The sequence below is a fragment of the Ancylobacter terrae genome (assembly GCF_045108345.1).
Lineage (GTDB): Bacteria > Pseudomonadota > Alphaproteobacteria > Rhizobiales > Xanthobacteraceae > Ancylobacter.
The window spans coordinates 2,914,004-2,969,834 of the sequence record NZ_JBJGXH010000001.1 but is presented as its reverse complement, the minus strand read 5'-3'; the positions used below and the strand labels follow the sequence as shown (position 1 = coordinate 2,969,834).

The window sequence follows — 55,831 nt, the reverse complement described above, 5'->3', positions numbered from 1 at the left end:
ACGCGGTTGGTGAGTTCCGTCAACGGGTCGCGGCGCGCGGCGGCGATCGCACGCTTTTCGCTCAACGACAGCGCGACCGCCATGGTGCGGGCGCGTGCGACGATCACCAGCATCATGATGCTGAAGACCAGCAGTGCGGCGGAGAGCGGCAGGAAAGCCTGCCGCAGCAGCCTCTGGCCCGGCCGGGGGGGAGTCCAGCTCAGAGCGGCGATGGGACGGTTGGAGGCGTCCTTGATCACCAGGCTGTCGGAATCCGCTTCGGGCTTGTCGACGAGGTGAAGGTCGGGAATGAGAAAGCTCGCCCCGAGTTCACCGATCCGCTGCTCGTTGAGGTACTGAACCATCACCAGCAACGGGAGCGTGGCGGGGTCGACGGTGTCGGCCCTCGACACCGGCGTCACCCGTGCGGCTCCCACGATCATCACGCCATCCGCATTGCGGGAAAAAGTGGTACGCGCCGCCAGCCGGTCGATCGGCGCATCGCGGGTCAGCGCCACAACCTGTCCCAGCAGCGCCGGCGTGACCATGTCCTCGACCTTGCCGCCTTCCTCATTGGCCGCCCAGCCATAATCGATGGTGCCTGCCGGCGAGACGATCGCCAGCCCGTCGGCGATGCCGGTCCCGGTGATGCCGGTGCCGACATTGGCGTCGATCCACTCGCGATCGCCCCGTCCATACGCCTCGAACGCTTCTTCCCACCAGGCATAGTCGTTGGTCAGTGCCTCCAGCCTGTGGCGGGCGGTGTCGAGCCCACCCCCGACCATCGTCTGGGTCGCCTGCGCCGCCTGTTCGTCGTGGCGCGAGGCCATCCACAGCGCCGTCAGCGCGACGGTGAGGAATGTGACGATCACGCCTGCGGCCAGGCAGGCCGTTATCTGTCGAATGAGGTGGCGGTCCATCGTCTCCACTTCTGCCGCAGCGCCGGCAGCACCACACATATCGCGCGGATCACGTTTCAGTCGACTGTCGCGATTTGAGGCAGATTTTAGGGATCGGTAAATCCGTTTTCAGTTGCAATCACTTCGCCAGCCTTGGGAGTCGGATTTTTCGGGCAAGTTGATTCGCACTTCAAGTTGGTCCATAAAGTATTGTGTTCATTGTATAAATTTTGGAGTTTCGTCGTGTCGTCGGAGCGTATCAAGGCGGCGACTTTCAACGAGTTTGGCGAAAATGTGGCCGCGTGTCCGTTCCATTCCGGCAGCGACAACATGCGGTCCTGGGTGCAACAGGACCTCCTCTGCTCCGCCGGAAAGCGGGAATTCCGCTTCGGCCGCTACCACGTCGCGGTAATCCAGAACGGTCGCGATCTCGCCGGTGAACTCGATTCGTTCCGTGCCGCCGTGCACGGGCATCGCCGTACCGGCCTGCTGGCGATACTCGACGATGGCGGCCGCGCCTTCGCCAACTCGACCGACGAATTGACGGCGCTGGGTGTCACTCTGTTCGAGGCCGGATTGTGCGACGATCCGGCCCGGGTGGTCGACGGCGAGACGATCGCCATTCCGATCGAGACCGTCTGCCCCGTTCTCGATCGCCCGGTGACGTTCAGCTTCTTTCCGGTCGCATTCTGCCGCAATGCCGGCAATGAGGCGGATGAACTCTACGATCCGTCGCTCAGCACGCCTTTCACGGCGATCAACATCACCTCCGATGCCTTCGCCTTTGCCCTCCTTGTCCAGGATCAAGCGCGGCGCCTTTACAAATGCGCGCCCCACGAGATCGGCTCGCGTGAACGCTGCGAGCATCTGTTCGAGACCAGCATCCAGACCTGGAACCAGATGTCGGCGAACACCATCACCGGCTATGGCAAGCGCTCGGCCTGTCCCTCGCGCACGGTCCGCCTGTCGGAGGATGGGCTGTCATGGTATGCGCCCCACAATGACCCGGTCTTTGCCGAGCGGCGCAAGCAGATGCACAGCCACGAGATGCCGATCATCTATTGCCGGCGGCTGTGCGATACATGGCTTGCCGCCCTGTTCGACGGCGGCGAGGCCGTCATCGGCCGTGAGGGTCAGAGCGGCGGCATCTTCGTCGAGTGAACGGGCGCGATGAGCTACACCAATTTCGACCTCGTCGAGGTCCGCACCATCCGTGCCGACCATAAGTCCATCTATGCGCGCACGGTGATCGCCGAAGGGACGCTGCTCGGCTTCTTCGACGGCGCGGCGCGGGTGGCCGACATCACTGAACTCGAGGCCCAACGCGGCACCGACAGCTTCTTCTGGCGTCAGTCGGTGCATCTGCGCATCGAGGGCGACCAACTGCTCTATCTGCTGCCGACTGGCGAGCCCGACGGGGTCGACTTCCTCAACCACAATTGCCGCGCCAATGCGCGCGTGGTCGACCAACTCTACGTGTACGCCGCCCGTGCCATTGCTGCCGGCGAGGAGATCCTCGCCGACTACAGGACCTTCAATCTGGTGAGCGAGGAGATCCCTTGCTGGTGTCCTGAGCCGCGCTGCATCATCTGACATGGCGGGCTTCATGCGGTACTGGCGTGTCGGCGGCGTCCTCTTCCTCATCGCGATCGAGGCGCTGCTCTATGGCTACACCTATCCCTTCTTCTCGCTCGCGCTCGAGAAACTCGGGCTGGCCAACTGGCTCATCGGGCTGAACGCCTCGCTGGCCGGGGCCGGCATCTTCCTGCTCGGCCCGTTCCTGCCGCGGCTCATCGATACGGTCGGGCTGAAGGCGGTGGTGGCCGGGCAGTTCATCATTTCCCTGCTCTCCTTCGCCGCCCTCCTCGTGAGCGACGATCTGATCGTCTGGTTCGTGGCCCGCTTCGTGATGGGCACATGCTTCTCGACGCTCTGGACGACCACCGAGATCTGGTTGAACGGCGTCGTCGAGGATCGCCATCGCGGCCGCATTATCGGCGCTTCGGGTACGCTCTACGCCGCCTGCCAGTTCGCCGGACCGCTGGTGCTGGGCGTGACCGGCGTCACGGGCGCACTGCCGATCATCGCCGCCATCGTCCCGCTCGCGGTCGGCGTCGCGGTGGTCCTCGCCGTTCCCTCCGCGATCGGCGCGGCGGAAGAGGAGGACCTGGGCGACCTCAAGGGGCTGAAGCTCGCCCTGCACCTCGCCGGAGCCCTGATCGCTTTCGGCTTCCTGGCCGGCGTTGGCGAGACGGCGCTGCAGAGCCTGCTGCCGCTCTATGGGCTCGCCTATGGCCTCGACGACGCCAATGCTTCCTACCTCGTCGCCGTCTTCAGCCTCGGCGAAGCGGTGCTGGTGGCGGTGCTGGGCTGGCTGGCGGATCGGTGGGGGCGGGCGAGGACGATGAACCTGTGCACCGTCCTTGCCATCGCCACCATGCTCGCCCTGCCGTTCGTGATGGAGATGCCGGTGCTGCGCGTCGCGGTGCTGTTCCTGGCCGGTGGCGTGATCTCGGGGCTCTACACGCTCGGTGTCATCCTGATCGGTCAGGATTATCGCGGTTCCCGGCTGGCGACGGTCTCGACCGGTTTTGCCATGGCTTATTCGGCGGGCTCGATACTCGGTTCGACCCCGATCGGGGCCGCCATCGACCTGTTCGGCCCGCAGGCGCTGCCGCTCTCCATCGCCGCAGGCTTCCTTGTTCTCGGCGGCCTGATGCTGCGCCGCCGCGCCTGATGGCGGCAAAATATGTGCGATGCAGCCATTGCGCTGCAGCGTACGTCTTTCGTCGGGGTGGTCATTTAACAAAATTCTCCTACGAAATCAGCGACCTCAGAGGTGCGGCGGGTTGCCGCACATTTGTGCGGCGCCGTGACGCCAAGGAGATCGAGCGCCATGACCTTCATCGACATCGCCGGCATCAAGGTCGACGCGGGCCTCTATGATTTCGTGAACGGCGAAGCCATCCCGGGCACCGGCGTGGAGCCGGCGGCGTTCTGGACCGGGCTCGCGGCGCTGCTCGCCGACCTCGGCCCGCGCAACCGGGCGCTGCTCGATCACCGCGACGCGCTGCAGGCGCGGATCGACGACTGGCACCGCGCCCATCGCGGCCAGCCTTGGGACCAGGACGCCTACGAGACCTTCCTCGCCGGGATCGGCTATCTCGAGCCGGAGCCGGCGCCGTTCCGGGTAACGACCGACGGCGTCGACGACGAGATCGCCCGCATCGCCGGGCCGCAGCTGGTCGTGCCGGTGACCAATGCGCGCTATGCGCTAAACGCCGCCAATGCCCGCTGGGGTAGCCTCTACGATGCGCTCTACGGCACGGACGCCCTGCCCGAGGACGACGGCGCCAGCCGCGCCAACGGCTTCAATCCGGTGCGCGCCGCCCGTGTGGTGGCCTATGCCCGCGCCTTCCTCGACGAGGCCGCGCCGCTGGCCGGCGCCAGCCATGCCGATGCCGCCGGCTATGCGGTCGCCGATGGCACGCTGCGCGTGACGCTGAAGGATGGCTCCATCGCCGCGCTCGCCGATCCCGCCCGGTTCGTGGGCTATGCCGGCGAGGCGGCCGGCCCCTCTGCGGTGCTGCTCACCCATAACGGCCTGCACATCGAGCTGCGGATCGACCGCGCCCATCGCGTCGGCCGTACCGATGCCGCTGGCATCGCCGACGTCGTCATCGAGGCGGCGATCACCACCATCGTCGACTGCGAGGACAGCGTCGCGGCGGTGGATGCGCCGGACAAGGTCGACGTCTACCGCAACTGGCTGGGGCTGATGCTCGGCACCCTCTCGGCCCGCGTCGCCAAAGGCGCCTCGACCATCGAGCGGCGGCTTGAGCCGGACCGGGTCTACACCGCCCCGGACGGGGGCACCCGCATCCTGCACGGGCGCAGCCTGCTGCTGGTGCGCAATGTCGGCCACCACATGATGACCGACATCGTGCGCGGCCCCGACGGCGGGGAGGTGCCCGAGACGCTGGTCGATGCCGCCATCACCGCGCTGATCGCCATCCACGACCTTAAGGGCAACGGCGCGCTGCGCAACAGCCGGGCCGGATCGATCTATATCGTCAAGCCCAAGCTGCACGGGCCGCAGGAGGTCGCCTTCGCGGTCGAATTGTTCGCCCGCGTCGAGGCGCTGCTCGGGCTGCCGCCCAACACGCTGAAGATCGGCATCATGGACGAGGAGCGGCGCACCAGCGCCAACCTCGCCGCCTCGATCTATCCGGCACGCGAGCGCGTCGTGTTCATCAATACCGGCTTCCTCGACCGCACCGGCGACGAGATCCACACCGACATCGAGGCCGGCCCGGTGGTGCGCAAGGGCGAGATGAAGGCCGCCGCCTGGCTGCCCGCCTATGAGGACAACAATGTCGATGTCGGCCTCGCCGTCGGCCTCGACGGCCACGGCCAGATCGGCAAGGGGATGTGGGCGGCACCCGACCGCATGGCCGACATGCTGGCGCAGAAGGTTGCCCATCCGCGCGCTGGCGCCAACACCGCCTGGGTGCCCTCGCCGACCGCCGCCACCCTGCACGCGCTGCACTATCACGCGGTCGACGTCGTCGCCCGGCAGGCGGAGCTGCGCCATCGCCAGCGCGCCTCGCGCCGGGCGTTGCTGGCGCTTCCCGTGGTCGATCGCGGCAACTGGGACCCGGTCGAGGTGCAGCAGGAACTGGACAACAACATTCAGGGCATCCTTGGCTATGTCGTACGCTGGATCGACCAGGGCATCGGTTGCTCCAAGGTGCCGGACATCCACGACGTCGGCCTGATGGAGGACCGCGCCACGCTGCGGATCTCCAGCCAGCATGTCGCCAACTGGCTGCTGCACGGCATCGTCACGCCGGCCGAGGTCGAGGCGACGCTCAAGCGCATGGCGGTGGTGGTCGACCGGCAGAACGCCGACGATCCGCTCTACAGGCCGATGGCGCCCGAGTTCGACGGCATCGCCTTCAGGGCGGCGCGCGACCTCGTCTTCGCGGGCCGCACCCAGCCCAACGGCTATACCGAGTTCATCCTCACCGCCCGCCGCCGCGAAGCCAAGGCGGCGCGCGCCGTATAGCGTTTCCTCCCCAGCCGCTGCGCGTGGCCGGACGCCGGCCCTGAAGGTTGCCGGCAGGATCAAACTCCGCTACCGCGTTACAGCCCGCCGCCATCGGCATGGCGGCGGGCGGCGGCGGGCGGCGGCGTGCGCTGATCCCGCAGCCGCCGTGCCCGAATGCGAAGGGAACAGCCTGATGCGCGCCTGCTTGCTGAAGATCGTCAAATGGACAGCGATCATCGCGACCGCCTGCCTGCTGACCTTCCTCGGCGTGCGGATCTACGATACCCAGCGCGGCCTGCCGCTGGAGCTGTGGCACACCTATGTGCCCGAGGAGATGAGCATCGCCGATCTCGATCGCGGCGGCTGGGGCGACTACCTCAAGGCGGAAGACGCGGCCTTCGCCGGGGTCCGCGCCGAAGTGACCGAGAGGCTCGATGCCAGCGAGCGCGTGCCGGTCAACCGCTACTTCGACGGCAGCCCGGTCTATCCGGGGCATTTTGCGCAGGACTGGAATCGGTCCTACGAGTTGCGGCCAGACGGCCCGCCGAAAGGCGTCGCCGTTTTTCTGCACGGGCTGACCGATTCCCCCTACAGCCTCCGCCACATCGCCCGGCGCTACCGCGACCAGGGCTTTGTCGCCGTCGCCATCCGCCTGCCCGGGCACGGCACGGTGCCCGGCGGGCTCACCGACGTGACCTGGGAGGAATGGCTGGCCGCCACCCGCCTTGCCGTGCGCGAGGCGCGCCAGCAGGTTCCCGCGCCCCTTCCGCTGCACATCGTCGGCTTCTCAAATGGCGGTGCGCTGGCGATGATGTACGCGATGGAGGCGCTGGAGGATAAGCAGCTTGCCCGTCCGGACCGCCTGATACTCATCTCGCCGATGGTCGGCATCACCGCCTTCGCCCGTTTCGCCGGGGTCGCCGGATGGCCGGCCTTCTTCCCGGCCTTCGCCAAGGCCGCGTGGCTCTCCATCCTGCCGGAATTCAATCCCTTCAAGTACAACTCCTTTCCGGTCAACGGCGCGCGCCAGTCCTTCCAGCTCACGCAGGCCCTGCAGGCGAAGATCGTCCGGCATGAGCGCGAGGACCGGCTCGCCGGCCTGCCGCCGGTGATGACCTTCCAGTCGGTGCTCGATTTCACCGTGAGCACGCGGGCCGTCATCCGCGCGCTGTACAACCGCCTGCCGGACAACGGCAGCGAACTCGTGCTGTTCGACCTCAACCGCGGCACCAAGATCGGCCTGCTGTTCTCCACCCGCGCGACCACGGCGGTGAACCGGCTGCTGCCGCCGGCGCCCCGTCGCTACGGCACCACCATCGTCACCAATGCCGGGCCGGATACCGGCGCGATGGTGGCACGGGTCACGCCGGCGGGCGCGACCAGCGAGGAGACCCGCGACCTCGGGTTCTCCTACCCGCTGGGCGTCTTCTCGCTGTCGCACGTCGCATTGCCGTTCCCGGTATCCGATGAATTGTATGGATTGCAGCCGGATTCCACCGAGGAGTTCGGCATCCAACTCGGCAATATCGCGGCCCGGGGTGAGCGCGGCTCTCTGATCGTCAATCTCGATTCGCTGCTGCGCATGTCGTCGAACCCGTTCTATCCCTACCTGCTCTCCCGCGTGGAAGCCGCGATGGCGCCCGCCCCGGCGCCCTAGACCCGCGCCCGGCCGCCCGCAGACGTTCGATCGGGACGGCTCGTTCTGCAGAACATCGCCATCGAAGGAGAACGGCGTGTGATTACCCAGGAGTCCGCGGCAGCATCGAAGCCGGCCGGCAGCGTGCTGCTCGTCGTCTGTGCGGCCATCGTCATCGCTGCCGGGCTCTATTTCACCCGCTCGATCTTCGCGCCCGCGGCCTTTGCGCTGTTCGCGATCGCGATCGTCTGGCCGATGCAGAAGATGCTGGAGACGCGGGTCTCGCGCTTCGCGGCGCTGCCCGTCACGCTGCTGCTGACCATCGTCGTCATCGCCGGGCTCGGCGGTTTGATCGCCTGGGGGCTGGGGCAGATCGGCCATTGGGCCTTCGCCAACACCGCCCGCTTCCAGGCGATCTACCTGTCCTCGACGCAATGGCTGGAAGAGCACGGCATCTTCGTCGTCGGCATCTTTGTCGAGACCTTCAACGTGATGTGGCTGGTGCGGGTGTTCCAGGAGATCGCCTTGCGGGTCAACTATCTGATCGGCTTCTCGCTGCTGGTCTTCATCTTCACCACGCTCGGCATATTGGAGGTGCCCTCCTTCAAGGCGCGGCTGGAGCGGATGGGCAAGGACGGCGGCGGGCGGAACCTGTCCGAATCCATCGCGCGCATCTCGGCGAAGTTCCGCCGCTACATGCTGATCCGCACGGTGGCGAGCGTTCTGACCGGCGTGACGATCTGGGTATTCACCCTGTTCGTGGGGCTGGAACTCGCCACCGCCTGGGGGGTGATCGCCTTCGCGCTGAACTATATTCCGTTCCTCGGCCCGGCCGTCGCCATGGTGCTGCCCGCGCTGCTGGCCATCATCCAGTTCGAATCCTGGCAGATGGTCGTCTTCGTTTTTCTCGGGCTCGGCGCCATCCAGTTCTACATCGGCAGCTATCTCGAGCCCCGGCTGGCCGGCGCGACACTCTCGATCTCGCCGTTCCTCGTGCTGCTCTCGGTGTTCTTCTGGAGCTTCCTGTGGGGCATCCCCGGCGCCTTCATCGGTGTGCCGCTGACCATCGCCTTCCTGACCATCTGCGAGCAGTACCCGCAGACCCGCTGGATCGCCACGCTTCTCTCGGGGCCGGGTGACGCGCCCGATGCTCCCTCGACCTGACGCGGACCCCGCCGCTCAGAAGCGTTGTTCCGCTGCGGCTTCCAGACCCTTCAGGGCATCCGAGCGCGGCCGGAAGCGGGCGAGCCGCGCGTCCCAGCGATAGCTCGTCTCGACGACGCGCCGGAACGGCTTTGGCCGACGCTCGCCCTCGCAGGCTGGCTCGGTCGATGTCCGCCGGTCGGTCACCCGGGCGACAATGCTCCGGTAGGGGGATCCGGGCGCGGCCGGCCGGGTGCCGAAGCCGAGGGTCTGCGCTTCCTCCCAGCCGCAATAGCGCGTGCCGAAGGTGAAGAACGTGTCGACCATCTCGAGGTGTCCCTTGCGCAGGAACACCAGCGCCGTGGTGACATAGCTCTGGCTGGAATTGAAATGCTCGCTGCGGATAACCAGCGCCTGATCGCGTCGCCCGATATCGAGGCGGGCGGGTTCGCTGAAACCGGTAAACCGATCCATTTCCAGCGCCGCCGCATCGACGAGCCGTGGCGCGGGGCGCGGCTCGAATACGGCCAAAAGCGTCCGGGCCTCGTCTTCGTCCGAACCGAGGTCGGCGAGGATGGCGAGCATCTCGTGACCCTCCGCATCGAAGTGCAGGGCCTGCACGGCACTGACCGCCACGGATTGCGAGGCGCGTTCACCCGGCTCGGGCCTCGTCAGAGACCGCAGGTGCTCCGGCAGCGTTCCGCTCGCCTTGCCCGCCTCAAGGACGAGATCCGGCAGAATCTGGCGGAGCAGGTCGAGCGCGGTCGTTCCCGGTGATCCGGGAACCGACATCCCCACATCCATGGATACGGGATTGCCGGTCGTTCCCGCCCGGCCGATCCCGGCCTGGGCCAGCAGGCAGGCCAGCACGAGAACGGCAGAGCCTGCGATCGAGCGGACGGTTCCGATACGCGCGGTCATGACGGAAGCTTGCGGGGTTTCGTCGCGGTGATCAATGCCCCGGGTATCAGGTGCCGCGCGGTTTGGCGCGGTTGGTCGGTAATGCCCGCGCGGGATCCTCCGGCCAGAAATGCCGCGGATAGCGCCCGCGCATGTCGGCCCGCACATCCCGCCACGACCCCTGCCAGAAGGTCGGCAGGTCCCGCGTCGTCTGGATCGGTCGGTGGGCGGGCGACAGCAGCGACAGCACGAGCGGAATGCGCCCGCCGGCGACGGAGGGATGGCGGTCGAGGCCGAACAGTTCCTGCACCCTGACGGCAAGCGTGGGCCCTCCCTCGGCGGCATAGTCGATGGGCAGCCGCGATCCGGTCGGCGCCTCGAAATGGGTGGGGGCCTCGGCGTCCATGCGCCGGGCGAGGTCCCACGGTAAGAGGGCGGTCAGCGCCTGTCCCAACGCCTCGGCATCGATGGCGGCGAGCGTCGTGCGGGCGCCGAGTGCCGGTGCGAGCCACGTCTCGGCCGTAGCCGCGATCTGCGCCTCCGACAGGTCCGGCCAGAGGTCGGGTGCGGCGGCGGCGAGGAAGCGGGCCCGGTCGAGCCATTGCCGCTGGGAAGCGCTCCACGGAAGCCGGTCGAGCCCGCGCGCCACGGCGGCGCTCGCCAGCATGCGCGCCGTGGTCAGGTCCGGCGTGAGCGCAGCGGGCCTCTCGGCCAGGACGAGCGCCCCGAACCGGCGCACCTGGCGCGCGCGCACCGCGCCTGCGGCGGCATCGAAGACGACTTCCGTCCCGTCCGCGATCGCCGCCCCGAAATCGGCCAGCAGTTCGGCTTCGCCAAGCTCCGCGGCGAGCGTGATGCGGGCCTCCTCGGCGGTCCCGGTGGTTTCGGCAATGGCGAGATAGCGGGCGCGGGCGAGCGGGGAGGCGGGATCGAGCGCGGCGCCGCGCCCGTTCGCCATTACGAAGCGGCGCCCGTCGCCGCGCGCCCGCGCGATGCGGTCGGGATAGGCGAGCGCCAGCAATGCGGCCGGTGCCGACGGACGCGTCGTATCGGTCTTCTCGCCGTCCGCGCCGGCCTCGCGGGTCCAGCGCTCGGCCAGCCGCCGGGCCTCGCCTCCGCGCGGCGAGCGGTCGCGCCGGAAGCCGTCGAGGCGATGGGCCAGATCGACGTCGTCGCCCCCCAACCCCCGCTCGGTCACCACGGCGGCGATCTCGGCGGCGAGCGGACCTGCTCCGCGTCGCGCCCCCTCGAACACCATCCGCGCGAGCCGTGGCGCCAGCGGCAATCGGGCCATCGCGATGCCCATCCCGGTCGGGCGGTCGTCCCCATCGAGTGCCCCGAGAAGGCGCAGCAACGCTCTTGCCTCGGTCACGGACGGGCCGGGAGGCGGGTCGAGGAAGCGCAGCGTGCCGGGGTCGTGAACGCCCCACACCGCGAGGTCGAGCACAAGGCCGGACAGGTCGGCAGCGAGGATCTCCGGCGTCGCGAAGGGCGGCAGGCTCGCCGTCTCGCCCTCCGACCAGAGCCGGATGCAGACGCCGGGCTCGGTGCGGCCCGCGCGACCGCGCCGCTGGTCGGCGCTGGCGCGCGACACCCGCACCATCTCGAGCCGCGTCAGCCCCACCCCCGGCTCGAAGCGCGGCACGCGGGCCAGCCCTGAATCGACCACGATGCGCACGCCCTCGATGGTCAGGCTGCTTTCCGCGATCGAGGTGGCCAGCACCACCTTGCGCCGGCCCGGCGGCGCGGGGCTCACGGCGCGGTCCTGCTCGCGGGCGTCGAGCATCCCGTGCAGCGGGGCGATGTCGATCCGCTCGTCCCGGATGGTATCCCGCAGTAGCGTTTCGGTGCGGCGGATCTCGCGCCCGCCCGGCAGGAAGGCGAGTATCGAACCCGTCTCGCTCAGGAGCGCGCGCAGGATCGCATCGGCCATCTGGCGCTCGATCGGTGCGCGCGCCTCCCGGCCGGCATAGAGGGTTTCGACCGGAAAGGCGCGGCCGACGCTCTCGACCACCGGAGCGCCGCCCATCAGCCCCGCCACCCGCGCGCCGTCGAGCGTCGCCGACATGACGATGAGCCTGAGGTCGGGCCGCAGCCCGGATTGCGCGTCGAGCGCCAGCGCAAGGCCGAGATCGGCGTCGAGGCTGCGCTCGTGGAATTCGTCGAACAGCACCGCGGCGACGCCCGACAATTCGGGATCGTCCAGCACCATGCGGGTGAAGATGCCCTCGGTGATCACCTCGATGCGGGTGCGGGGACCGACCCGCGAGCCGAGCCGCACCCGGTAGCCGACCGTCTCCCCGACGGTCTCGCCCAGCGTCGCGGCCATGCGGGCCGCGGCAGCCCGGGCCGCGAGCCGACGCGGCTCCAGGACGAGGATGCGACCCCCCGCCCCCCACGGTTCGGTGAGCAGAGCGAGCGGCACGCGGGTCGTCTTGCCGGCGCCGGGCGGCGCCACGAGCACGGCCGTGCTGCCGGCGCGCAGCGCCGCGAGCAGGTCCGGCAGAACCGCCTCGACCGGCAGCGCCGCCTGGGACGGCGGTTGGGAATGCTGGATGACCATGGCGCCAGCACATAGCAGAACTTCGGCGCCCACGTCGCATCGCGCCGGACGCTCGCGCTCGGGAACTGTTGGGGCGGTCAGCGCGAACCGCTGAGCGAGACGCAGACGATGCCGCTGACGATCAGCGCGATCCCGGCGAGCTTCAGCGCGGATACCGGCTCCTGGAAGATCAGCGCGCCGGCTGCCGTCGTCAGGCAGATGCCCAGCGCGACGAAGGGATAGGCGATGGACAGCGGCACCGACGCCAGCACCGCCAGCCACAGCGCGACGCTGGAGGCGAACAGGGCAAGGCCGGCAATGACCGGCAGCGAGGTGGCCACCGACCAGAGCAGCCCGGCATAATCCTTCGCCGCGATCAGTTGCTGGATCTGGCGATCGGTCATGCCGAACTTCAGGGCGACCTGCGCCAGGGAAGTCAGGGCGACGCTGGCGACGATCATCGCGATGGTGGCGGCCTTCATCTCATCCTCTCACGCCCGCGACGGGCTCTCCTATGCCGCGAGCAGCATGATCGCGCCGATCAGCACCCCGGCGAGCAGGCTGTTCCAGTCGCGGATGGCGTAGATGATCGGGTCGTCGTCCATCACCCGGCGATGCGCCTGGAACAGCGCGCGCCCGAGCCAGTACATCAGGATCGGGCACACCAGCCAGAGCAGGCCCGGATGCCGATAGAGCTTCGCCACCGTGTCGGACGACACGTAGAGCGCGAAGACCGTCACCGCGTTGAAGCCCGCTGCGGCGGCGAGCGCGGCGACGATGTCGAGGTCGGACTTGCGGTAGTTGCGGTTGGTGGGATCGGGCAGATCGGCATCGACCCGCGCGGCGAGCTCGATATACCTCTTGATCAGCGCCAGCGAGGTGAAGATGAACATCGAGAAGGCGAGCAGCCATTCTGACGGCGCGACCGAGATCGCCGCGGCGCCGCCGATGACGCGGATGGTGTAGAGCGTCGCCAGAACCACGATGTCGACCAGCATCTTGCGCTTGAGCACGAAGGTGTAGGCCGTCGTCAGCACCAGATAGCCGAACAGGACGAGGGCGAAGAGCGGCGTGATGGCCAGCGCGATCCCAAGCGCGGCGACCACCAGCAGCAGCATCACCGGCAGCGCGGAGAGGATCGGCACGGTGCCCGCCGCGAGCGGGCGGCGGCGCTTGGAGGGATGCTTGCGGTCGGCGTCGATGTCGACGAGATCGTTGAGGATGTAGATCGAGGAGGCCGCGAAGGAGAAGGCGAAGAAGGCACCTAGCGCATCCAGCACCGATCCCGGGCTGAACTGGTGCGAGGCCAGCAGCGGCACGAAGACCAGAGCGTTCTTGGCCCACTGGTGGACGCGGATCAGCTTGATCCAGGCCTTCGCCTGCCCGCCGGGCGGTTCGACGACCTGCACGTCGGCGCCGGTGGCCGCGAGGGCGCGGCGTACCGACGCCGACGGGTGTACCGCGAGGCACCGGCGGGCCACGGCCCAGACCGGCAGGTCCGCCCGGTCGTTGCCGATGTAGTCGAAGCCCTTCGCGCCGAACGTCTCGACCAGCCGGCGCGCCTTGGCGTGGGCGGAGAGGTTTTCGGTGTCGGTCGAGGCGAACCAACCCTCGGCGCCGACATGAGCGGCGACGGCCGCGACATAACGCTCGTTGCTGGCCGAGGCGATGTAGACCTTGACGCCGCCTTCGCGCGCCGCGGCCATGAGCGCGAGGACACGCTCGTCATAGGGCAGGTCGGTCACGTCGAGCGGGGTCTGCGCAGCGATGGCGGCCTTCAGTACGGCCTTCCCCTGGGAGAGCAAGCCGGGGAGCCGGAAGACCCGCAGGGGATTGGCACCCAGATAGGCGAAGGCGCTCTCGACCAGCAGGTCGGAACGCACCAGCGTTCCGTCGAGATCGACCACCAGCGGCAGCGGTGCGGCCGCGCTATCGGCGGGAGTTGCCGCCACGCCCATCCGATCGCTCGCGAACTCCGGCGTGTGACGGTCGGCCATGTCAGCTTCGGGCATGGTAGCCTCGTTCATCGAGGTGCGGGCAGGTATCGGTGCGTCCGCCGCGACGGTACGCTCAGGCGTCATCATGCCCACGGAAAATGAACAAACCGGTCCCGAAGCCGTGGGAAATCGCCATTCCGAGCTTTACCGGGCCGCAAGGATCGCCGCGATGCGGTGGTGGAGTATCTGCGGCCGGCAAAAGGCTTCGGTAGGAGATTGCGGCCTAAGCTGTCGTGGCAGGAGGAACATCCATGAGCGCATCGACGGAGCCCGCGGCGGCGGCGCCTCAGGCGAATTCGGCGCGTGCCGGTATGATCGCCGCGCTCGCCGCGAGCGCGCTCCTGATCGCGGCCTGCGCACTCGCATGGCTGGTCAGCGCGCGCATGACGGGGGGCGCGGCGCCGTCCGATGCCCTGTTTCTGGCCGACGGCGCGCGCCGGATCGCGGCGGGCCAGATCCCGCATGTCGATTTCTCGGTGCCGATCGGCGCGCTGACCCTCGGGCTCTACCGGCTCGCCGAGATCGGGCTTGCCCCCATTCCTCCCTTCATCGGCATGCATCTGCTGGCCTTCGTGCTGCTGGTGCCCCTGCTGCTCGCCGCAGGGCGCCGACTGCCCCCGCTGGGCGCACTGCTGCTGGTCGGGCTCGTCGGCATGGCGGCGCTGCTGCCGTTCAACACCATCGGTCCGGGCGGGGCGACGACCGATTTCTATGCGAGCTACAACCGCTTCGGCGCCGCCTTCTCGCTGGCCTATCTCGCCTTCCTGTTCCGCGCCGATCCGGCAAGCCGAGGGATGGGCGTCCTGCTCGCCTATGCCGCCCTGTTCGCGCTGGGCCTGAAGGTCGTCTATCTCGGTGTCGTCGCCGCGCCGCTGGCCGTGCTGTTCCTCTTCGATCCGCGCTGGCGGCGGCCGGGAATCGTCGGCGCGCTGCTGACGCTGGCGGTGCTGGGGGGAATCGAGGTCACCACCGGCATGGTGAGCGCCTATGTCGCCGATCTGCGCGCCATGTCGGCGATCAATGGCGGCCGGATGGGCTATCTCGCCGTGTCGTTCATGCTGAAGAACCTCGCAGCCTGCCTCGCTGTCGGCGGCTTCGTCGGGGTTCTGGTGCTCGCGGCCCTGGCCGACCGGCAAAAGGCGGGCTGGGCCGCTGCGCTGCGCACGCCGCTCGCCATGGCGGCCGCGCTGGCGATGCTGATCCTGGCCGAGAGCCAGAGCACGGGCGGCCATGCGCTGGCCGGCGCACTGGGCCTTCTCTTCGCGCCGACCCTGCTGGCGACGTCGCCGCATTCGCGGTTTGTGGCGGCGCGGATGCTGCTCGCCGGCGGCGTGGCGCTGGCAATTGGCGGCGTCTTCGCCGGCACCGTTCTGTACAAGGGGCTCGGCAATCTCCTGCGTCAGGAGGGTGCACCGGTCTCGCCGGACTGGGCGACCCGTCTTCTGCCCGACATCGGCGTGCCGGAGCGGCGCGCAGCGACCGCGGAAGCCCGGGCCCGGCTCTACGCCGAGGCTGCGCCGGTGATGGGTGCCATCGCGGCGTCCGGCACCAGCGTGCTCGATCCGAACGACTATTTCGTGCAACTGGCGCAGTGGAAGGCAGCGGGCGACGCGCTGGCGGCGCTGGGCGCCGGCGGCGTCAATCTCGGCAAGGTCACGACGCTCGCCTTCGTCGACCTGTTCGGCCTCGCTCTTCAGGCGCCGGCACCGCGCGGGCTCAAGATCGTGCTCGATCCGGGCCGCACGGTGATGCCGATGACGGAGGCCGAGGCGCTGCGCTACCTCGCCGATGTCGACGCGGTCTTCGTGCCGACCTGCGGGCTCTACCAGCGGCCGGGGGATCCGGTCGATCTGATGGCCTCCTTCGCCCCGGTTCTGGCGGGCCACTTCACCGCCGAGGTGCTCACGCCCTGCTGGACCCTGTATCGGCGCCGCGCCTTCGCCGGCAACTGACGGCAAGACCGCTCGGGAGCCCCGCGTCCCGGCTTCTCAGGTCGGGCGCGCCGCCGGCCGCCAGCGCGTGTTCAGCTTCCGCCCGAGCCCGTCGACCAGCGGCTTCTCGATGAGGACATAGACGACGACCGACGCCGCGATCGACGCGAGGCAAACGGCCGCCACGAAGGCCCAGGGCATGGCGAGGCCGAGCTTGCGCCACACGAGACCGATCGCGTTGATGGTGAAGGGGTGCGAGAGGTAGAGCGAATAGGAGGCATTGCCACACAGCACGAGCAGCGCTTCCCCGCGCCCCCGCACCTGCGTCTCCCGTTGCAGGGCGAAGGCGGCGGCGATCATCAGCGCCGGCACGCCGGCCCAGAGGAAGCGCAGATCGCGTGCCTGCCAGCCGAGGGCGTAGAGCAGCGCGAGCGCGGCGAAGCCCGCCAGCGCCAGCGCCACGGCCGCCGGGCCCGACACCCGCCATCCCGCGAGATAGGCGGCGGCGAGGCCGATGCCGAACAGAAATTCGAGGATGATCGGATCGGTCCAGAACGCCATCATCCAGTGCTGCGCCGGCACCGAGCCGTGCAGCAGCGCGGCGAGGCCGAACAGCCCGACGAGCACGGCAAGTCCCGCGCGCGCGGGCAGCAGCAGGCACAGGCCGAACACGGCGTAGAACAGCACCTCGTAGTTCAGCGTCCAGCCCAGGATCAGGAACGGCACGGTCGCGCCCTGCGGATTGGGCCAGGGAATGAAGAACAGCGAGGCGGCAAGGTGCGCCAGGTCGATCTCGGGATGGGCGAGCTGGCTGGCAAAGAGCAGGGTCGCGACCAGCATCAGCGCCGTGAAGAACCAGTAGGTCGGCACCAGCCGGACCAGGCGGCGCAGGAAGAAGCGGCGCGCCTCGCCCGGCTTCCCGAACGCGTCGTGGCAGAGGTAGTACATGATGAAGCCGCTGACGATGAAGAAGATGTCGACGCCGCTGCCCCACTCGAACGGATTGAAACCGAACGAGGATCCCGCTCTCACGACGCCCATCTCCACCGCTTCGTGCTGCGCATGGCCGAACAGCACCATTGCCGCCGCGAGGAAACGCAGGACCTGCACGGGCGCGAGATAGTTCGATGGCGCTTTGGCCATGGCGCGGCAGTTCCTCCTCGAAACGGGCGACCGGCCGCCCATCGGGGAGCGACGGGTGCGGCTTCGACCTAGAACTACAGGAGCAGCTCTTTTCGCATCGTGAACGCGTCCACGCCCCGCTCCCCGTCCGGGTGCGGCGGCCGGCACGACGACGGCGCAGGAAACCGTTAGGTTGAATGCGTTAAGGAAGAGGGAGGGCGAGCGGGTCGTGCCGGCGGGCATGTCGCCAGAAACCGCAGGAGGACGCGTGAGCATGGCCGACAAGGCCGCGCTGACCGGCAATGCCGGGGCGCGGCGGAACGTCCTCACCTTTCAGCGACTCGTCGACGGGCTGCTCTTCCTCGCCATCGCGAGCAGCTTCGTCGTCTCCATCGAGCCGGCACCCTACGATGTCATCCTGCTGCCGCTTACGGTGGTGGCACTGTGCAGCGGCGTGCGGATCTACCCGATCTACGCGCCCTTGATCGCGCTTTTCGCGATATGGGCGTTCGGCGGGGCGATCTCGGCCACCAACGCCGCCAGCGACACCAGCGCGATCACCTATTACTTCATCTCGATCTACATGGGCTGGGCGGCGCTGCTCTTCGCCCTCATCCTCGGCGAGGATACCGAGCGGCGCGTCGTCATCCTGCGCCGGGCCTATGTCCTGGCCGCCTTCATCGGCTCGGTCATCGGCGTGGTGACCTTCTTCAATGTGTTCCCTTCACTGCAGCCGCTGTTCTGGCGGACCGACCGCGCCACCGGCTTCTTCAAGGATCCGAACGTCTTCGGCCCCTTCCTGATCCTGCCGTTGCTGCTGCTGATCCAGCGGTTCTTCTGCCGGGACATGAAGGCGTGGGACTACATCGCGCTGCTCGGTATCCTGCTCGGTCTCTTCCTCAGCTTCTCGCGCGGCGCCTGGGGCCATTTCGTTGCCTCGGCGTTGGTCATGCTGACCTGCATGTTCGTCACGGCGCCGGATCGGGCCTTCCGGCTCCGCCTCATCGTCGCGTCGCTGGTGGCGCTGGGCGTGCTCGTGGTGCTGCTGATGGTGCTGCTGTCCTTCGGCACCATCACCGAGATGATGAGCCAGCGCGCCAATCTGGTGAACTATTACGACGGCGGCGAGGGGGGGCGGTTCGACAACCAGTTCAAGGGCATGCTGGCGATCTTCGGCTTGCCGAACGGCCTGGGTCCCAAGCAGTTCGCCAAGGAGTACGGGCTGGACCCGCACAACGTCTATCTCGCCTCGCTCTATGCCTATGGCTGGCTCGGCGGCGTCGCCTATTTCGGCATGGTGTTCACCACGCTGGTCGTGGGGTTCCGCGCCCTGATGATCCGCACCCCCTGGCAACTGCCGCTGATCGCCGCCGTGTCGACCTATCTCGGCGTCGCCCTGGAAGGCTTCATCATCGATACCGACCACTGGCGGCACTATTTCCTGATCATGGGGATGGTCTGGGGGCTGGCGGCCGCGTCCTTCCGCCAGCGGATGTTGGCGCGGCGCTAAGGGGCCGCTCGCGGCGGCCGGTGCCATCTTCAGACCCGAACCGGCGTCGGCGCGACGGGAACCCGCCGCAGAACGTCAGACCGCAGGCGTGCCCGAGGCGGGGCGTACCACCACGCGCGAACCCGTCGGCACCCGGCGGTGCAGATCGATGATGTCCTGGTTGATGAAGCGCACGCACCCCGACGAGACCATCGTCCCGATGGTGGTCGGCTCCACCGTGCCGTGCAGCCGGTAATAGGTGTCGCGGCCGTCGCGGTAGAGATAAAGTGCGCGCGCCCCCAGCGGATTGTCGAGCCCCCCGTCCATGCCGCCGGCATAGGGGCCGTAGCGCTCGGGCTCGCGGGCGATCATGTTGGGCGTCGGCGTCCAGCGCGGCCATTCCGCCTTGCGCGCGATCGTCGCTTCGCCGCGGAAGTTGAACCCCTCCTCGCGCCCGACGCCGACGCCGTAACGGATCGCGCGTCCATTGCCCAGCACCAGCCAGGCGAAGCGCTGGTTCGGGTCCACCACGATGGTGCCGGCCGGCTCGCGCGTCGGGTAGGCGACCTCCCGGCGCAGGAATTGCGGGTCGATCTGGCTGATATCAACCGCCGGCACCTCGAACGGCCCGTCCTGGACCGCGCCGTACATGGCCGCCCACTGGGCCTGCTCGGGATCGATCAGGGCCATGGGCGCCCGATCGCCGCGCGCGGTGCAGGCGGCGAGGGCGAGTGGAGCGGCGACGATGAAATGGCGGCGGGAAAGCGTGGGGCGCGGCATGAAGGCGAAAACTCCGACTCGGGTGTCGGGTTCCATAAAGTCGGAGGAAATCGGCGGGTCCATATCGCCCGAGGTTCGGGACGATCATATGTTCGCGAACAATGTTGGAATGGCTGACCGCCGTGTTTGCACCGCAACAGGTGAACGGGCGGGTAAACGTATCAGTCACGCGACAGGCGCATCTGTATGAGGCGGTTGTCGCCCGTCCGCGCGGCCTCGGCGGCATCGAGCCAGATCGACCATTCCCCCGGATCGGCGGGCATTCCGTCCTCCAATGTCGCCATGCTTCCGAGCAGCATGGCGAGTTCGTCCGGCCGGCCGGTGATCTCCCACTGGTGCTCAAGGAAGAGCTACATGGCCCTGTAGGCCTGCTCGAGGGTGAGGGCATCTGCCGACATCTTCGTGCCTTCCAGGAGCGAAGCGGCCGCTCATGAGCCCTTGCCGAACAGCCGCCGGATGGCATCGACGGCTTTCCGGAAGGGTGCGAGCTCCTTTTCGAGCACGCCGGGTGCCGTACTGAACGCGTGCGCCATGCCGCCCGCGGCCGGGAGCGAAACCTCATCCGAGGTCGTGTCGAAAACGCCCAGCCCGTGCGCCGCTGCGAGGTCGAGGGCATGCTCGGTCCCGGCACCCACCGCACTCCAGGCGCCGCTGACGTAGATGAATTCGGCGCCGATATTGTACTCGGTCAGGTGCGGGTCGCCGTCATCGGGCTCGTCGGCGGCCAGCGGCCCGTTCAGCGGCGGAAACGTCTTGATCATGTCGAGGAAGAAGGCCCGCAACCGGGGCGTCGTGGCCTCGTGGTCGTCATAGGCGAGCCCCTGCTGCCAATCGGTCTGCCGCTGATACCAGGCGATGAAGCCCGCCCGGTCCGAGGGCGCAGCCGAGGGCTCGAAAACCATGATGCTGTAGCCCATGAGTGCTCCCCGGTTGCGCCGACCTTGCCATCATCGGCATGAGAGCATCGTGGCGCAACTCCCGGATGTATCCGTCGCAGCCCTGCGCTCACCGTCGGCCGCTGGCGGTGGGAAGCCGGACGCCCGGCGCCGGGCGTTCCAGCAGCACCTCGCGTCGGAACCGCACCAGCCGGGCCGGGCGGCCGCCGGTCTCGGCGCTGGTCTCGCCGGTCTCCTCGACCAGGCGCTGCTGCTCGACGAGGCGGCGGAAATTCTGCTTGTGCAGCCGCACGCCGGCCAGCGCCTCCACCGTGCGCTGGAGCTGCAGCAGCGTGAAGGCGGGCGGCATCAGTTCGAACACCACCGGGCGGTACTTGATCTTGCCACGCAGCCGGCCGATGGCCAGCGCCAGCATGCGGCGATGATCGACCGCCATCTCGACGCCGGGCAACGTGGCGGGCTCCCGGCCCGCAACCGCCTCGATGCCGCGGTCGCGCAGCGCCTCCGCCACCATGCCGGCTTCGTAAAGCAGTTCGTAGCGTTCAAGGACGCGCTCTTCGTCCCAGCCGCCGCGGTCGCCGAAGGCGAGCGAGAGCCGCTCGGCGCGACCGATGCCGGTGCGGGCATCCGGCGCGCCGGCCGCCCAGGCGCGCAGACCGGTCTCGATCAGGGAAAGAACGGCCGGGCGCCCCTCGCGCCAGTCCTCCCAGGGGAAGTAGCGGTACCAGCTCTCCCACGCCGCATCGGCGGCCGGGCGCGCCTCGCGTACCAGCGCCAGATAGGCGACGGAGAGGGCGCGCGTGGCACCGGCGCCGTCGGTCTCGCTGCGGTCGCGGTCGCCGAAAGTGTAGAGCTGCTCGACATGGCCGAGCTGCTGGTCGGTCTGCCGTTCCACCCAGGAGCGCAGGCCGGCCTCCAGCGTGCGATGCTCGCGCTCCAGCGGGCCGGAGGGCAGCGCATCGCGCGCCGCCTCGCCCTGGCTCGCGCGGCGATGGACGGCCAGCACCTTGGGTTCGTCGCCGCTCGCGGCCACGATAACCGCCCCCAGCCGGACGGCGAGCGCGCTCTCGCCTCCCGTGCCGGACGTGGACGCGGCGGAGAGATCGGCGGACGGCGGCATGGTTCCTCGTCGGGCGGGTCGGCAAATCGCGGTGCTGAGGAAAGACTAGCATGCTTGCGTGCGGCGCGCGGCGGTGGCATGCGCGGAGGACAGCGACCAGGGAGACGGCGGACGATGACCAAGCATGTGACACTGCCGGGCGGCGAGAAGGTGCCCGCGCTCGGGATCGGAACCTGGATGATGGGCGAGCGCGCGGGAGCGCGAGCCGAGGAGGCGGAATCGGTCCGGCTCGGCATCGAACTCGGCTTGCGCCTCGTCGATACCGCCGAGATGTATGGCGACGGCCAGTGCGAGAGCTTCCTCGGGGAGGCGCTGGCGGGGCTGCGCGACAAGATCTTCCTTGTTTCCAAGGTCTACCCGCAGAATGCCTCGCGCGCCGGCGTGGTCGCCGCGTGCGAGCGCAGCCTGAAGCGGCTGAAGACGGATCGGCTCGATCTCTACCTGCTCCACTGGCGCGGAGGCGTGCCGCTGGAGGAGACCATCATCGGCTTCGAGCATCTCAAGTCGGCGGGCAAGATCCGCCACTGGGGCGTCTCCAATTTCGACACCGACGACATGCAGGAGCTCTGGGAGACTCCCGGTGGCGAGGCCTGCGCCGTCAATCAGGTCCTCTACAACCTCACCCGGCGCGGGCCGGAATGGGACCTCGTGCCCTGGCACCAGGAGCACGAGATGCCGCTCATGGCCTACAGCCCGGTCGAGCAGGGGCGCCTGAAGCAGGCCGGTGCGCTGGCCGAGATCGCCGCGAAGCACGGCGCGAAGCCCTATCAGGTGGCGCTCGCCTGGACGATGCGCGACGGCGCCACGATCGCCATCCCCAAGGCGTCGAAGCCCGCGCACATGCGCGAGAATGCCGGGGCGGGGGCCGTGAAGCTGGATGCCGAAGATTTCGCGCGGCTCGATGCGGCGTTCCCCGGGCCGACCCGCAAACGCTCGCTCGAGATGCTGTAGCGGCCCGGCCGCCGTCGGGGCGCCTCAGAACGGCTCTTCGCCGCGCGCGCCGACCTCGACCAGTTCGACATTGTTCGCCGAACAGACGTCCCGCAGGCCCGGCGAGGAGACGAGGTCGGTGACGAAGGTGTGGACCTCGCTCATATGGGCGATCCGCACCGGCGCCGCCCGCTCGAGCTTCGAGCGGTCGGCCACCAGGATCACCTGGCGCGCATTGTTGATGATGGCGCGAGCGACCTGCACCTCGCGGTAGTCGAAGTCGAGCAGCGTGCCGTCATCCTCGATGGCGGAGGCGCCGATCACCGCATAATCCACCCGGAACTGGCGGATGAAGTCGACCGCCGACGAGCCGATCACCGCCCCGTCCGCGCGCCGCACCGGCCCGCCCGCCATGATCAGCTCGATGCGGGGATGGCGGTGCAGCAGCGTCGCGACGTTGAGGTTGTTGGTGATGACGAGGAGATCCTCGTGGTCGCCCAGCGCCCGCGCCACCTCCTCGGTGGTGGTGCCGATATTGATGAACAGCGAGGCGCGGTTCGGCACGATCCGCGCGGCGGCATCGCCGATGGCGCGCTTGGCGTCCTGCGCCATCGCCCGCCGCGCCTCGTAGGTGAGGTTCTCGACGCCGGAGACCACGACCGCCCCGCCATGCACCCGCGACATCAGCCGGCGCACGCAGAGGTCGTTGAGATCCTTGCGGATGGTCTGGGGCGAGACTTCGAAGCGCAGCGACAGGTCGTCGACGCTCACCCGGCCCTGTGCGCGGGCCAGGGAGAGGATGTCCTGCTGGCGGGAGGAGATAGCGTTCATGGCGGCACGCTCTTCACGGCGAGACTCGAACGGGAATTCGAGTCTCGCACGAGACGTGGCCCGACGAAAGAATGAGCCTTGCTGCAGCGCGGGATTGGAGGGTGCGCCGGGATCAGGCCTGCCGGGACAGCAGCGCTTCGGGCAGGCCGCGTGCCACGGTCTGGGCGACCAGCGCCGCCAGCACCGCCTTGATCAGATCGCCGGGTATGAACACCAGCATGGTCGACAGCGCGGCGAGCGGCGACATGCCGGTCTTCAGCACCATGCCGGCGATGCCGAGCGTGTAGACCACGAGAATGCCGCCGACGACCGCGGCGATGATCGCCGAGGCGAACACCGGCATGGCGCGCAGCGACTGCATGATCCAGCCGGCCACGAAGGCGCCCGCCACCCAGCCGGCGAGGAAGCCGGCGGTCGGGCTGAAGAAGGCGCCGAGCCCGCCGCGGCCGCCGGCGAGCAGCGGCGCGCCGAGCGCCACCACGAAGAGGAACAGCAGCACGGCGAGCGCACCCCGTCGAGCGCCCAACATGACCCCGGCCAGCATGGCGCCGAGGCTCTGCGCGGTGATCGGAACGCCGGCGGCGATGGGCACGTCGATGCGCGGAATGAGCCCCAGAACCGCGAAGAGTGCCGCGTAAAGGGCGATCTGGACGAGGCTGCGGTCCTTCATCGGCGTTTCTTCTCCGGTATGCGGGGGGCGCCGCCGCGCGCGGCGAGCGCCTCGCCCAGATGGTGGGACAGGCGCAGGGTCTGGATACAGAACGGCGCGAGAAGACGCCAGCCACCCGAGCGACCCGTGCGCGCCCGGTAGGATTCGTTGAGAGCCTGCCAGAGCGCGAACAGCAGCGGCACGAAGCGGATGGTCATGGCCACCGCCAGCGCCACCGCCCGTGGCGCCACCCCGAAAAGGGCGAGCGGGCGCAGCAGCGGCTCTACCACGTCCATCATTTCGTCCATCCGCGTGGTCATCGTCACCGCGTTGGCGAGCAGCACCATCGCCGCGAGCCGCAGCGCCGTGACGAGGCCGAGGCGCGGGTCGCCGATCCACCAATGAAACGCGAACAGGATGGCCAGCAGCGGCAGCAGCGGACGCAGCAGGCGGACTTGGCCCAGCGCCGCCCGCCCCAGCGCCGCATACAGCGCGAGCACGGCCGCGAGCAGCGCGGCCATCGCTCCCAGATTGTCGCTCAGCGTCGCGGCGAAGCTGATGGCGGCGAGCGCGCCGAGCTTCAGGCCCGCCGGCAGGCGGTGGGCGAAGGTTGGGGGGGCGAGATAGAGCGAGATCACCGGCGGTCTCCGGGCGCGAGCGTGCCCAGGTCCGGCCAATCCTCCATCGCCTGCGCCTCGGCGGCTGCGCTGTAGGCCGGAGCGACCGCCTCGGGCGGGCCGTCCATCCGTACCCGGCCGGCCTCCAGCCAGATCAGCCGGTCGAAGCTGGCGAAGGCATCGAACTCATGCGCGATCATCACCACCTGCTGCGGCAGGCCGGCAATCAGGCGTTCGAGGCGGCGGCGGGTCGGCAGGTCGAGGCACGAAAACGGCTCGTCGAGCACCATCACCGCCGGGTTCATCACCAGCACGGCGATGATGCAGAGCAACTGCTTCTCGCCTTCGGAAAGCTGCTCGACCGGACGCTCGGCCCAGTGCGCCCGCCCGAACCGCTCCAGCGCGCCATGGGCGGCCGCCCGCGCCGCCTTCCGGGCGACGCCGGTCTGTTCGAGGCTGAAGGCGACCTCCTCGGCGACCGTCGGGAAGATTATCTGGTGGTCCGGGTTCTGGAAGATGAAGCCCACGAGGCGGGGCAGCGCATCCGGCTCCGTCGCCGCATCGACGCCGTGGACGACGACGCGACCCGCATCCGGCTTCAGCAAGCCGTTCAGCAGGCGTACCAGTGAACTCTTGCCCGATCCGTTCTCGCCGATGATCCCGATCCGCCGCTCCGACAGCGTGAGGCTGAGATCGGCCAGCACGGTGCGCCCGCCGCGCCGCAGCGTGACATTGTCGAGGATGACGCTGGCGCCGTCGGTCGTCATGGAACCGGTATCCGCTTGAGCGCGCCGCAGCGCCGGCCGGCCCGCATGCCGGCAGCGCTCCTTTAGCGGGCGCGCGGGCACCTGTCGCGCCCCTTTGGCGATCGCCCCCGTTTGTCGGGCTGCGGCGCGGGCCCGGAAGCGGCCGCGCCGCACCCTGACGCATGCTGCGTTGCATCCAAACGAAAGCGCGAATGTTTCGTTTTTTCGATGTTGCGCGCGAAAGAACCTTCGCTTAGGCTCAAAACGAATATAAAAACGAAAGCGTTCCTGACCAATCGGAACGCATCCAGGGAGACGCGCCTTGAGCGCAGCAAGCCCCGATCCGGCCATCGGCCTTGATCCCGTCTACGACCTCGCCATCATCGGCGGCGGCGTCAACGGTTGTGGAATCGCCCGTGACGCCGCGGGGCGCGGCGCCTCCGTCGTGCTGCTGGAGCAGGGCGACCTTGCCGGCGCCACTTCGTCCGCCTCCACCAAGCTGATCCATGGTGGCCTGCGCTATCTGGAGCATTACGAGTTCCGGCTGGTGCGTGAGGCGCTGATGGAGCGCGAAGTGCTGTGGGCGATGGCGCCGCACATCATCCGGCCGCTCCGCTTCGTGCTGCCCCACCATGCCGGCCTGCGCCCGGCCTGGCTGCTACGGCTCGGGCTGTTCCTTTACGACCATCTGGGCGGGCGCAAGCTGCTGCCGGCGACGCGCACGGTCGATCTCACCCAAGACGTCACCGGCCGTCCGCTGCGGGCCGACTACCGGCGCGGTTTCGAGTATTCCGACTGCTGGGTGGAAGACAGCCGGCTCGTGGTGCTCAACGCGCTTGACGCTGCCGAGCGCGGCGCCGACATCCGCCCGCGCAGCCGCGTGGTCTCGGCCGAGCGCGGCGCCGATCACTGGCGGCTCGACGTCGAGAACATGGAAGGGCGCGGTCGCGAGACCATCCGCGCCCGCGCGCTGGTCAACGCCGCCGGCCCCTGGGTGCACGAGGTGCTCTCGCGCATCGTCCGCGCCAACGAGCCGGCTTCGGTGCGTCTCGTGCAGGGCAGCCACATCGTCGTGCGCAAGCTCTACGATCACGACCGCGCCTACATCTTCCAGAACGGCGACGGCCGCATCGTCTTCGCCATTCCCTACGAACACGACTTCACGCTGATCGGCACCACCGATCGCGACTACAAGGGCGCGCCGCACGAGGTCGCCGCCTCCACCGAGGAGATCGCCTATCTCTGCGCGGCGGCGAGCGAGTATTTCCGCTCGCCCGTCGCCCCCGCCGATGTCGTGTGGACCTATTCCGGTGTGCGTCCGCTCTATGACGACGGCGCCTCCAAGGCGCAGGAGGCGACCCGCGACTACGTGCTGGAACTCGATGACGGCGAGGCCGGCGCGCCCCGGCCCGCATTGCTCTCGGTGTTCGGCGGCAAGATCACCACCTATCGCCGCCTGGCCGAGCACGCGATCGAGAAGCTGAAAGGCCATCTCGACGCCGCCGCCAAGCCCGCCTGGACCGGCGGCGCCGGCCTGCCGGGCGGTGATTTCGGCGTGTTCGATACCCCGCGGGTGCTGGCCCAAGTCCTGCGCGCGCACCCCTTCCTCGACGAGGCGCTCGCCGCCCGGCTGGTGCGCGCCTACGGCACGCGGGCGCTGCGCCTGCTCGACGGGGCGCGTTCGTCCGCCGATCTCGGCCGCGTCTTCGGCGCGGACCTCACCGAGGCCGAGGTTCTCTATCTGATGCGCGAGGAATGGGCCCGCACCGCCGCCGATGTGCTCTGGCGCCGCTCCAAGCTCGGCCTGCGGCTGCGCAAGGACGAGGCCGCTGCGCTCGAGGCGTTCATGGCGGAGCAGATCCGGGGCGGCCGTTCCGCCCGGGTCGCGGCGGCGGGAGATGCCGCATGAGCCTCGTTCTGGAGAATATCCGCCGCGAGGTCGCCGGACAGGTCCATATCCGCGATATTTCGCTGGAACTGGCCGATGGCAGCCTGAACGTCCTGCTCGGCGCGACGCTCGCCGGCAAGACCTCGCTGATGCGGCTCATGGCCGGCCTCGACGCGCCGACCTCGGGGCGCGTGCTGGTCGACGGCCGGGACGTCACCGGGCTACCGGTGAAGAAGCGCTCGGTGGCGATGGTCTACCAGCAGTTCATCAACTACCCCGCGCTGAGCGTCTACGAGAACATCGCCTCGCCGCTGCGGGTCGCCGGCATCGCCAGAGCCGAGATCGAGAGCCGCGTCCGCGCCGCGGCGAAGCTGCTCAAGCTCGAGCCCTATCTGGAGCGCCGCCCGCTGGAGCTGTCGGGTGGCCAGCAGCAGCGCACCGCCATCGCCCGCGCGCTGGTGAAGCGCGCCGCGCTGGTGCTGCTCGACGAGCCGCTGGCCAATCTCGACTACAAGCTGCGCGAGGAACTGCGCGAGGAACTGCCGCGCATCTTCGCCGAGAGCGGCGCGGTGTTCGTCTACGCCACCACCGAGCCGACCGAGGCGCTGCTGCTGGGCGGCTCGACCGCGACGCTGCTCGAAGGCGCGCTGACCCAGTTCGGCCCCACCGCGCAGGTCTATCGCCACCCGCGCGACCTCGCCACGGCGCGGGTGTTCTCCGATCCCCCGATCAACACGATCCGCCTCGTCAAGTCGGGCGGCGCGGTGCGGCTCGCCACCGGCGGCACGGCGCCGGCGGCGGGCGTGCTCGCCACGGTGCCGGACGGCGCCTATGTCATGGGCGTGCGTGCGCACCATCTCGCCGTCGACGAGACCGTGTTCGACGGCGAGCGCATTCACCCCTCCGGCGCCGCGGCGGGCGGTCTGATCCGGCTCAACGCGGTGGTCTCCGTGGCCGAGATCACCGGCTCCGAGAGCTTCGTGCACATGGATGTCGGTGGCGCCGGCGAGGGCGCCGAGCGTCTCGTCGCCCTGCTGCCCGGCGTGCGGCGGCTGGAGCCCGGCGCGCAGGTCGATGTGCTGATCGACCCGCGCCATGTCCTTCTGTTCGATGCCGACGGGATGAGCGCGGTGCGCTCGCCCGACGCGGCGGCCTGAGGAGAGGCACGATGGCGGCGATCACCCTCGACCATCTCGCCCATGCCTACCGGCCCGACCCGCGCGGGCCGCAGGATTACGCGCTGAAGGAGATCAACCATGTGTGGGAGCAGGGCGGCGCCTATGCGCTGCTCGGCCCCTCCGGCTGCGGCAAGACCACGCTGCTGAACATCATCTCCGGCCTCGTCACCCCCACCATGGGGCGCATCCTGTTCGACGGGCGCGACGTGACCAACCTGCCGACCGAGGCGCGCAACATCGCGCAGGTGTTCCAGTTCCCGGTGGTCTACGACACCATGACGGTCCGGCAGAACCTCGCCTTCCCCCTGAAGAACCGCGGCGTCGCACCCGACGCGATCCGCCGGCGTGTCGAGGAGATCGCCGAGCGGCTCGATCTGTCGCGCGTGCTGGACCGAAAGGCGGCGAACCTCACGGCGGACGCCAAGCAGAAGATCTCGCTGGGCCGCGGGCTGGTGCGGCCGGACGTGGCCGCCATCCTGTTCGACGAGCCGCTCACCGTCATCGATCCGCACCTGAAATGGCAGCTGCGCTCGACGCTGAAGGAGCTGCACCGCGCGCTCGACCTCACCATGATCTACGTCACCCACGACCAGACCGAGGCGCTGACCTTCGCCGACAAGGTGGTGGTGATGCATGACGGCGCGGTGGTGCAGACCGGCACGCCGGAAGAGCTGTTCGAGCGTCCCGCCCACACCTTCGTCGGCCATTTCATCGGATCGCCGGGCATGAACGTGCTGCCCGCCCGTGTCGAAGGCGCGACGGCCTATGTCGGCAGCGCCGCCGTCGCGCTGCCCCGCGCCTATCCGGCGCTGCCGGCCAATGAGCGCATCGAGCTCGGCGTTCGCCCCGAATTCGCGCTGCTCGCACCCGCCGGAAGCGGGCTGCCGGTGAAGGTGGTGCGGATCGACGACATCGGCCGCGCCCGCATCGCCCGCGTCCTGCTGGACGGCCACGCCATGGCGGCGACCGTGCCGGAGGATCTCGCCATCGACGGCGACGCCGCCGGCCTCGGGCTCGATCCGCGCCAGATCCACATCTATGCCGGCGGCCACCTGGTCGCCGGCGCGGGAGGCGCCTGAGCCATGGAAAAGACCGTCAACAACAAGGCCTGGTTCCTCGTCGCCCCGGTGTTCGCCATCGTCGCCTTCTCGGCCATCCTGCCGATCATGACGGTGGTGAACTATTCGGTTCAGGACACCTTCGGCAACAACCAGTTCTTCTGGAACGGCCTCGGCTGGTTCGCCGAGCTGCTCGACCCGAACACCGAGCTCGGCGGGCGCTTCTTCGACGCGCTGTGGCGCAACCTCGCCTTCTCGGCGATCATCCTCGCCATCGAGGTGCCGCTCGGCATCCTCGTTGCGCTCTCCATGCCGCGCCACGGCTGGAAGGTGGCGGCGACGTTGGTGCTGATGGCCCTGCCGCTGCTGATTCCGTGGAACGTGGTCGGCACCATCTGGCAGGTCTTCGCCCGCGCCGACATCGGCCTGCTCGGCTACGCGATCAACGCGCTCGGCATCCCCTACAACTACACCGGCGACGCGCTGCACGCCTGGATCACCATCATCGTCATGGATGTCTGGCACTGGACCAGCCTCGTGGCGCTGCTCTGCTACGCCGGGCTGAAGTCGATCCCCGACGCCTATTACCAGGCCGCGCGCATCGACGGCGCCTCGCGCTGGGCGATCTTCCGCACCATCCAGCTGCCGAAGATGAACCGCGTGCTGCTGATCGCCGTGCTGCTGCGCTTCATGGACAGCTTCATGATCTACACCGAGCCCTTCGTGCTCACCGGCGGCGGGCCGGGCAACGCCACCACCTTCCTGTCGATCGACCTCGTCAAGCTCGCGCTCGGCCAGTTCGACCTCGGCAAGGCCGCCGCGATGAGCCTCGTCTACAACCTGATCGTGCTCGCCGTGTGCTGGGTGTTCTACACGGTGATGACCAATGCCGGGCGCGAGAGCGCCGCCGAGGGGAGGATCGCGGCATGAACCAGTCCTCCCGCTCCGGCACCGTGGTGATGGTGCTCTATCTCGTCTTCCTCATGCTGCCGATCTACTGGCTCGTGAACATGAGCCTGAAGACCAATTTCGAGATCAACACCACGGTCTCGCTGTGGCCGCGCGCCATCACCTTCGAGCACTACATCAAGATCTTCACCGATTCGAGCTGGTATTCGGGCTACATCAACTCGCTGACCTATGTGGTGCTCAACACCATCATATCCATCAGCCTCGCCTTGCCGGCGGCCTATGCCTTCTCGCGCTACAAGTTCGTCGGCGAGAAGCACCTGTTCTTCTGGCTCCTGTCGAACCGCATGGCGCCGCCGGCGGTGTTCGCGCTGCCTTTCTTCAATCTCTACTCCGCCATCGGCCTGTTCGACACGCCGTGGGCGGTCGCTTTGGCGCACTGCCTGTTCAACGTGCCCCTCGCCGTGTGGATCCTGGAAGGCTTCATGTCCGGCGTGCCGCGCGAGATTGACGAGACCGCGGCGATCGACGGCTATTCCTTCCCGCGCTTCTTCGTGAAGATATTCATGCCGCTGATCGCCAGCGGCATCGGTGTCGCGGCGTTCTTCTGCTTCATGTTCTCATGGGTCGAGCTGCTGCTCGCCCGCACGCTGACCGCCACCAACGCCAAGCCGATCGCCGCCACCATGACCCGCACCGTCTCGGCGGCCGGCATGGACTGGGGCCTCCTCGCCGCCGCCGGGGTGCTGACCATCATCCCCGGCGCGCTCGTGATCTGGTTCGTGCGCAACTACATCGCCAAGGGCTTCGCCCTGGGGAGGGTGTGATGGGCGAGCAGTTTCTCGATATCGCCGAAGTGAAGGCCTGGGCCGACACGATCCTCGCCGCCATGGAGCGGGCCGGGATCGCGTCGGTACCGCTCGACCAGCAATATTATCACGCCTTCGTCGGTGTCGATGCCGCCTTCGACATGGCAAAGGCGGCCGACATGGGCGTCGGCGATCTCCAGCGTGACCTCGACGGGCTGCGCAAGCAGCTTGCCGGCCAACGTTCCGGCGAGGATCTCGACCTGTCCCAGGCGCTGGAGCGGCTGCAGGCGATCATCGGCTATCTCGCCCATGCGAGCGGCGGCACCGTCGCCTCCCGCGACGATGGCGAGGAGGGCTGAGCATGGACAGCCTCTCCGAAAACCTCGCCTGGATGGCCTGGACCTGGCAGACGGGTCTGTTCTTCGCCGTCATCGCCTCGTTGCTGACAGTCTTCACCGTGGTGGCGGTGCGCTACCCCGAGCGCGAGCGGGTCGGGGTGCTGCGCATCCCGACGACGCGCGGCGACCGGCTCTTCATCACCCTTCTCGGCAGCGCCTTCATCTGCCTCGGCTGGATCGGCCTCGTCGGGCCGGACCTCACCTGGGCGCTCGCCGTGTGCCTCGTCTACGCACTGGGAGTGTTCGCCCTGGTGTGACGACCTGACTGCCCCCTCAACGCGACGACACCGAACGCCGCCGGAGTGCGGCCAGAACCTGGGAGGAAACAACGGATGTCTCTCGTCAACCGCAAGATGCGGCTCATGCTGGCGGCGAGCGCGATGGCGCTCTTCGTCGGCGCGCCGGCAGCCCGCGCGGACGAAGCCGCGGCGAAGAAGTGGATCGACAGCGAGTTCCAGCCTTCGACCCTGTCGAAGGAGGACCAGCTGAAGGAGATGCAGTGGTTCATCAAGGCCGCCGAACCCTTCAAGGGCATGGAGATCAACGTCGTCTCCGAGACCATCACCACGCATGAATACGAGGCGAAGGTCCTCGCCAAGGCCTTTTCCGAGATCACCGGGATCAAGCTCACCCACGACCTCATCCAGGAAGGTGACGTTGTCGAGAAGATCCAGACGCAGATGCAGTCCGGCAAGAACATCTACGATGCGTGGGTGAACGACTCGGACCTCATCGGCACCCATTTCCGCTACAAGCAGGCCGTGCCGCTGACCGACTGGATGGCCGGCGAGGGCAAGGACGTCACCTCGCCGACGCTCGACCTCAACGATTTCATCGGCCTCAGCTTCACCACCGCCCCGGACAAGAAGCTCTACCAGCTGCCCGACCAGCAGTTCGCCAACCTCTACTGGTTCCGCTACGACTGGTTCACCAACCCGGACTACAAGGCCAAGTTCAAGGCCAAGTACGGCTATGAGCTCGGCGTGCCGGTGAACTGGTCGGCCTATGAGGACATCGCCGACTTCTTCACCAACGACGTCGGCACGATCGACGGCGTCAAGGTCTATGGCAACATGGACTACGGCAAGAAGGATCCCTCGCTCGGCTGGCGCTTCACCGATGCGTGGCTGTCCATGGCCGGCAACGGCGACCGCGGCCTGCCGAACGGCCTGCCGGTCGACGAATGGGGCATCCGCATGGAAGGCTGCCGCCCGGTCGGCTCCTCCGTCGAGCGCGGCGGCGACACCAACGGCCCGGCGGCGGTCTATTCGATCGTCAAGTATATCGAGTGGCTGAAGAAGTACACGCCGCCACAGGCGCTCGGCATGACCTTCTCCGAGGCCGGCCCGGTCCCGGCGCAGGGCACCATCGCCCAGCAGATGTTCTGGTACACCGCCTTCACCGCCGACATGGTGAAGCCCGGCCTGCCGGTGATGAACGCCGACGGCACGCCGAAGTGGCGCATGGCCCCCTCGCCAAAGGGCGCCTACTGGAAGGACGGCATGAAGCTCGGCTACCAGGACGTCGGTTCCTGGACCCTGCTGAAGTCGACCCCGGTGGATCGCCGCAAGGCGGCCTGGCTCTACGCCCAGTTCGTCACGTCCAAGACCGTCTCGCTGAAGAAGAGCGATGTCGGCCTGACCTTCATCCGCGAGAGCGACATCTGGTCGGACCACATGACCCAGCGCGCGCCCAAGCTCGGCGGCCTGATCGAGTTCTACCGCTCGCCGGCCCGCAAGGAATGGTCGCCGACCGGCTCGAACGTGCCGGACTACCCGAAGCTCGCGCAGCTCTGGTGGCAGAACATCGGTGACGCCTCGTCGGGCGCCAAGACCCCGCAGGCGGCGATGGATGCCCTCGCGGCGGCGCAGGACTCGGTGATGGAGCGCCTCGAGCGGTCCGGCGTGCAGGGCGATTGCGGCCCGAAGCTCAACGCCAAGCACCCGATGGAATACTGGGTCGATCTCGCCAAGAAGAACGGCACGCTGGCGCCGCAGCCCAAGCTCGCCAACGAGAAGCCCCAGGGTGAGACCATCGATTACGATGCGCTCATCAAGAGCTGGCCGGCGACCCCGCCGAAGAAGTGAGGTCGCCGCACCTCCGGCCCACCGTCGCAGGACGGGGGCCGGGCCATCGCGCGTCATGGCCGGGCCTGTACCGGCCATGACGTCCGAACCTCCCGCGCGCCGACACCGCGCGCTATAGAGACGAGGTCCCGCTTGCGCGGGGTTTTCGCCGCCGGCCTTGTCGGGCGGCCATCCGGGGGCGGCTCGATGCGGTTTCGATGGACGGTTCTCGCGGGCGCGCTGGCGCCTTTCCTGTTCTCGGCCGGCCCGGCACTGGCCGATGTCGCCATGAGCGGCACGCTGACCGCGACGCAGGCCTGTCCCGCCTACCGTTCCTTTCGTCAGGCGACCAATCCCGGCGACATCCGGCTCGTGCCCGGCACCGCCTATCCGCTGATCGCCAAGAACAAGGCCGACGCCAGCCATTACCGCATCCGCGTGGACGGCGCCGATCCCGCCCAGCGCTGGGTCGAGATCGCCTGCGGTACGGTGGCCGGGGACGCCGGCGCAGCGCCGGGCAGCGCGGGCGCTCCGCAGCCGGCGCCGGCCGGAAAGGGCGCCTCGAAATCCGGGACGCCGACCGAATTCCTGCTGGCGCTGAGCTGGCAGCCCAGCTTCTGCGAGACACGCCCGCAGAAGAGCGAATGCCGCTCGCAGACCGCGGCGCGGCCGGATGCCGCGCGGCTCAGCCTGCACGGGCTGTGGCCGCAGCCGCGCGGGCGCGCCTATTGCAACGTGCCGCCGGACCAGATCGCGGCCGATAATGCCGGCCGCTGGGACGCGCTGCCGGCGCCGCAGCTCGGCGCCGCGACGAAGGACGCGCTCGCCGCGCTGATGCCCGGCACGCAATCGCAGCTCGACCGGCACGAATGGATCAAGCACGGCACCTGCTACGGCGCCGATGCCGACACTTATTTCGCTGACATGATCGGCTTCGCGCAGGCGGTCAACGCGTCGAAGGTCGGCGCGCTGCTCGCCGCCCGCGTCGGTGCGAAGGTCACCTCCGACGAGATCCGCGCCGCCTTCGATGCGAGCTTCGGCGCCGGCGCCGGCCAGCGCGTGACCATGCAATGCGTGCGCGACGGCAGCCGGCTGCTGTTCTCCGAGATCAAGGTCGGCCTGATCGGCACGCCCTCGACCACCCCGCTGCCCGAGCTGATCGCCGCCGCGCGGCCGGTCAAGCCGGAATGCGCCGAGGGGATCGTCGATCCCGCCGGGTTGCAGTGACGACCATGCCAAAGGCCGGGGAGCGAACCCCGCCGGGAGAGAACGCCTGATGTCCACCTACATCCTCGCCATCGATCAGGGCACCACCTCCTCGCGCGCCATCCTGTTCCGGCCGGACACGTCCATCGCGGCGATCGCGCAGGAGGAGTTTCCCCAGCATTTCCCGGCCTCCGGCTGGGTCGAGCACGAGCCCGACGATTTGCTGCGCACAACGCTCGCCACCTGCCGCAAGGCCCTGGCCGAGGCCGGAGCGATTGCTGCCGATATCGCCGCCATCGGCATCACCAACCAGCGCGAAACCACCGTGGTGTGGGACCGGGCGAGCGGGCAGGCCATCCACCGCGCCATCGTCTGGCAGGACCGGCGCACGGCGGAACTCTGCGCGCGGCTGAAGGCGGAAGGCCACGAACCCCTCGCCAGCGCCCGCACCGGGCTGATCCTCGACCCCTATTTCTCCGGCACCAAGATCGCCTGGATCCTCGACCATGTGCCGGGCGCCCGCGCGCGGGCCGAGCGCGGCGAACTCGCCTTCGGCACGGTGGACTGCTTCCTGCTCTGGCACCTCACCGGCGGGCGGGTTCATGCCACCGATGCCACCAATGCCGCCCGCACGCTGCTGTTCAACATCCACACCGGCGAGTGGGACGCCGACCTGCTTGCGCTGCTGCGGGTGCCCGCCTCCATGCTGCCGCAGGTGAAGGATTCCTCCGCGGGTTTCGGTACCACCGAGCCGGCGCTGTTCGGCGGGCCGATCGCCATTTGCGGCATCGCCGGCGACCAGCAGGCGGCGACCGTCGGCCAGGCCTGCTTCCGGCCCGGCATGATCAAGTCGACCTACGGAACGGGGTGCTTCGCCCTGCTGAACACCGGCGACACCGTGGTCGCCTCGAACAACAAGCTGCTCTCCACCATCGCCTACCAGCTGGGCGGCAAGCGCACCTATGCGCTGGAGGGCTCCATCTTCGTCGCCGGCGCGGCGGTGCAGTGGCTGCGCGACGGGCTCGGCATCATCAAGACCTCGGCCGAGAGCGAAAAGCTCGCCGAGGCGGCCGATCCGGCGCAGGAGGTCTATCTCGTGCCGGCCTTCGTCGGCCTCGGCGCGCCGCACTGGAACCCCGATGTGCGCGGCGCGCTGTTCGGCCTCACCCGCGGCACGGGCCGGGAGGAGATCGCCCTCGCGGCGCTGGAGAGCGTCTGCTACCAGACCGCCGACCTGCTGGACGCCATGCGCGCGGACTGGCCGGGAGCCGGCGGCGCCCATACCGTGCTGCGGGTCGATGGCGGCATGGTCGCCTCGAACTTCGCGATGCAGCGCCTCGCCGACCTGCTGGCCTCGCCGGTCGATCGTCCCGTCGTGAAGGAGACCACGGCGCTCGGCGCCGCCTATCTCGCCGGCCTGCACGCCGGTGTCTTTCCGCCGCCGCAGGACTTCGCCGATAGCTGGCGGCTGGAGCGGCGTTTCGAGCCGTCGATGGAGCCGGCGCTGCGGACGCGCAAGCTCGCGGGATGGCGCGAGGCGGTGCGGCGGCTGGTCGGCTGACGTACAGGGCCGCGTCACACCGCTGTAACCGGCCGCCGCCACAAAGCGGGCATGACGAGCGCGATTCTGGCCGCGGCCCTGTTCCTGGTCCTCACCGTCGTCGCCCATCTGGCGAGTGTCGTCCTCGCGTGGCGGCGCTGCCGGGCGCGACCCGCCGGCAGCGGTACGGCGCAGGCCGGTCGCGTGAGCATCGTGCGCCCGGTCTGCGGGCTCGACACGTTCGAGGCCGAGACGCTCGGCTCGGCCTTCCGGCTCGATCATCCCGACTATGAGATCCTGTTCTGCGTCGAGCGCGCGGACGACCCCGTCGTCCCCCTCGTCCACCGCCTGATCGCCGCTCATCCCGGCGTGCCCGCGGGGCTGCTGGTGGGGAACGAGCGCATCTGCGCCAATCCCAAGCTCAACAACGTGCTCAAGGGCTGGGCGGCCGCGCGTGGCGAATGGGTCGTGCTCGCCGACAGCAACGTGCTGATGCCGGCCGACTATCTCCAGCGCCTGCTGGCGGCGTGGCGTGCCGATACCGGCCTCGTCTGCTCGCCGCCCGTCGGCATCCGCCCGGAAGGGTTCTGGGCCGAGCTCGAATGCGCCTTCCTCAACGAATACCAGGCCCGCTGGCAATATGCCGCCGACAGCCTCGGTTTCGGCTTCGCGCAGGGCAAGTCCATGCTGTGGCGACGCGCCGAGCTGGAAGCGGCGGGCGGCATCGCCGCATTGGGGCGCGAGATCGCCGAGGACGCCGCGGCGACCAAGGTGGTGCGGGCCGGGGGGCGCCGCGTCCGTCTCGTCGACGGCCCGTTCGGCCAGCCGCTGGGCCGGCGCGCGGCTATGAGTGTGTGGCGCCGGCAATTGCGCTGGGCGCGGCTGCGGCGCGCCACCTTCCGCCTCTATTTCACGCCCGAGCTGCTCACCGGCGCGCTGTTCCCGGCAATCGCCGCTCTGGTGGTGGCCGCCCATCTCGGCTGGCCGCCGGCGCCGAGCGTGCTCGGCCTGCTGACGCTGTGGTACGGCGCGGAACTGGCGCTGACGCTGCGTGCCGGCTGGCCGGTCTCGCCGACCACGCCGCTCGCCCTCATCCTGCGCGATCTGCTCATCCCGGTGCTCTGGGTCGAGGCGTGGCGCGGCAGCGATTTCTCCTGGCGTGGTAACGCCATGACCGCGACGCGGGCACGTTCCACCTCAATGCGCGCGCCCTCGGTCCGATCGTTGCGTCCGGTGAGCCTGCGCGTCGGCGCGGTCGCCCGCCGGGGCAGCGAACGCCTCGCCCGCGCCCGGGCCACCGCCGCGCGCTGGTGGCGCGCCTAGCGCGTGCCTCCGGAATGCGGGTCCGACATCGCGCGCCGCACCCGGGGCGGGTCGACCCGCCATCTCCGTCCCGCTATAGACGGGGGCGGGGAGCATGATGGGGGAGATGCGCGAATGGATCTGCGCCGGCTGGGTCGCTCCGAGATTCTGGTGCCGCCGCTGTGTTTCGGCGGCAATGTGTTCGGCTGGACGGCCGACGAAGCGACATCCTTCGCGATTCTGGACCGGCTGGTCGAGGCCGGCTTCACCTTCATCGACACCGCCGATTCCTATTCGCGCTGGGTGAAGGGCCATGCCGGCGGCGAATCGGAAGCCATCATCGGCCGCTGGCTGAAGGTGCGCGGCGGGCGCGACAAGCTGGTCATCGCCACCAAGGTCGGCTCCGACATGGGGCAGGGCAAGACGCTGAAGGCATCCTATATCCGCGCCAGCGTCGAGGCCTCGCTGAAGCGCCTCCAGACCGACTACATCGACCTCTACCAGTCGCATTACGACGACCCCGACACGCCGTTCGAGGAGACGCTGGGCGCCTTCGCCGAGCTGATCGAGGCCGGCAAGGTGCGCCTCCTCGGCGCCTCCAACATTTCGGCCAAGCGCCTGTTCGAGGCGCTCGCCGTGTCGACCCGGCTCAACCTGCCGCGCTACGAGACGCTCCAGCCCGAATACAACCTCTATGACCGCGCCGAATTCGAGGGCGAGCTGGAGCCGGTGTGCCGGGCCAACGGCCTCGGCGTGATCAGCTATTTCTCGCTCGCCGCCGGCTTCCTCACCGGCAAGTACCGCACCCCCGCCGATGCGCAGAAGAGCGTGCGCGGGCGCGCCATCGTCGATCGCTGCCTGAACACGCGCGGCCTCGCCATTCTCGGCGCGCTCGATGCGGTGGCCGCCCGGCACGGCGCCACGCCGACTCAGGTCGCGCTGGCCTGGGTGATGGCGCGGCCGAGCCTCTCCTCGGCCATCGCCAGCGCCTCGAGCCCCGAGCAGCTCGGCGACCTGTTCGCGGCGGTGGAACTCAAGCTGACCTCCACCGACATGATCCAGCTCGACAAGGCGAGCGCCTGAGGAGGCGGCGATGACGGTGGACCTCGACACGCTCGGCCGGCGCATCGACCAGGGACGCGGCGTCGCGCCCGCCGACCTCGTGGTGAAGGGCGTGCGCCTGCTGGATGTCATCACCGGCGCCCTCACCGAGACCGACATCGCCATCTGCGGCGACACCATCGTCGGCACGCTTGCGAGCTATGACGGCGTCACCGAGATCGACGGGCGCGGCCTCACCGCCGTGCCCGGCTTCATCGACACGCATCTGCATGTCGAATCCTCGCTGGTCACGCCGCTGGAATTCGACCGCTGCGTGCTGCCGCACGGCGTCACCACGGCGATCTGCGATCCGCATGAGATCGCCAATGTGCTCGGTGCCGAGGGTGTGCGCTATTTCCAGCGCTCGGCCGAGGCGACCATCATGGACCTGCGCGTCCAGCTCTCCTCATGCGTGCCGGCCACCGCCTTCGAGACAGCCGGCGCGGAGCTGACGGCGGACGACCTCGTGGCGCTGCGCGGGCATGCGAGCGGCATCGGCCTCGCCGAGTTCATGAATTTCCCCGGCGTGCTGTTCAAGGATGAAGGCGCGCTGGCCAAGATCGCCGCCTTCTCGGGCGGCCATATCGACGGTCATGCGCCACTGCTCGCGGGGCGCGACCTCAATGGCTACATCGCCGCCGGCATCCGCACCGAGCATGAGGCGACGACCCTTGCCGAGGCGCGTGAAAAACTCGCCAAGGGCATGACCGTGCTGATCCGCGAGGGCTCGGTCTCCAAGGACCTGCACGCGCTGATCCCGCTGATCGATGCCGACACCTCCGCCTTCCTCGCCTTCTGCACCGACGACCGCAACCCGCTCGACATCGCCGAGGAAGGCCATCTCGACTACATGATCCGCGTGGCGATCGCCCATGGCGCGCCGCTGCACCATGTCTACCGCGTCGCCAGCTGGTCGGCGGCGAACGCCTTCGGGCTGAAGGACCGCGGCCTGATCGCGCCGGGCCGGCGGGCGGACATCGTGCTGCTGGAGAGTCTCGAGGAGTGCCGGGTGCATTCGGTGATCTCCGCCGGGCGCCTCGTCACGCCGGAGCTCTTCGCCACGCGCCCGCATGTCGCGCCGGTCGGCTACGGCTCGATGAAGGCGGAACCGGTCGCGGCCGCCGATTTCCGGGTCCCGGCCGCGGGGAAAAACGCCGTGCCGGTGATCGGCGTCGTGCCGGGCCGGATCATCACCGAGCATCTCGAGTTCGACCTGCCGGTCGCGGACGGCGAGGTGCGTGTCGACCTCACGCAGGACGCGGTGAAGGTCTGCGTCGTCGCCCGTCACGGCAAGAACCGCAATATCGGCCGCGGCTTCGTCCACGGCTTCGGCATGAAGCGCGGCGCCATCGCCTCCTCGGTCGGCCATGACAGCCACAACATCACCGTGGTCGGCGCCGACGACGCCGACATGGCGCTGGCGGTGAATCGGCTGATCGAGCTGCGCGGCGGCTTCGTCGTCGCCGAGGGCGGCAAGGTGACGGCGGAGATCGCCCTGCCGGTGGCCGGGCTGATGGCCGATACCTCGTTCGAGGCGGTCCACGACGCGCTGATCCCGCTGCGCGCGGCGGCGAAGGCGCTCGGCGTCACCCTGGCCGAGCCGTTCCTGCAGGTCGCCTTCCTGCCGCTGCCGGTGATCCCGCACCTGAAGATCACCGACTACGGCATGTTCGACGTCGACCGTTTCGCGCTGATCGGGGACTGAGCCGCCTCAGCCCAGCATCACCACGCCGAGGCCGATCGCGGCGATCCACACGCTCTCGATCACCAGCAGCGCCAGCGCCTTCGGCCCGACCGCGGCGAGATCCTTCAGCGCCGTCCGCATGCCCAGCGCGGCGATCGCCGTTACCAGCGACCAGCGCGAGAGGTCCGAGATCGCCGCGCCGAGCGCCGGCGGGATGAGGCCGAGGCTGTTGATCGCCACCAGCGCCACGAAGGCGACGAGGAAGAAGGGAAAGCGCGCCCGCTGCCCGCTCGCGCCGCCACCACCGCGGGCCAGCACGAGGGTGAGCGCCAGCACCACCGGCACCAGCATGGCGACGCGCAGCAGCTTGGTCAGCGTCGCCGCGTCGCCGGCCTGCGTCGAGATGCTGTAGCCGGCGCCGACCACCTGCGCGACGTCGTGGATGGTGGCACCGAGGAAGATGCCCGCCGCCCGGTCGCCCAGACCCAGCATCGAGGCGAGGATCGGGTAGACCACCATCGCCACGGTCGAGAGCGTGGTGACGCCGAGCACGGTGAAGATGGTGTCGCGCTCGCTGATGCCCGGTCGGTCCGCGCGCGCCGGGCCGTCCTCCGCGCGCCGCGGCAGCACCGAGGACAGCGCCAGCGCGGCGGAGGCGCCGCAGATGCCGACCGCCCCTCCGGTCAGGATGCCGAAATCCCGGTTGAACCCCATTGCCCGCGCCACCACGAGCCCGCAGAGCAGGGTGAGCGCCACGCCGGCCACCGCCACGACCAGCGGCGTCGGCCCCAGTGTCATCACCTCGTCGAGGGTGATGCGCGCGCCGAGCAGCCCCACGCCGAACCGTAGCACGGTGCGGCCGGCGAAGCCGATGCCGGCCTCGCAGCGGCCTTCCGCCGACAGGAAGTTGAAGGCGATGCCGAGCAGCAGCGCGAACAGCATGACCGGCCCGCCGTAATGGTCGGACAGGAAGGTCGAGGCCATGGCGATGGTCACGCTGACCAGCAGGCCGGGGGCGAGTTCGGGCCCGCGGGAGGCGAAGCCCCGGACGGGCCCCTCCGGCAGGCCGGCGATGATGGAGCGGAACATGGGCGGATCAGCCCTCGCGCGTGGGATGGGCGGACGTTGTTTCACCCCCGCGCGGCTGCGTCCAATTCTGATATCAGATATAAATCATCAGATAGCGGGTGCCGGCGCCGCGCCGCGCTGTGGCATCCATCCGGCATCGTGTAGGCATAGGGGCCCGCGAGGAAAGACGCAGAGCATGGCCCGACCCGTTTCCGACGCCCCGCCCGGAGAGGATGCCGATCGTCCCGGCTTCCGCCCGCTCTACCGCCAGGTCCGCGATGCGCTCATCCGGCGGCTGGTCGACGGGGTCTGGCTGCCGGGCCAGCCGCTGCCGAGCGAAATCCAGCTCGCCGCCGAACTCGGGGTCAGCCAGGGCACGGTGCGCAAGGCGCTGGACGCGATGGCGGCGGAGAACATGGTGGTGCGGCGGCAGGGCCGCGGCACCTTCGTTGCCCGCCACGACGACGAGCGCATCCTGTTCCAGTTTTTCAAGCTGGTGCCCGACAGCGGCCGGCGCAGCTTCCCCCAGAGCACCTTCCTCGACATCGCCACCGGCGAGGCGAGCGGGCTTGAAGCGGGCATGCTGCAGGTGCCGCCGGCGGCGCCGGTCGTCCGCCTCCGCCGCGTCCGCTCGCTGGAGGACCGGCCGGCGGTGGTCGAGCGGATCGTGTTGCCGCACGCCCTGTTCCCCGGGATCGCCGAGGCGGAGCTTCCGAACAATCTCTACGGTCTCTATGCGATGCGGTACGGCATCACCGTCGGCAACGCGCGCGAGAAGATCAAGGCGGTCGCGATCGAGGCGGACGACGCGGCCGCCCTCGGCGTCGCGCCGGGCACGCCGGTGCTGTGGATCGACCGCATCGCGCTCTCGCTCGACGGCGTGGCGGTGGAATGGCGCATGAGCGTCTGCCTCACCTCGAGTCTGCACTATCTGTCCGACCTGCGCTGAGCCGGTCGGCGGGCGGCATGCCGTTCGCCTTGGGCGGGCCGCACGCGGCGCGGCTGGCTCATGGTTGATGCATGGAGCGAATATGCTCACGCCCAAAAGTCGTTTCAGATGCATCGGAACATTCGATATGAACATGCCTGACGCCCATCCCGCAGTCCGTTGAAGGAGCCCGTCATGTCCGATGCCGCACCTAAGCCCGCGCCGAAGGCGAAGCCGGGGCAGGGCCGCTTCGTCTGGCAGGATCCCTTCCTGTTCGAGGACCTGCTGAGCGAGGACGAGCGGCTGATCCGCGACACCGCGCAGGCCTATGCCCAGGAGAAGCTGCTGCCGCGGGTGATCGAGGCCTATCGCGAGGAGAAGACCGATCCCGGTATCTTCAGGGAGATGGGCGAACTCGGCCTCCTCGGCGTCACCGTACCGGAGGAATATGGCGGCGCGGGCGCGAGCTATGTCGCCTATGGCCTCGTCGCGCGCGAGGTGGAGCGGGTCGATTCCGGCTACCGCTCGATGATGAGCGTGCAGTCCTCGCTGGTGATGTATCCGATCCACGCCTATGGCTCGGAGGAGCAGCGCACGCGCTACCTGCCCAAGCTCGCCACCGGCGAGTGGATCGGCTGCTTCGGCCTGACCGAACCGGATGCGGGCTCCGATCCGGCCGGCATGCGCACCCGCGCCGAGAAGATCGACGGCGGCTATCGGCTCTCCGGCTCGAAGATGTGGATCTCCAACGCCCCGATCGCCGACGTCTTCGTCGTCTGGGCGAAATCGGCGGCGCATGGCGACGAGATCCGCGGCTTCGTGCTCGAAAAGGGCATGAAGGGGCTCACCGCGCCGAAGATCGGCGGCAAGCTCTCCCTGCGCGCCTCGATCACCGGCGAGATCGTGATGGACGGCGTCGAGGTGCCGGAGAGCGCGCTGCTGCCGAACGTCTCGGGGCTGAAGGGCCCGTTCGGCTGCCTCAACCGGGCGCGCTACGGCATCTCCTGGGGCGTGGTGGGCGCGGCGGAGGATTGCTGGCACCGCGCGCGGCAATACACGCTCGACCGCCAGCAGTTCGGCCGGCCGCTGGCGGCGACGCAGCTCGTGCAGAAGAAGCTCGCGGACATGCAGACCGAGATCACGCTGGCGCTCCACGCCTCGCTGCGGGTCGGCCGCCTGTTCGACGAGGGGCGGATGGCGCCGGAGATGATCTCCATCGTCAAGCGCAACAATTGCGGCAAGGCGCTCGACATCGCCCGCATCGCCCGCGATATGCACGGCGGCAACGGCATCAGCGAGGAGTTCCACGTGATGCGCCACGCGCAGAACCTGGAAACCGTGAACACTTATGAAGGCACGCACGACATCCACACCCTCATCCTCGGCCGCGCGCAGACCGGGCTGCAGGCCTTCTTCTAAGCGCGTGCGGAGCGGGGAGGCGGGCCGGTGAGCGAGAATCGTCCCCCGCTGCACGGGCTGAAGGTGGTCGAGCTCGCGCGCATCCTCGCCGGTCCCTGGATCGGCCAGACGCTGGCTGATCTCGGCGCCGAGGTGATCAAGGTCGAGGCGCCCGGCGGCGACGATACCCGCGGCTGGGGTCCACCCTTCCTCGAGCGCCCGGACGGGCACGGCGGCACTGAGACGGTCGCCGCCTATTTCCACGCCGCCAATCGCGGCAAGACCTCCGTGGTCTGCGACTTCGCGCGGCCCGACGACCTCGCCCAGGTCAAGGCGCTGGTCGCGCAGGCGGACGTCGTGATCGAGAACTTCAAGGTCGGCGGCCTCGTGAAGTTCGGCCTCGACTATGACAGCGTCGCGGCGGTCAATCCGCGCGTGGTCTATGCCTCCGTCACCGGCTTCGGGCAGGACGGCCCGCGCGCCGCGCAGGCGGGCTACGATTTCATGATCCAGGGCCTGTGCGGGATCATGGACCTCACCGGCGAGCCGGACGGCGAGCCGCAGAAGGTCGGCGTCGCCTGGATCGACATCCTCACCGGGCTCTACGGCATCATCGGCATCCAGGCGGCGCTGGCGGAGCGGGCGCGCTCGGGACGCGGCCAGCGGGTCGACCTTTCGCTGCTCGACACCGGCGTGGCCGTCCTCGCCAACCAGGCGATGAACCATCTCGCCGGCGGGCGGATGCCGCGCCGCATGGGCAATGCCCACCCCAACATCGTGCCCTATCAGGTGTTTCCGGCCGCCGACGGCCACCTGATCATCGCCTGCGGCAACGACCGCCAGTTCGCCGCGCTGTGCCGCGTGCTCGGGCTCGACGGCATCGCGGCCGATCCCGCTTATGCCTCCAATGCCGACCGGGTGCGCCACCGCGAGGCGCTGTGCCCGCTGATCGCCGGGCGGACCGGTGTTCGCGCGCGAAGCGAACTCATCGCCGCGCTCGATGCCGCGGGCGTGCCGGCCGGGCCGATCAATACGGTGGGGGAGGCGCTGGACGATCCGCAGATCGCCGCGCGGGGGCTGGTCATCCGGCCGGAGGGGTTGCCGGGCCTGCGCACGCCGCTGGTGTTCTCGCGCAGCCCGCTGGCGCTCGATCGCGCGGGGCCGCTGCTGGGAGGCGGGGCGATGCGTTTCGCCGCCGATGACGAGGACGTCGGCTCGCCCACCGCGTGAAAAAGACCGGCCGGCAAAGGAGCGCCGGCCGGGGAGAGGGGTTCAGGCGCTGCGATAGAGCTTGGTCATCACGAACTCGCGGTGGCCGAGCGACTCCGCCGCGGTGAGGCGGCCATTGGCGGTGCGCTGGATCATCGAGATCAGCGCGTCGCCGGCGGTCTCCAGCGTCTGGTCGCGGCGCAATATGCCGGAGACGTCGACGTCGATGTGCTCGGCCATGGTCCGCATGGTCTTCGGGTTGCCGGTGATCTTGATCACCGGGACGATCGGGTTGCCGATCACGTTGCCCTGGCCGGTCGGGAAGGTGTGGACGACATAGCCGCCCGCCGCCATCAGCGTCACGCACTCGGCCGCCGCCGAGGAGGTGTCCATGAAGTAGAGGCCGGGCCCCTTCGCCGGCGCCTCGGCCGGTTCGAGGATGTCGATATAGCTCGACTTGCGGCCGATCTTCTCCAGATTGCCGAGCGCCTTCTCCTCGATGGTGGTGAGGCCGCCGGCGATGTTGCCCTTGGTCGGCTGGCTGTCGGAGAGGTCGTCGGTCTTGTGCGCCTCGATGACGTCGTCCTGATAGGCCTTCCACATCTTGTACCAGCGCTCGCCCACTTCCGGCGTCGCCGCGCGGGCCTTGCACAGGTGCTCGGCGCCGGTGATCTCGGAGGTCTCGCCGAACACGCCGTAGATGCCGGTGGGCAGCAGCTTGTCGTACATGTTGCCGACGGTGGGGCAGGAGGAGAGGCCCGTCGTGGTGTCGGACTCGCCGCACTTGGTCGAGACCCACAGCTCGCTCATCGGGAATTCCTCCCGCCCGAGCTCGGTCGCCCATTGCAGGAACTGCTTGGCGACATAGGAGGCGCGGGCGATGGTGGCGATGTCGCCATGGCCCTCGATGCCGAAGCCGGCGACCGGCTTGCCGGTGGCGGCGATGCCGTCGACGACGCGCTTGGTCCAGCCGTCCTCGATGCCGATCACCACCACCGCGGCGACGTTCGGGTTCGAGCCGATGCCGATCAGCGTGCGGAAATGCAGGTCGAGATCGGCGCCGAACTGGAGCCGGCCATAGGCGTGCGGCAAAGCGAGCGTGCCCTTGATCTGGCCCGCCACCGCCTCGCAGGCGGCGTTGGACAGATCGTCGAGCGGCAGGATCACGACGTGGTTGCGCACGCCCACCCGGCCGTTCTCGCGCTTCCAGCCGCGAAAGGTGAGCGAGCCGTAGTCGCCGCTGGCGAAGGCGGCCTTGGTCTGGGCGGTCGAGGCGGCGACGGCGACTTCTGCGTTGTTCATCATGGCGTCGCTCCTCACCAGCGCTTGGTCTTGGCGTTGTGGACGTGCAGGTGCTCGCCCTTGCCGATATCGGTCCGGGCCATGCCGATATCCTCGCCGTACTTGATGATGGTCTCGCCGGCCTTGATGTCCTTCAGCGCCACCTTGTGGCCGATCGGGATGTCGTGCTTGGCGGCGAGCTGGAACGTCGTGTCGTTCTCGGTGACGAGGCACAGCATGTCGGTGCCGGCCTTCAGGCCTTCGACCACGACGACGCCGCAGCTGTCATGGGGCGAATGAACCAGGCATTGCGGGATGCTCATTGGACCTCCTTGGAACCTCCTCGGGCGCCTCGTTCGGGCGGTCGCCGGCTGAGACGTCATATTATGAATGATGTCTTATATAAGATAGAAGATGTAATTCAGTGTCAATCGCCCTTGGGCGAGGAACGATGGTGGGATCCGGCGTCGGCCTGGCCGGCCGCGGCCGTCGTCAGATCAGCCGCATGATCTCGCGTTCGGCGCGGCGCACTTCCTGCCGGGCCAGCTCCTCCGCCTTCGACGCCTCGCCGGTCTTGATGGCGGTGAGCAGCGCCCGCATGCTCGCCACGCTCTCGTCCGAGCGCCGCTCCGAGCGGTTCGGATGGGCGAGGCCCAGCACGCGCCAGCGCCAGATGCGCCCGTAGAGAGCGGCGATCATCGGGTAGAGGATGGTGTTGCGGCTGCCCTGGAACAGCACCTCGTAGAAGGCGTTCTTGGCGTCGATGATCGCGCCCGGGTCATCGCCGTCATAGGCGGCGACGACGCGGTCGAGCGCCTGCTCGAGCTGGCGGATCTCGTCCGGGCTGGCGCTCTCGCAGAACAGCCGGGCGGCGAGCCCCTCCAGCACGCCGCGGATGGCGTAGAGCTCGCGCGCCTCCGCCGGCGTCAGCTTGCGCACCACCGCGCCCTTGTTGGGCACGACCTCGATCAGCCCCTCGCTTTCGAGCTGGCGCAGCGCCTCGCGGATCACCGTGCGCGAGACGTTCAGCCGCTCGATCAGGTCGCGCTCGACCAGGCGCGAGCCCGGCGCGAGGCGGCCGTGCACGATGGACTGGCGCAGGCTGTCCAGCACCTTGCGCCGCAGCGGCGCGGGCGCCTCCTTGGCGACGGCCGAGAGCGGGTCGTCCTCGAATGGCTGCGCAGTGCTGTCGGTCGCCATCGCCTGTCCCGCCCCCGGCTCGCCCGCTCTTCCGCGCTGTGTCCGGTCAGGCCACGGCGCGCAGTCCCGATCGGGCTGGAGCGATTTCAAACGCGATTTCGGCCACACCGTCAACACCGCCCCGGAGCCGGTCGCCCGGCCGCGTCGGGCCGATGCCGGAGGGCGTGCCGGTGAAGATGAGGTCGCCCGGCGCCAGCGCGATCGAGCGCGACAGCGTGGCGATGATCTCCGGCACCTTCCAGATCATCTCGGCGAGGTCGCCGTTCTGCTTCACCTCGCCGTTCACCTCCAGCCAGATGCGCCCGGTCTTCGGATGGCCGGTCGCGGCGACGGGATGGATCGCCGAGCAGGGCGCGGAGGCGTCGAACCCCTTGCCGAGGTCCCAGGGCCGGCCGCTGTCGCGGGCGGCGATCTGCAGGTCGCGGCGCGTCAGGTCGACGCCCGCGGCATAGCCGTGGATGATGCTCTCCGCATCCGCCTCGGCGAGGTCGACGCCGGCCTGCCCGATGGCGACCACCAGCTCGATCTCGAAGCTGAGATCGCCGGTCTGCGGCGGGTAGGGCACCGCCCCGCCGGGCGGCACCACCGCGTCGGCGGGCTTGGTGAAGAAGAACGGCGGCTGGCGCTCGTCCTGCCCCATCTCGCGAATATGGGCGGCGTAGTTGCGGCCGACGCACAGCACGCGCCGGATCGGGAACAGCGCGTCGCTGCCGGCGATCGGCAGCACGGCACGCGGCGGGGGATCGAAGGGGTAGGCGGTCATGTCGGGTCGTTCCCTTGATGTCATTGCGCGGGCATGTTGACCTTGCCTTCGTCCCCGGCGCGGCCGCCGCGGACGAAGCGCCAGATCCGGCCGGCGCTGGGCAGCACCAGCGACAGCAGCACCACGACGACCAGCACCAGCGCGAGCGGCCGCTCGACGAAGATGTTCAGGCTGCCATGCGAGAGGATCATCGTCTGGCGCAGCGAGGATTCGAGGATGGGCGCCAGCACGATGCCGAGGATCAGCGGCGCGCGGGGCAGCCGGGCCTTGATCATGAAGTAGCCGATCACGCCGAACAGCACCGACATGCCGACCGTGAAGAGCCGCAGGTCCGTGGCATAGGCGCCGACCAGCGACAGCATCAGGATGCCCGGCGCCAGATAGGCATAGGGCACGCGCAGCAGCGAGGCGAAGAACGGCGCCAGCGGCAGGTTGAGCACCAGCAGCATCAGGTTGCCGATGAACATCGAGGCGATCAGGCCCCAGACGAGGTCGGGCTGGCTGGTCATCAGCAGCGGGCCGGGGCGGATGCCCTGCAGGGTGAAGGCGGCGAGCAGCACCGCGGTCAGCCCCGAGCCCGGGATGCCGAGCGTGAGCATCGGCACCAGCGAGCCGACCACCGCCGAGTTGTTGGCGGTCTCCACCGAGGCGACGGCGTCGAGCGAGCCGTGGCCGAAATCCTCCGGCTTCTTGCTGAAGCGCCGTTCCACGGCATAGGCGATGAAGGTCGAGGCGGTCGGGCCGACGCCCGGCAGCAGGCCGAGGCCGAAGCCGATGCCGGTGCCGCGCAGGATCGCCATGCGGCACTGCACCCAGTCCTTCCAGCGCGGCCACATGTCCCGCAGCTTGGTCTTCATCGGCTCGAGGTCGACCAGCGACTCGATCGACACCAGCACCTCGGCGATACCGAACACGCCGATGGCGATGGGCAGGAAGTCGATGCCGTCGATCAGGTCCTCGTTGCCGAAGGTCAGGCGTTCGGTGCCGAGGATCGGGTCGGTGCCGACCAGGGCGATCATCAGGCCGATCACCGCGACGAACAGCGCCTTGGTGGTCGAACCCTCGCCCATGCTGGCCGTGGCGGTGATGCCGAGCGCGGCGAGCAGGAAATATTCCGGCGGGCCGAAATGCAGCGCGAACTCGCTGATCCACACCGTGGCGAACATCAGGAAGAAGATGGTGCCGGTGCCGCCGATGAAGGAGCCGATCGCGGCCATGCACAGCGCCGCGCCGCCGCGCCCCTTGCGGGCGAGCTTGTAGCCTTCGAGCGTCGTCATGATGCCGGAGGATTCACCCGGCACGTTGATCAGCACCGAGGTCAGCGTGCCGCCATACATGGCGCCGTACATGATGCCGCACAGCAGCACGATGGCGGTCACCGAGGGCAGGCCGAACGAGATCGGCAGCAGCAGCGCCATGCCGAGCGAGGGGCCGATGCCCGGCAGCGCGCCGATGACCTGGCCCAGAAACACGCCGATGAAGACCGCGAGCAGGTTGGTCGGGGTGAGCGCGACGCTGAAGCCGTGCATCAGCAGTTCGAACGATTCCATGCGCTCCTCCTCAGAAGCTGATCACGCCCTTCGGCAGGTCGACGCCCAGCCAAAGGACGAACACGCCGTGCAGCACCGCCACGGTCACCACCGACGTGATGATGGAGGCGCGCAGCGTGCGGCGGGCGACGACGGCGGTGAAGCCGAACACGAACAGGAAGCCGCACAGGATGATGCCCAGCCACTGCACCAGCAGCAGGAACAGGACGAGCAGCCCGATGCACAGCGCCACCTGCCGGGCGCCGAGGCGGTCCGGCCATTCGACATGCTCGTCATCGATCCGGCGGGTGATCGCCTGCAGGAACAGCGCGGCCGAGATGACGAGGCCGCCTCCCGCGATCCAGCGCGCCGCGAAGGCGGGGCCCGGGGCGAAGTCGGCCCAGTAGGGCAGTTGCCAGGTGTCGATCAGCACGACACAGCAAATCGCCGCGAGGCAAAGCGCCGCCACGATATCGATGCTCCGCATGGCGGAAGCTCCTTGTCCTTTGGGTCTCGGCGGGGCCGGCTGGATCTCCGGCCGGAAACGGCAGAGGGGCCCGGAGCCGACGGCCCCGGACCCCTGCGCGCAGCGTCAGCCGGATTTCTTGGCGAGCCCGAGCTCGCCGAGAACCGTGGAGAAGCGACCATAGATCTGCTGCATCGTCGCCTTGGCCTCGTTGCCAGACACGAAGGCGCCGGAGAGGAAGGCTTCCTGGAGCATCTTGTCCCAGGCCGGCGAGGCGGCCATCTTGGTCAGCTTGTCGATCCACCAGGCAGTCACGGCCGGATCGAGATCGGGAACCGCGGCGATGCCGTAATAGGAGTTCCAGATCACGTCGAGGCCGGCCTCGCGCGCGGTCGGCACGTCGGCGAACTGCGGGAAGGCGAGGTGCTTGTCGCTCAGCACGGCGATCGCCTTCGCCTTCTTGCCCTCGACCAGCGGCCAGGCCTCGTCCGGCGGCAGCACGATGGCGTTGACGGTGCCGCCGAGCAGGGCGCTGATCACCTGGCCGCCACCGCCGTCGAACGGCACGTAGTTCAGCTTCACATTGCCGGCGCGCTCGATCAGCGAGTTCACGATGTGGTCGGTCGAGCCGACATTGGCGCCGGCCATGGCCACGGTGCGCTCGCCCTTCTTCGCCTCGGCGACGAAGTCGGCGAGGTTCTTCATGGGCGAATCCGCCCGCACGATCACCAGCAGCTCCATCTTCGCCAGCATGGCGAGCGGCGTCACCTTCTCGAAGGTGTTCGGCTGGCCCTGCACGATCGGCGTCGCGAACACGGTCGGCACGATGCCGAACAGGATGTTCTTGTTACCGGCATGGCCGAGCACGTACTTGGCCGCCACCGTCCAGCCGCCGCCGGTGCGGTTCTGCACCACGATCGGGTTGGGGACGAGCTTCTCGTCGTTCAGGATGCGGGCCACGCGGCGCATGATCACGTCCGGCGTGGCGCCGGGGCCGGAGCCGACCGTGATCTCGACCGGGCCTTCCGGCGCGGTCATGGCCTGCGCCAGGGCCGGGGTCGCGCCCGACAGCATCGTGCCGCCCAGCAGCGGCAGGCTCAGCGACAGGGCGCCGTATTGCAGGCAGGCGCGGCGGGAAAGACCGCCCGCGTCGCGCTCGTTGGAACCGTTAGCCATTTCTTCCTCCCATGGGCGTCGCCCGCCCCGGTTTGTATGGGGTCATCGACGGATCTCAGGCACGTTTCGGCTCGGATATGTCAGCGGAGGGGCGGGCATTGGCGTGCCCGCCGGTCCGGTCGTCAGTAAACTCGATTAGCCGGCAATTCTCCTCGCTTGACGACACGTTGCACATTGTCCCACGCCGCGCGGAACAGATATTGCGCGGACTGGCGGGTCACCCCGGCGATGTGGGGCGTGAGGAGAAGCCGGTCGGCCGCCTCGCCGGCGACCTGCAGCAGCGGATTGTCGGCGCCGGGCGGCTCGGTGGAATAGACGTCGACCGCGGCGCCGCCAACATGCCCGCTCGCGAGTGCCTGCACCAGAGCCGCCTCGTCGACGATGCCGCCGCGCGCGGCATTGATCAGGATGACGCCCGGCTTCATCCGGGCGAGGGCGTCGGCCCCGATCAGCCCCTGCGTCGCCGGGATCAGCGGCACGTGCAGGCTGACGACGTCGGCCTTGGCGAGGATCTCCTCGAAGCCCATCGGCCGCGCCGCCACGCCCGGGTCGCCGCCGGGCGGGAAGGCGGGGTCGTAGAAGGCGACGTCGGCGCCGGCGGCGAGGAAGCCGGCCGCCACCGCCCGGCCGATCACGCCGTAGCCGATCAGCCCGACGAGGCAGCCCTCGAGGCCACCGACATTGTCGGCGAGCATCCGCGCGCGGAACGGGGCGTAGTTGCCGCGCCGGATCTCCAGCGTCGACCAGGCGAGCCGGCGCAGCAGCGTCGCCGCGCTGGTCACCGCATATTCGGCGAGCGCGCCGTTGCTGCCGCCGGGCACGTTGGCGACCGGGATGCCGCGCGCCACCAGCGCCGGCTGGTCGAGCCGGTCGACGCCCGCGCCGGTCACCTGGACCAGGCGGATGCCGGCGCCCTCGAACAGCTCCGGCGCCAGCTTCGGGCCGACGGCGGGGATCACCAAAGCGCGCGCCTCCCGCAGGATGCCGGGCAGCGCCGGATCATCGGGAGCGCGATAGTCGATGGAGAGGTCTTCCGGCGGCGTCACGCCGACACGGGTGAAGTCCACCTTCGGACGCAGGCAGACGGCGTCGAGGCTCATGATGCGGCCCTCGCTTCATCCCAGGAGCTGAATTCGCGCGTACCGGCGCGGATGTCCGCCACGGGAAAGAAGCACAGCAGCCGCAGCGTGCCCGTGCCGGTGTTGCGGGTGGCGTGCAGTTCGCCCGCGGGGACAAGCAGGCAGTCACCGGCCGCGACCGGGTAGGACCCGGCCTCGGTCTCGGTGACGCCTTCGCCCTCGAGCACGTAGATGCACTCTTCGAAATCGTCGTGTCGATGGGGCCCGCGCGGCGGCGCGCTGCCGTCGTGGGGTGCGATCGCGACTTCGCGAACCGTAACCGCGCGAGCCCCCGAGGCGGCGCCGATCATCTCGCGCGCCGCCCGACCCGGAAGACGCAGCCAGCTGCCGTCTCCGTGTGTGATCAACCGTGCCATCAGCTTGCCTGTCGCAGCTTCTTCACCTCGGCTGGCGGGCCCTGGAACTCGTCGAGATGGCGGAAGATGTCGCTGGCCTCGGCCGCGATGGAATCGGCGAGGGCGTTGAGCATTTCCGTCCCCCGCGCCGGCGTCGCCGCCTGCGGGGTGCCGTACCAGCCGGACGCCGCGATGGTGCGGATGTCGGTCAGCACCGGCTGGTAGTTGCGGGTGCGCCGCAACCGGTCCATCCAGGCGCCGTGCTTGTGGTCCGAGCCCTGGTCGATGCGGTCGAGATGCACGAGGTCCGGCCGGTAGGCCATCACCGCCAGCGCCTCGATCTCGCCGCCATGGGTGAGGCCGTTGCACTGGTGGCCGTACAGGTCGGCCGCGACATAGCAGGCCTGCACCGTCAGCACCGTCATGCCGTGGACGCGGTGGAGGTCCTCGGCGGCGATGGCGAGCGAGGGGATGTTCCCCTCGTGCCAGTTGACGATGAGCAGGTACTTGGCGCCGTGCTTGGCGGTCGAGGCGCAGATCTCGGTGACGAGCCGGATATAGGTATCCGGCGTCAGCGTGATGGTGCCCTCGAACGGCATGTGCATCGGCGTCACGCCCAGGCCCGGGCTCGGCAGCACCAGCCCGTCCATCCGTTCCGCCAGCGCATGCGAGATGACGTTGGCGGCGAAGGTGTCCGTGCCGGTCGGCAGGTGCGGGCCGTGCTGCTCGACGCTGCCCGTGGGCAGGATGACCAGCGGATGACGGCGGAACTGCTCGGCGACTTCGGGCTGCGTGACGTCCCAGAAGTACCGGCTACGCGACATGTCGGCTGCCCCGGGCGAGTTCCTGGCGGGCGGTGTCGACGACGTCGGCGAGCGGGACCAGCTGGCCGTTATTGTCGATCGAGCGCAGCGCCGCGTAGACGCAGGCCACCGCAACGTTGCCGTTGCCCGCGCTCAGCTCGTTCGGCTTGCCGGAGAGGCAGCTGCCGGCGAAGGCTTCCAGCTCGGAGCGGAACATGTCGCTCTCGGCGTCCTGCAGCACTTCGCGCTTGGCGAAGCCGTCCTTGCCGCGCTGGATGTAGAGCGAGGCGGTCTTGTGGATCTCGTCCGGGGTGTCCCACACGCCGAAGTCGATCTCGTAATGCATCAGGCCCTTGGAGCCGAACACGCGGACCGAGAAGATGCCCGGCGAGGTCCAGCAGGAGCCGACATAGCCGACCTTGCCGTCCTTGAACTTGAGCAGGGTGAGCGACTGGTCGTCCACTTCCGCGCCGACCGGGGAGAGCTTCGAGGAAACCGAGCTCGCCGCGTCGATCTCGCCGCCGAGGCAGTGGACCAGGTCGAACATGTGGATGGCGAGCTGCGAGAGCGGGCCGCCGGGCGCGCGGTCCTTGTACCAGCGCCAGGTCTGCGGGGTCAGCTCCAGCGCGCGCTCGTTCGAGAAGTTCGCCTCGATCAGCGCCACGCGGCCGAGTTCGCCGGCCTGGATGGCATCGCGCATGCGGCGCACGCCGGCCATCAGGCGGGCGCTGTGGCCGACGGTGACGGTGACGCCGTGCTCGGCCTGCAGCGCCTCGATGGCGAGGCCGTCGGTCAGCGTCGAGGCGATCGGCTTCTCGGTGTAGACGTGCTTGCCCGCGCGGGCGACCTCGGCGGCGACGGGCAGGTGCTGCTCGTTCGGCACGGTCAGGATGACGCCCTTGATCTCGGGGTCGGACAGCATCGCCTTCATCGAGTCGACCACCGGGATGCCGGTGTCGCGGTGGAAGGCGTCGCGCTTCTCCTGCGAGCGGCTGTAGCCGGCGACGATCTGGATCTTGTCCGACTTCTTCGAGGCGCGGGTCAGCACGCGCGCCCAGCGACCGAGACCGATGATGCCGACTTTGACGGGTTCGCTCACGAAATCCTCCCATGAAACGCGACGGCTGGGGTGTCCGTCGCTCTTGTTGGGTCGGATTGTATGACAATAGTATCGGATGTCAATCTTCGGTCCGCGATTTTCCGCCGGCTTTTTCCCGCCCGCGGCCGCGGCCCTGCCTGCGACCGCGGGGTGCCATTTCCTTCCGCCCCGCATCTGCTAGCTTCCGCGCCCGATCCATTGCCCGCGACCGTCCATGCGCCACCTGCGTTCCGCCGCCTTCTTCACCTTCCTCGTCCTGTGGACGCTGCTGCTGGCGCCCACCATCCCCTGGCTTGCCTGGCGCCGGGACCCCGCGCAGGTCCGGCGGGTGTCGCGGCTGTGGTCGCGCGGGCTCTTGGGCGCGCTGCGCCTCATCGTCGGCCTCGGCTATCGCGAGATCGGCCGCGAGCACCGGCCCGCCGGCCCGGCGCTCTATGTCAGCAACCACCAGTCGGCCTGGGAGACGCTGGCCTTCAGCGTGCTGATCCCGGACCTCGCCTTCGTGCTGAAGGAGGAACTCTACCGCTACCCGATCTTCGGCTGGTTCCTGAAGCACTCGCCGATGATCGCCATCGACCGCGCCGGCGGCGGCACCGCCATGAAGAAGATGATCCGCGAGGCCCGCGCCGTCGCCGCGGACGGGCGCAGCGTACTGATCTTTCCCGAGGGCACCCGCCGCGGCGCCGGCGAGAGCGCCGAATTCCGCCGCGGCGTGCTGCTGCTCTACAAAGCGCTGAAGCTGCCGGCCGTGCCGATGGCGCACAATGCCGGCCTGTTCTGGAAGCCGAAGAGCCTGTTCGTCACCCCCGGCACGATCACCGTGGTGTATATGCCGCCGTTGCCGGCCGATCTGCCGGACGAGGATTTCATGAACGCCGTGCAGGGCGCGATCGTCACCGAGCGCGACCGGCTGGCGGGGAGGGACGCATGAGCGAGACCGGTATCGGCACGGACGGCGTCGTCATCGTCGGCGGCGGGCAGGGAGGATTCCAGCTCGCCGCCTCGCTGCGCGACAACGGTTTCGACGGCAGGCTGACCCTG

Annotated in this window: 53 protein-coding genes (2 of these 53 cut by a window edge); 27 read left to right on the top strand and 26 right to left on the bottom strand. The window is 69.1% G+C overall.

The genetic code is table 11. The annotated features are described in order from the left end of the window. Positions 1-851, bottom strand: partial view of a putative bifunctional diguanylate cyclase/phosphodiesterase gene (locus ACEUEL_RS14220; protein ID WP_405706420.1) — the start only. 1,291 nt of this gene lie to the left of the window's left edge; 851 of the gene's 2,142 nt are visible here — the first part of the coding sequence; its start codon is at positions 849-851; the stop codon falls past the left edge of the window. 180 nt (positions 852-1,031) lie between these two features. On the opposite strand from ACEUEL_RS14220, the gene ACEUEL_RS14215 reads away from it, so the two are divergent. The 6 genes from ACEUEL_RS14215 to ACEUEL_RS14190 all read left to right on the top strand — a co-directional run bounded on the left by ACEUEL_RS14215 (position 1,032) and on the right by ACEUEL_RS14190 (position 8,728). Further along, the gene (locus ACEUEL_RS14215) at positions 1,032-2,039 is read left to right on the top strand and encodes a hypothetical protein (RefSeq protein WP_405706417.1); all 1,008 of its coding nucleotides are present in this window, start codon (positions 1,032-1,034) and stop codon (positions 2,037-2,039) included. Between the two features lie 9 nt (positions 2,040-2,048). Further along, positions 2,049-2,471, top strand: a complete 423-nt coding sequence (locus ACEUEL_RS14210) for an SET domain-containing protein (RefSeq protein ID WP_405706414.1) — start codon at positions 2,049-2,051, stop codon at positions 2,469-2,471. A gap of 13 nt (positions 2,472-2,484) precedes the next feature. Then, entirely contained in the window at positions 2,485-3,615 is a 1,131-nt protein-coding gene (locus tag ACEUEL_RS14205; RefSeq protein WP_405706411.1) for an MFS transporter, read from the top strand. A 159-nt stretch (positions 3,616-3,774) separates the two neighbouring features. Continuing rightward, positions 3,775-5,946, top strand: coding sequence for a malate synthase G (locus ACEUEL_RS14200; protein ID WP_405706408.1), 2,172 nt, complete (start codon positions 3,775-3,777; stop codon positions 5,944-5,946). 175 nt (positions 5,947-6,121) lie between these two features. After that, the gene (locus tag ACEUEL_RS14195; RefSeq protein WP_405706405.1) at positions 6,122-7,585 is read left to right on the top strand and encodes an alpha/beta hydrolase; all 1,464 of its coding nucleotides are present in this window, start codon (positions 6,122-6,124) and stop codon (positions 7,583-7,585) included. A 78-nt stretch (positions 7,586-7,663) separates the two neighbouring features. Beyond that, positions 7,664-8,728 (top strand): AI-2E family transporter, encoded by a 1,065-nt coding sequence (locus ACEUEL_RS14190; protein WP_405706403.1) that lies wholly within the window; start codon positions 7,664-7,666, stop codon positions 8,726-8,728. Between the two features lie 15 nt (positions 8,729-8,743). Here ACEUEL_RS14190 and ACEUEL_RS14185 read toward each other — a convergent pair whose 3' ends face one another. From ACEUEL_RS14185 to ACEUEL_RS14170, 4 genes are all read right to left on the bottom strand, one after another. Continuing rightward, entirely contained in the window at positions 8,744-9,628 is an 885-nt protein-coding gene (locus ACEUEL_RS14185; RefSeq protein WP_405706400.1) for a hypothetical protein, read from the bottom strand. A gap of 46 nt (positions 9,629-9,674) precedes the next feature. Next, complete coding sequence (hrpB, locus tag ACEUEL_RS14180; protein ID WP_405706397.1) at positions 9,675-12,170, bottom strand: ATP-dependent helicase HrpB; 2,496 nt, start codon at positions 12,168-12,170, stop codon at positions 9,675-9,677. 77 nt (positions 12,171-12,247) lie between these two features. Beyond that, the gene (locus ACEUEL_RS14175) at positions 12,248-12,631 is read right to left on the bottom strand and encodes an SMR family transporter (protein WP_405706394.1); all 384 of its coding nucleotides are present in this window, start codon (positions 12,629-12,631) and stop codon (positions 12,248-12,250) included. A gap of 30 nt (positions 12,632-12,661) precedes the next feature. Next, positions 12,662-14,161: a UbiA family prenyltransferase gene (locus ACEUEL_RS14170; RefSeq protein ID WP_405706391.1), complete on the bottom strand. Its 1,500-nt coding sequence runs from the start codon at positions 14,159-14,161 to the stop codon at positions 12,662-12,664. A 236-nt stretch (positions 14,162-14,397) separates the two neighbouring features. On the opposite strand from ACEUEL_RS14170, the gene ACEUEL_RS14165 reads away from it, so the two are divergent. After that, entirely contained in the window at positions 14,398-16,098 is a 1,701-nt protein-coding gene (locus ACEUEL_RS14165; RefSeq protein ID WP_405706389.1) for a hypothetical protein, read from the top strand. Between the two features lie 36 nt (positions 16,099-16,134). Here ACEUEL_RS14165 and ACEUEL_RS14160 read toward each other — a convergent pair whose 3' ends face one another. Next, complete coding sequence (locus tag ACEUEL_RS14160) at positions 16,135-17,220, bottom strand: acyltransferase family protein (protein WP_405706386.1); 1,086 nt, start codon at positions 17,218-17,220, stop codon at positions 16,135-16,137. A 253-nt stretch (positions 17,221-17,473) separates the two neighbouring features. Here ACEUEL_RS14160 and ACEUEL_RS14155 point away from each other — a divergent pair, with 253 nt between their 5' ends. Then, a complete protein-coding gene (locus tag ACEUEL_RS14155) occupies positions 17,474-18,709 on the top strand; it encodes an O-antigen ligase domain-containing protein (RefSeq protein WP_405706383.1) in 1,236 nt (411 codons plus the stop codon). A gap of 75 nt (positions 18,710-18,784) precedes the next feature. On the opposite strand, the gene ACEUEL_RS14150 is transcribed toward ACEUEL_RS14155, so the two are convergent. The 4 genes from ACEUEL_RS14150 to ACEUEL_RS14135 form a co-directional block, all read right to left on the bottom strand. Next, entirely contained in the window at positions 18,785-19,468 is a 684-nt protein-coding gene (locus ACEUEL_RS14150; protein WP_405706380.1) for a L,D-transpeptidase, read from the bottom strand. Between the two features lie 161 nt (positions 19,469-19,629). Next, the gene (locus ACEUEL_RS14145; RefSeq protein ID WP_405706377.1) at positions 19,630-19,767 is read right to left on the bottom strand and encodes a hypothetical protein; all 138 of its coding nucleotides are present in this window, start codon (positions 19,765-19,767) and stop codon (positions 19,630-19,632) included. 129 nt (positions 19,768-19,896) lie between these two features. After that, on the bottom strand, positions 19,897-20,385 hold the full coding sequence (locus tag ACEUEL_RS14140) for a hypothetical protein (protein WP_405706375.1): 489 nt from the start codon (positions 20,383-20,385) through the stop codon (positions 19,897-19,899). Between the two features lie 88 nt (positions 20,386-20,473). Further along, on the bottom strand, positions 20,474-21,484 hold the full coding sequence (locus tag ACEUEL_RS14135; protein ID WP_405706372.1) for an NUDIX hydrolase: 1,011 nt from the start codon (positions 21,482-21,484) through the stop codon (positions 20,474-20,476). Between the two features lie 114 nt (positions 21,485-21,598). Here ACEUEL_RS14135 and ACEUEL_RS14130 point away from each other — a divergent pair, with 114 nt between their 5' ends. Next, a complete protein-coding gene (locus ACEUEL_RS14130) occupies positions 21,599-22,435 on the top strand; it encodes an aldo/keto reductase (RefSeq protein WP_405706370.1) in 837 nt (278 codons plus the stop codon). Positions 22,436-22,459: 24 nt separating this feature from the next. Here ACEUEL_RS14130 and ACEUEL_RS14125 read toward each other — a convergent pair whose 3' ends face one another. The 4 genes from ACEUEL_RS14125 to ACEUEL_RS14110 all read right to left on the bottom strand — a co-directional run bounded on the left by ACEUEL_RS14125 (position 22,460) and on the right by ACEUEL_RS14110 (position 25,278). Next, complete coding sequence (locus tag ACEUEL_RS14125) at positions 22,460-23,245, bottom strand: DeoR/GlpR family DNA-binding transcription regulator (protein WP_405706367.1); 786 nt, start codon at positions 23,243-23,245, stop codon at positions 22,460-22,462. Positions 23,246-23,357: 112 nt separating this feature from the next. Further along, on the bottom strand, positions 23,358-23,915 hold the full coding sequence (locus ACEUEL_RS14120) for a biotin transporter BioY (RefSeq protein ID WP_405706366.1): 558 nt from the start codon (positions 23,913-23,915) through the stop codon (positions 23,358-23,360). Further along, the gene (locus ACEUEL_RS14115; RefSeq protein ID WP_405706363.1) at positions 23,912-24,532 is read right to left on the bottom strand and encodes an energy-coupling factor transporter transmembrane component T family protein; all 621 of its coding nucleotides are present in this window, start codon (positions 24,530-24,532) and stop codon (positions 23,912-23,914) included. Before ACEUEL_RS14115 ends, ACEUEL_RS14120 begins: the two co-directional genes overlap by 4 nt. After that, complete coding sequence (locus ACEUEL_RS14110; RefSeq protein ID WP_405706360.1) at positions 24,529-25,278, bottom strand: energy-coupling factor ABC transporter ATP-binding protein; 750 nt, start codon at positions 25,276-25,278, stop codon at positions 24,529-24,531. Before ACEUEL_RS14110 ends, ACEUEL_RS14115 begins: the two co-directional genes overlap by 4 nt. 301 nt (positions 25,279-25,579) lie before the next feature. Here ACEUEL_RS14110 and glpD point away from each other — a divergent pair, with 301 nt between their 5' ends. The 13 genes from glpD to ade all read left to right on the top strand — a co-directional run bounded on the left by glpD (position 25,580) and on the right by ade (position 40,417). Then, positions 25,580-27,166: a glycerol-3-phosphate dehydrogenase gene (gene glpD, locus ACEUEL_RS14105; protein ID WP_405706358.1), complete on the top strand. Its 1,587-nt coding sequence runs from the start codon at positions 25,580-25,582 to the stop codon at positions 27,164-27,166. Then, positions 27,163-28,302 carry an ABC transporter ATP-binding protein gene (locus ACEUEL_RS14100; protein WP_405706355.1) on the top strand — a complete coding sequence of 380 codons (1,140 nt, stop codon included), beginning with the start codon at positions 27,163-27,165 and terminating at the stop codon, positions 28,300-28,302. Before glpD ends, ACEUEL_RS14100 begins: the two co-directional genes overlap by 4 nt. An 11-nt stretch (positions 28,303-28,313) precedes the next feature. Beyond that, positions 28,314-29,402, top strand: coding sequence for an ABC transporter ATP-binding protein (locus ACEUEL_RS14095; protein WP_405706352.1), 1,089 nt, complete (start codon positions 28,314-28,316; stop codon positions 29,400-29,402). A gap of 3 nt (positions 29,403-29,405) precedes the next feature. Next, positions 29,406-30,311: a carbohydrate ABC transporter permease gene (locus ACEUEL_RS14090; RefSeq protein ID WP_405706350.1), complete on the top strand. Its 906-nt coding sequence runs from the start codon at positions 29,406-29,408 to the stop codon at positions 30,309-30,311. After that, positions 30,308-31,117: a carbohydrate ABC transporter permease gene (locus ACEUEL_RS14085; protein ID WP_405706347.1), complete on the top strand. Its 810-nt coding sequence runs from the start codon at positions 30,308-30,310 to the stop codon at positions 31,115-31,117. The genes ACEUEL_RS14090 and ACEUEL_RS14085 overlap by 4 nt, the downstream gene beginning before the upstream one ends. Further along, positions 31,117-31,458 carry a hypothetical protein gene (locus ACEUEL_RS14080; protein WP_405706345.1) on the top strand — a complete coding sequence of 114 codons (342 nt, stop codon included), beginning with the start codon at positions 31,117-31,119 and terminating at the stop codon, positions 31,456-31,458. The genes ACEUEL_RS14085 and ACEUEL_RS14080 overlap by 1 nt, the downstream gene beginning before the upstream one ends. A gap of 2 nt (positions 31,459-31,460) precedes the next feature. Further along, on the top strand, positions 31,461-31,754 hold the full coding sequence (locus tag ACEUEL_RS14075) for a DUF2160 domain-containing protein (protein ID WP_405706342.1): 294 nt from the start codon (positions 31,461-31,463) through the stop codon (positions 31,752-31,754). Between the two features lie 75 nt (positions 31,755-31,829). After that, the gene (locus ACEUEL_RS14070) at positions 31,830-33,584 is read left to right on the top strand and encodes an ABC transporter substrate-binding protein (RefSeq protein WP_405706339.1); all 1,755 of its coding nucleotides are present in this window, start codon (positions 31,830-31,832) and stop codon (positions 33,582-33,584) included. A 186-nt stretch (positions 33,585-33,770) separates the two neighbouring features. After that, the gene (locus ACEUEL_RS14065; protein WP_405706336.1) at positions 33,771-34,790 is read left to right on the top strand and encodes a ribonuclease T2 family protein; all 1,020 of its coding nucleotides are present in this window, start codon (positions 33,771-33,773) and stop codon (positions 34,788-34,790) included. A 49-nt stretch (positions 34,791-34,839) separates the two neighbouring features. Then, positions 34,840-36,330, top strand: a complete 1,491-nt coding sequence (glpK, locus tag ACEUEL_RS14060; protein ID WP_405706333.1) for a glycerol kinase GlpK — start codon at positions 34,840-34,842, stop codon at positions 36,328-36,330. Between the two features lie 51 nt (positions 36,331-36,381). Continuing rightward, a complete protein-coding gene (locus tag ACEUEL_RS14055; protein ID WP_405706331.1) occupies positions 36,382-37,632 on the top strand; it encodes a ceramide glucosyltransferase in 1,251 nt (416 codons plus the stop codon). Positions 37,633-37,746: 114 nt separating this feature from the next. Next, the gene (locus ACEUEL_RS14050; RefSeq protein WP_405706328.1) at positions 37,747-38,694 is read left to right on the top strand and encodes an aldo/keto reductase; all 948 of its coding nucleotides are present in this window, start codon (positions 37,747-37,749) and stop codon (positions 38,692-38,694) included. 10 nt (positions 38,695-38,704) lie between these two features. Next, positions 38,705-40,417, top strand: a complete 1,713-nt coding sequence (gene ade / locus ACEUEL_RS14045) for an adenine deaminase (RefSeq protein WP_405706325.1) — start codon at positions 38,705-38,707, stop codon at positions 40,415-40,417. A gap of 6 nt (positions 40,418-40,423) precedes the next feature. Here the strand turns inward: ade and ACEUEL_RS14040 are convergent, their stop codons facing one another. Further along, complete coding sequence (locus ACEUEL_RS14040; protein WP_405706322.1) at positions 40,424-41,485, bottom strand: YeiH family protein; 1,062 nt, start codon at positions 41,483-41,485, stop codon at positions 40,424-40,426. Positions 41,486-41,660: 175 nt separating this feature from the next. Here ACEUEL_RS14040 and ACEUEL_RS14035 point away from each other — a divergent pair, with 175 nt between their 5' ends. The 3 genes from ACEUEL_RS14035 to ACEUEL_RS14025 all read left to right on the top strand — a co-directional run bounded on the left by ACEUEL_RS14035 (position 41,661) and on the right by ACEUEL_RS14025 (position 45,020). Beyond that, positions 41,661-42,413, top strand: coding sequence for a GntR family transcriptional regulator (locus ACEUEL_RS14035; RefSeq protein WP_405706320.1), 753 nt, complete (start codon positions 41,661-41,663; stop codon positions 42,411-42,413). A gap of 174 nt (positions 42,414-42,587) precedes the next feature. Then, positions 42,588-43,811 (top strand): acyl-CoA dehydrogenase, encoded by a 1,224-nt coding sequence (locus ACEUEL_RS14030; protein ID WP_405706318.1) that lies wholly within the window; start codon positions 42,588-42,590, stop codon positions 43,809-43,811. Positions 43,812-43,838: 27 nt separating this feature from the next. Further along, positions 43,839-45,020, top strand: a complete 1,182-nt coding sequence (locus ACEUEL_RS14025) for a CaiB/BaiF CoA transferase family protein (RefSeq protein ID WP_405706315.1) — start codon at positions 43,839-43,841, stop codon at positions 45,018-45,020. A 42-nt stretch (positions 45,021-45,062) separates the two neighbouring features. Here ACEUEL_RS14025 and ACEUEL_RS14020 read toward each other — a convergent pair whose 3' ends face one another. The 11 genes from ACEUEL_RS14020 to ACEUEL_RS13970 form a co-directional block, all read right to left on the bottom strand. Further along, positions 45,063-46,304, bottom strand: coding sequence for a UxaA family hydrolase (locus tag ACEUEL_RS14020; RefSeq protein WP_405706312.1), 1,242 nt, complete (start codon positions 46,302-46,304; stop codon positions 45,063-45,065). 11 nt (positions 46,305-46,315) lie between these two features. Next, the gene (locus tag ACEUEL_RS14015; protein ID WP_405706310.1) at positions 46,316-46,603 is read right to left on the bottom strand and encodes a UxaA family hydrolase; all 288 of its coding nucleotides are present in this window, start codon (positions 46,601-46,603) and stop codon (positions 46,316-46,318) included. Between the two features lie 169 nt (positions 46,604-46,772). Continuing rightward, a complete protein-coding gene (locus ACEUEL_RS14010) occupies positions 46,773-47,480 on the bottom strand; it encodes a GntR family transcriptional regulator (protein WP_405706307.1) in 708 nt (235 codons plus the stop codon). 46 nt (positions 47,481-47,526) lie between these two features. Continuing rightward, complete coding sequence (locus ACEUEL_RS14005) at positions 47,527-48,243, bottom strand: fumarylacetoacetate hydrolase family protein (protein ID WP_405706304.1); 717 nt, start codon at positions 48,241-48,243, stop codon at positions 47,527-47,529. A gap of 20 nt (positions 48,244-48,263) precedes the next feature. Beyond that, complete coding sequence (locus ACEUEL_RS14000; RefSeq protein ID WP_405706301.1) at positions 48,264-49,793, bottom strand: tripartite tricarboxylate transporter permease; 1,530 nt, start codon at positions 49,791-49,793, stop codon at positions 48,264-48,266. A gap of 10 nt (positions 49,794-49,803) precedes the next feature. Further along, positions 49,804-50,259, bottom strand: a complete 456-nt coding sequence (locus ACEUEL_RS13995) for a tripartite tricarboxylate transporter TctB family protein (RefSeq protein WP_405706298.1) — start codon at positions 50,257-50,259, stop codon at positions 49,804-49,806. A 105-nt stretch (positions 50,260-50,364) separates the two neighbouring features. After that, the gene (locus ACEUEL_RS13990; RefSeq protein ID WP_405706296.1) at positions 50,365-51,414 is read right to left on the bottom strand and encodes a Bug family tripartite tricarboxylate transporter substrate binding protein; all 1,050 of its coding nucleotides are present in this window, start codon (positions 51,412-51,414) and stop codon (positions 50,365-50,367) included. A 122-nt stretch (positions 51,415-51,536) separates the two neighbouring features. Then, positions 51,537-52,514, bottom strand: a complete 978-nt coding sequence (locus ACEUEL_RS13985; protein ID WP_405706294.1) for an NAD(P)-dependent oxidoreductase — start codon at positions 52,512-52,514, stop codon at positions 51,537-51,539. Then, positions 52,511-52,909, bottom strand: coding sequence for a cupin domain-containing protein (locus tag ACEUEL_RS13980; protein ID WP_405706291.1), 399 nt, complete (start codon positions 52,907-52,909; stop codon positions 52,511-52,513). The genes ACEUEL_RS13985 and ACEUEL_RS13980 overlap by 4 nt, the downstream gene beginning before the upstream one ends. Further along, complete coding sequence (locus ACEUEL_RS13975; protein WP_405706289.1) at positions 52,909-53,712, bottom strand: creatininase family protein; 804 nt, start codon at positions 53,710-53,712, stop codon at positions 52,909-52,911. The genes ACEUEL_RS13980 and ACEUEL_RS13975 overlap by 1 nt, the downstream gene beginning before the upstream one ends. Next, a complete protein-coding gene (locus ACEUEL_RS13970) occupies positions 53,702-54,790 on the bottom strand; it encodes a Gfo/Idh/MocA family protein (protein ID WP_405706286.1) in 1,089 nt (362 codons plus the stop codon). Before ACEUEL_RS13970 ends, ACEUEL_RS13975 begins: the two co-directional genes overlap by 11 nt. A gap of 214 nt (positions 54,791-55,004) precedes the next feature. Here ACEUEL_RS13970 and ACEUEL_RS13965 point away from each other — a divergent pair, with 214 nt between their 5' ends. Next, positions 55,005-55,721, top strand: coding sequence for a lysophospholipid acyltransferase family protein (locus tag ACEUEL_RS13965; protein ID WP_405706283.1), 717 nt, complete (start codon positions 55,005-55,007; stop codon positions 55,719-55,721). Beyond that, on the top strand, positions 55,718-55,831 hold the beginning of the coding sequence (locus tag ACEUEL_RS13960) for an NAD(P)/FAD-dependent oxidoreductase (RefSeq protein ID WP_405706280.1). 1,134 nt of this gene lie beyond the right edge of the window; 114 of the gene's 1,248 nt are visible here — the first part of the coding sequence; the start codon lies at positions 55,718-55,720; the stop codon falls past the right edge of the window. The genes ACEUEL_RS13965 and ACEUEL_RS13960 overlap by 4 nt, the downstream gene beginning before the upstream one ends.

Excerpts from the sequence above, each read along its gene's own strand:
- ACEUEL_RS14210 (WP_405706414.1), top strand. The coding sequence starts at position 2,049 with ATGAGCTACACCAATTTCGACCTCGTCGAGGTCCGCACCATCCGTGCC.
- ACEUEL_RS14205 (WP_405706411.1), top strand. The coding sequence starts at position 2,485 with ATGCGGTACTGGCGTGTCGGCGGCGTCCTCTTCCTCATCGCGATCGAG.
- ACEUEL_RS14200 (WP_405706408.1), top strand. The coding sequence starts at position 3,775 with ATGACCTTCATCGACATCGCCGGCATCAAGGTCGACGCGGGCCTCTAT.
- ACEUEL_RS14195 (WP_405706405.1), top strand. The coding sequence starts at position 6,122 with ATGCGCGCCTGCTTGCTGAAGATCGTCAAATGGACAGCGATCATCGCG.
- ACEUEL_RS14185 (WP_405706400.1), bottom strand. The coding sequence starts at position 9,628 with ATGACCGCGCGTATCGGAACCGTCCGCTCGATCGCAGGCTCTGCCGTT.
- hrpB (WP_405706397.1), bottom strand. The coding sequence starts at position 12,170 with ATGGTCATCCAGCATTCCCAACCGCCGTCCCAGGCGGCGCTGCCGGTC.
- ACEUEL_RS14175 (WP_405706394.1), bottom strand. The coding sequence starts at position 12,631 with ATGAAGGCCGCCACCATCGCGATGATCGTCGCCAGCGTCGCCCTGACT.
- ACEUEL_RS14170 (WP_405706391.1), bottom strand. The coding sequence starts at position 14,161 with ATGCCCGAAGCTGACATGGCCGACCGTCACACGCCGGAGTTCGCGAGC.
- ACEUEL_RS14165 (WP_405706389.1), top strand. The coding sequence starts at position 14,398 with ATGAGCGCATCGACGGAGCCCGCGGCGGCGGCGCCTCAGGCGAATTCG.
- ACEUEL_RS14160 (WP_405706386.1), bottom strand. The coding sequence starts at position 17,220 with ATGGCCAAAGCGCCATCGAACTATCTCGCGCCCGTGCAGGTCCTGCGT.
- ACEUEL_RS14155 (WP_405706383.1), top strand. The coding sequence starts at position 17,474 with ATGGCCGACAAGGCCGCGCTGACCGGCAATGCCGGGGCGCGGCGGAAC.
- ACEUEL_RS14150 (WP_405706380.1), bottom strand. The coding sequence starts at position 19,468 with ATGCCGCGCCCCACGCTTTCCCGCCGCCATTTCATCGTCGCCGCTCCA.
- ACEUEL_RS14145 (WP_405706377.1), bottom strand. The coding sequence starts at position 19,767 with ATGCTGCTCGGAAGCATGGCGACATTGGAGGACGGAATGCCCGCCGAT.
- ACEUEL_RS14140 (WP_405706375.1), bottom strand. The coding sequence starts at position 20,385 with ATGGGCTACAGCATCATGGTTTTCGAGCCCTCGGCTGCGCCCTCGGAC.
- ACEUEL_RS14135 (WP_405706372.1), bottom strand. The coding sequence starts at position 21,484 with ATGCCGCCGTCCGCCGATCTCTCCGCCGCGTCCACGTCCGGCACGGGA.
- ACEUEL_RS14130 (WP_405706370.1), top strand. The coding sequence starts at position 21,599 with ATGACCAAGCATGTGACACTGCCGGGCGGCGAGAAGGTGCCCGCGCTC.
- ACEUEL_RS14125 (WP_405706367.1), bottom strand. The coding sequence starts at position 23,245 with ATGAACGCTATCTCCTCCCGCCAGCAGGACATCCTCTCCCTGGCCCGC.
- ACEUEL_RS14120 (WP_405706366.1), bottom strand. The coding sequence starts at position 23,915 with ATGAAGGACCGCAGCCTCGTCCAGATCGCCCTTTACGCGGCACTCTTC.
- ACEUEL_RS14110 (WP_405706360.1), bottom strand. The coding sequence starts at position 25,278 with ATGACGACCGACGGCGCCAGCGTCATCCTCGACAATGTCACGCTGCGG.
- ACEUEL_RS14100 (WP_405706355.1), top strand. The coding sequence starts at position 27,163 with ATGAGCCTCGTTCTGGAGAATATCCGCCGCGAGGTCGCCGGACAGGTC.
- ACEUEL_RS14095 (WP_405706352.1), top strand. The coding sequence starts at position 28,314 with ATGGCGGCGATCACCCTCGACCATCTCGCCCATGCCTACCGGCCCGAC.
- ACEUEL_RS14090 (WP_405706350.1), top strand. The coding sequence starts at position 29,406 with ATGGAAAAGACCGTCAACAACAAGGCCTGGTTCCTCGTCGCCCCGGTG.
- ACEUEL_RS14085 (WP_405706347.1), top strand. The coding sequence starts at position 30,308 with ATGAACCAGTCCTCCCGCTCCGGCACCGTGGTGATGGTGCTCTATCTC.
- ACEUEL_RS14080 (WP_405706345.1), top strand. The coding sequence starts at position 31,117 with ATGGGCGAGCAGTTTCTCGATATCGCCGAAGTGAAGGCCTGGGCCGAC.
- ACEUEL_RS14075 (WP_405706342.1), top strand. The coding sequence starts at position 31,461 with ATGGACAGCCTCTCCGAAAACCTCGCCTGGATGGCCTGGACCTGGCAG.
- ACEUEL_RS14070 (WP_405706339.1), top strand. The coding sequence starts at position 31,830 with ATGTCTCTCGTCAACCGCAAGATGCGGCTCATGCTGGCGGCGAGCGCG.
- ACEUEL_RS14065 (WP_405706336.1), top strand. The coding sequence starts at position 33,771 with ATGCGGTTTCGATGGACGGTTCTCGCGGGCGCGCTGGCGCCTTTCCTG.
- glpK (WP_405706333.1), top strand. The coding sequence starts at position 34,840 with ATGTCCACCTACATCCTCGCCATCGATCAGGGCACCACCTCCTCGCGC.
- ACEUEL_RS14055 (WP_405706331.1), top strand. The coding sequence starts at position 36,382 with ATGACGAGCGCGATTCTGGCCGCGGCCCTGTTCCTGGTCCTCACCGTC.
- ACEUEL_RS14050 (WP_405706328.1), top strand. The coding sequence starts at position 37,747 with ATGGATCTGCGCCGGCTGGGTCGCTCCGAGATTCTGGTGCCGCCGCTG.
- ade (WP_405706325.1), top strand. The coding sequence starts at position 38,705 with ATGACGGTGGACCTCGACACGCTCGGCCGGCGCATCGACCAGGGACGC.
- ACEUEL_RS14040 (WP_405706322.1), bottom strand. The coding sequence starts at position 41,485 with ATGTTCCGCTCCATCATCGCCGGCCTGCCGGAGGGGCCCGTCCGGGGC.
- ACEUEL_RS14035 (WP_405706320.1), top strand. The coding sequence starts at position 41,661 with ATGGCCCGACCCGTTTCCGACGCCCCGCCCGGAGAGGATGCCGATCGT.
- ACEUEL_RS14030 (WP_405706318.1), top strand. The coding sequence starts at position 42,588 with ATGTCCGATGCCGCACCTAAGCCCGCGCCGAAGGCGAAGCCGGGGCAG.
- ACEUEL_RS14020 (WP_405706312.1), bottom strand. The coding sequence starts at position 46,304 with ATGATGAACAACGCAGAAGTCGCCGTCGCCGCCTCGACCGCCCAGACC.
- ACEUEL_RS14015 (WP_405706310.1), bottom strand. The coding sequence starts at position 46,603 with ATGAGCATCCCGCAATGCCTGGTTCATTCGCCCCATGACAGCTGCGGC.
- ACEUEL_RS14010 (WP_405706307.1), bottom strand. The coding sequence starts at position 47,480 with ATGGCGACCGACAGCACTGCGCAGCCATTCGAGGACGACCCGCTCTCG.
- ACEUEL_RS14005 (WP_405706304.1), bottom strand. The coding sequence starts at position 48,243 with ATGACCGCCTACCCCTTCGATCCCCCGCCGCGTGCCGTGCTGCCGATC.
- ACEUEL_RS14000 (WP_405706301.1), bottom strand. The coding sequence starts at position 49,793 with ATGGAATCGTTCGAACTGCTGATGCACGGCTTCAGCGTCGCGCTCACC.
- ACEUEL_RS13995 (WP_405706298.1), bottom strand. The coding sequence starts at position 50,259 with ATGCGGAGCATCGATATCGTGGCGGCGCTTTGCCTCGCGGCGATTTGC.
- ACEUEL_RS13990 (WP_405706296.1), bottom strand. The coding sequence starts at position 51,414 with ATGGCTAACGGTTCCAACGAGCGCGACGCGGGCGGTCTTTCCCGCCGC.
- ACEUEL_RS13985 (WP_405706294.1), bottom strand. The coding sequence starts at position 52,514 with ATGAGCCTCGACGCCGTCTGCCTGCGTCCGAAGGTGGACTTCACCCGT.
- ACEUEL_RS13980 (WP_405706291.1), bottom strand. The coding sequence starts at position 52,909 with ATGGCACGGTTGATCACACACGGAGACGGCAGCTGGCTGCGTCTTCCG.
- ACEUEL_RS13975 (WP_405706289.1), bottom strand. The coding sequence starts at position 53,712 with ATGTCGCGTAGCCGGTACTTCTGGGACGTCACGCAGCCCGAAGTCGCC.
- ACEUEL_RS13965 (WP_405706283.1), top strand. The coding sequence starts at position 55,005 with ATGCGCCACCTGCGTTCCGCCGCCTTCTTCACCTTCCTCGTCCTGTGG.